Origin of the sequence: Microtetraspora niveoalba, from assembly GCF_001570405.1 — a bacterium.
Classification (GTDB): domain Bacteria; phylum Actinomycetota; class Actinomycetes; order Streptosporangiales; family Streptosporangiaceae; genus Microtetraspora; species Microtetraspora niveoalba.
The window spans coordinates 1-57,671 of record NZ_BBYM01000028.1 but is presented as its reverse complement, the minus strand read 5'-3'; the positions used below and the strand labels follow the sequence as shown (position 1 = coordinate 57,671).

46 protein-coding genes (1 of these 46 running past the window's edge) are annotated in these 57,671 nt (G+C 71.5%); 25 read left to right on the top strand and 21 right to left on the bottom strand.

The window, feature by feature from the left end; translation table 11 throughout:
• The 4 genes from AWQ70_RS26095 to AWQ70_RS26080 form a co-directional block, all read left to right on the top strand.
• Positions 1-467 carry the final stretch of a (Fe-S)-binding protein gene (locus AWQ70_RS26095; protein ID WP_067181130.1) on the top strand. It extends 1,648 nt beyond the left edge of the window, so the window shows 467 of its 2,115 coding nt (coding positions 1,649-2,115); its start codon lies off the left edge, out of view; it ends in the stop codon at positions 465-467.
• A 220-nt stretch (positions 468-687) separates the two neighbouring features.
• Positions 688-1,533 carry a hypothetical protein gene (locus AWQ70_RS26090; protein WP_067181127.1) on the top strand — a complete coding sequence of 282 codons (846 nt, stop codon included), beginning with the start codon at positions 688-690 and terminating at the stop codon, positions 1,531-1,533.
• Positions 1,530-2,606 (top strand): glycosyltransferase, encoded by a 1,077-nt coding sequence (locus tag AWQ70_RS26085; RefSeq protein ID WP_067181124.1) that lies wholly within the window; start codon positions 1,530-1,532, stop codon positions 2,604-2,606. Before AWQ70_RS26090 ends, AWQ70_RS26085 begins: the two co-directional genes overlap by 4 nt.
• Positions 2,607-2,641: 35 nt before the next feature.
• Positions 2,642-2,923: a metal-sensitive transcriptional regulator gene (locus tag AWQ70_RS26080; protein ID WP_067181121.1), complete on the top strand. Its 282-nt coding sequence runs from the start codon at positions 2,642-2,644 to the stop codon at positions 2,921-2,923.
• A gap of 98 nt (positions 2,924-3,021) precedes the next feature.
• On the opposite strand, the gene AWQ70_RS39980 is transcribed toward AWQ70_RS26080, so the two are convergent.
• The gene (locus AWQ70_RS39980) at positions 3,022-3,183 is read right to left on the bottom strand and encodes a hypothetical protein (RefSeq protein ID WP_169808747.1); all 162 of its coding nucleotides are present in this window, start codon (positions 3,181-3,183) and stop codon (positions 3,022-3,024) included.
• Positions 3,184-3,408: 225 nt separating this feature from the next.
• A complete protein-coding gene (locus AWQ70_RS26070) occupies positions 3,409-4,800 on the bottom strand; it encodes a hypothetical protein (protein WP_245647155.1) in 1,392 nt (463 codons plus the stop codon).
• Between the two features lie 224 nt (positions 4,801-5,024).
• On the opposite strand from AWQ70_RS26070, the gene AWQ70_RS26065 reads away from it, so the two are divergent.
• On the top strand, positions 5,025-6,149 hold the full coding sequence (locus tag AWQ70_RS26065) for a mannosyltransferase family protein (RefSeq protein ID WP_084517822.1): 1,125 nt from the start codon (positions 5,025-5,027) through the stop codon (positions 6,147-6,149).
• Between the two features lie 91 nt (positions 6,150-6,240).
• On the top strand, positions 6,241-7,236 hold the full coding sequence (locus AWQ70_RS26060; protein WP_084517821.1) for an endonuclease/exonuclease/phosphatase family protein: 996 nt from the start codon (positions 6,241-6,243) through the stop codon (positions 7,234-7,236).
• A gap of 20 nt (positions 7,237-7,256) precedes the next feature.
• On the opposite strand, the gene AWQ70_RS26055 is transcribed toward AWQ70_RS26060, so the two are convergent.
• Positions 7,257-7,790, bottom strand: coding sequence for a gamma carbonic anhydrase family protein (locus tag AWQ70_RS26055; protein ID WP_067181110.1), 534 nt, complete (start codon positions 7,788-7,790; stop codon positions 7,257-7,259).
• A 330-nt stretch (positions 7,791-8,120) separates the two neighbouring features.
• Between AWQ70_RS26055 and AWQ70_RS26050 the strand changes: the two genes are divergently transcribed.
• Positions 8,121-9,137, top strand: a complete 1,017-nt coding sequence (locus AWQ70_RS26050; protein WP_157530403.1) for a DivIVA domain-containing protein — start codon at positions 8,121-8,123, stop codon at positions 9,135-9,137.
• Between the two features lie 287 nt (positions 9,138-9,424).
• On the opposite strand, the gene AWQ70_RS26045 is transcribed toward AWQ70_RS26050, so the two are convergent.
• Complete coding sequence (locus tag AWQ70_RS26045) at positions 9,425-10,162, bottom strand: GntR family transcriptional regulator (RefSeq protein ID WP_245647154.1); 738 nt, start codon at positions 10,160-10,162, stop codon at positions 9,425-9,427.
• Positions 10,163-10,328: 166 nt separating this feature from the next.
• The gene (locus AWQ70_RS26040) at positions 10,329-10,871 is read right to left on the bottom strand and encodes a VanZ family protein (RefSeq protein WP_067181299.1); all 543 of its coding nucleotides are present in this window, start codon (positions 10,869-10,871) and stop codon (positions 10,329-10,331) included.
• Between the two features lie 152 nt (positions 10,872-11,023).
• Here AWQ70_RS26040 and kynU point away from each other — a divergent pair, with 152 nt between their 5' ends.
• The gene (gene kynU / locus AWQ70_RS26035) at positions 11,024-12,250 is read left to right on the top strand and encodes a kynureninase (RefSeq protein WP_157530401.1); all 1,227 of its coding nucleotides are present in this window, start codon (positions 11,024-11,026) and stop codon (positions 12,248-12,250) included.
• A 109-nt stretch (positions 12,251-12,359) separates the two neighbouring features.
• Here the strand turns inward: kynU and AWQ70_RS26030 are convergent, their stop codons facing one another.
• From AWQ70_RS26030 to AWQ70_RS25980, 11 genes are all read right to left on the bottom strand, one after another.
• Positions 12,360-12,764 (bottom strand): ClpX C4-type zinc finger protein, encoded by a 405-nt coding sequence (locus tag AWQ70_RS26030; RefSeq protein ID WP_067181104.1) that lies wholly within the window; start codon positions 12,762-12,764, stop codon positions 12,360-12,362.
• Positions 12,765-12,958: 194 nt separating this feature from the next.
• The gene (locus tag AWQ70_RS26025) at positions 12,959-14,752 is read right to left on the bottom strand and encodes a serine/threonine-protein kinase (protein WP_084517820.1); all 1,794 of its coding nucleotides are present in this window, start codon (positions 14,750-14,752) and stop codon (positions 12,959-12,961) included.
• A 60-nt stretch (positions 14,753-14,812) separates the two neighbouring features.
• The gene (locus AWQ70_RS26020; RefSeq protein ID WP_067181097.1) at positions 14,813-18,115 is read right to left on the bottom strand and encodes a helicase HerA domain-containing protein; all 3,303 of its coding nucleotides are present in this window, start codon (positions 18,113-18,115) and stop codon (positions 14,813-14,815) included.
• Positions 18,115-18,894 carry a hypothetical protein gene (locus AWQ70_RS26015; protein ID WP_157530399.1) on the bottom strand — a complete coding sequence of 260 codons (780 nt, stop codon included), beginning with the start codon at positions 18,892-18,894 and terminating at the stop codon, positions 18,115-18,117. The genes AWQ70_RS26020 and AWQ70_RS26015 overlap by 1 nt, the downstream gene beginning before the upstream one ends.
• A gap of 54 nt (positions 18,895-18,948) precedes the next feature.
• A complete protein-coding gene (locus AWQ70_RS26010; RefSeq protein WP_067181090.1) occupies positions 18,949-20,058 on the bottom strand; it encodes an endonuclease domain-containing protein in 1,110 nt (369 codons plus the stop codon).
• 309 nt (positions 20,059-20,367) lie between these two features.
• Entirely contained in the window at positions 20,368-21,054 is a 687-nt protein-coding gene (locus tag AWQ70_RS26005; RefSeq protein ID WP_067181085.1) for an SdpI family protein, read from the bottom strand.
• 49 nt (positions 21,055-21,103) lie between these two features.
• Complete coding sequence (locus AWQ70_RS26000; RefSeq protein ID WP_067181081.1) at positions 21,104-21,394, bottom strand: metalloregulator ArsR/SmtB family transcription factor; 291 nt, start codon at positions 21,392-21,394, stop codon at positions 21,104-21,106.
• Between the two features lie 70 nt (positions 21,395-21,464).
• Positions 21,465-22,100, bottom strand: coding sequence for a response regulator transcription factor (locus AWQ70_RS25995; protein WP_245647153.1), 636 nt, complete (start codon positions 22,098-22,100; stop codon positions 21,465-21,467).
• Positions 22,101-22,168: 68 nt separating this feature from the next.
• Complete coding sequence (locus tag AWQ70_RS25990) at positions 22,169-23,434, bottom strand: sensor histidine kinase (RefSeq protein WP_157530397.1); 1,266 nt, start codon at positions 23,432-23,434, stop codon at positions 22,169-22,171.
• Positions 23,431-24,138, bottom strand: coding sequence for an ABC transporter permease (locus AWQ70_RS25985; RefSeq protein WP_157530395.1), 708 nt, complete (start codon positions 24,136-24,138; stop codon positions 23,431-23,433). Before AWQ70_RS25985 ends, AWQ70_RS25990 begins: the two co-directional genes overlap by 4 nt.
• A gap of 11 nt (positions 24,139-24,149) precedes the next feature.
• Positions 24,150-25,055 carry an ABC transporter ATP-binding protein gene (locus AWQ70_RS25980; protein ID WP_067181070.1) on the bottom strand — a complete coding sequence of 302 codons (906 nt, stop codon included), beginning with the start codon at positions 25,053-25,055 and terminating at the stop codon, positions 24,150-24,152.
• 330 nt (positions 25,056-25,385) lie between these two features.
• On the opposite strand from AWQ70_RS25980, the gene AWQ70_RS25975 reads away from it, so the two are divergent.
• Both AWQ70_RS25975 and AWQ70_RS39250 read left to right on the top strand, forming a co-directional pair.
• Positions 25,386-25,736 carry a hypothetical protein gene (locus AWQ70_RS25975; RefSeq protein ID WP_067181067.1) on the top strand — a complete coding sequence of 117 codons (351 nt, stop codon included), beginning with the start codon at positions 25,386-25,388 and terminating at the stop codon, positions 25,734-25,736.
• Between the two features lie 212 nt (positions 25,737-25,948).
• Positions 25,949-26,497 carry a hypothetical protein gene (locus AWQ70_RS39250; RefSeq protein ID WP_157530393.1) on the top strand — a complete coding sequence of 183 codons (549 nt, stop codon included), beginning with the start codon at positions 25,949-25,951 and terminating at the stop codon, positions 26,495-26,497.
• 82 nt (positions 26,498-26,579) lie between these two features.
• Here the strand turns inward: AWQ70_RS39250 and AWQ70_RS25970 are convergent, their stop codons facing one another.
• The 4 genes from AWQ70_RS25970 to AWQ70_RS41505 all read right to left on the bottom strand — a co-directional run bounded on the left by AWQ70_RS25970 (position 26,580) and on the right by AWQ70_RS41505 (position 30,202).
• On the bottom strand, positions 26,580-27,773 hold the full coding sequence (locus tag AWQ70_RS25970; protein WP_067181065.1) for an ABC transporter permease: 1,194 nt from the start codon (positions 27,771-27,773) through the stop codon (positions 26,580-26,582).
• Positions 27,774-27,822: 49 nt separating this feature from the next.
• The gene (locus AWQ70_RS25965; protein ID WP_067181291.1) at positions 27,823-28,527 is read right to left on the bottom strand and encodes an ABC transporter ATP-binding protein; all 705 of its coding nucleotides are present in this window, start codon (positions 28,525-28,527) and stop codon (positions 27,823-27,825) included.
• A gap of 95 nt (positions 28,528-28,622) precedes the next feature.
• Positions 28,623-29,681 (bottom strand): efflux RND transporter periplasmic adaptor subunit, encoded by a 1,059-nt coding sequence (locus AWQ70_RS25960; protein ID WP_067181063.1) that lies wholly within the window; start codon positions 29,679-29,681, stop codon positions 28,623-28,625.
• Positions 29,678-30,202 carry a hypothetical protein gene (locus tag AWQ70_RS41505; RefSeq protein ID WP_067181061.1) on the bottom strand — a complete coding sequence of 175 codons (525 nt, stop codon included), beginning with the start codon at positions 30,200-30,202 and terminating at the stop codon, positions 29,678-29,680. The genes AWQ70_RS25960 and AWQ70_RS41505 overlap by 4 nt, the downstream gene beginning before the upstream one ends.
• A 156-nt stretch (positions 30,203-30,358) precedes the next feature.
• Here AWQ70_RS41505 and AWQ70_RS41500 point away from each other — a divergent pair, with 156 nt between their 5' ends.
• From AWQ70_RS41500 to AWQ70_RS25880, 15 genes are all read left to right on the top strand, one after another.
• Complete coding sequence (locus AWQ70_RS41500) at positions 30,359-31,012, top strand: response regulator transcription factor (RefSeq protein ID WP_067181058.1); 654 nt, start codon at positions 30,359-30,361, stop codon at positions 31,010-31,012.
• The gene (locus AWQ70_RS25945) at positions 31,009-32,259 is read left to right on the top strand and encodes a sensor histidine kinase (protein WP_067181055.1); all 1,251 of its coding nucleotides are present in this window, start codon (positions 31,009-31,011) and stop codon (positions 32,257-32,259) included. Before AWQ70_RS41500 ends, AWQ70_RS25945 begins: the two co-directional genes overlap by 4 nt.
• An 81-nt stretch (positions 32,260-32,340) precedes the next feature.
• Positions 32,341-33,102, top strand: coding sequence for an HAD family hydrolase (locus AWQ70_RS25940; protein ID WP_174552419.1), 762 nt, complete (start codon positions 32,341-32,343; stop codon positions 33,100-33,102).
• A complete protein-coding gene (locus tag AWQ70_RS25935) occupies positions 33,102-35,504 on the top strand; it encodes a glycoside hydrolase family 65 protein (protein ID WP_067181052.1) in 2,403 nt (800 codons plus the stop codon). Before AWQ70_RS25940 ends, AWQ70_RS25935 begins: the two co-directional genes overlap by 1 nt.
• Before the next feature lie 577 nt (positions 35,505-36,081).
• Positions 36,082-37,473 carry an AAA family ATPase gene (locus AWQ70_RS25930; RefSeq protein ID WP_067181049.1) on the top strand — a complete coding sequence of 464 codons (1,392 nt, stop codon included), beginning with the start codon at positions 36,082-36,084 and terminating at the stop codon, positions 37,471-37,473.
• A complete protein-coding gene (locus AWQ70_RS25925; RefSeq protein WP_218004664.1) occupies positions 37,391-38,041 on the top strand; it encodes an RloB family protein in 651 nt (216 codons plus the stop codon). The genes AWQ70_RS25930 and AWQ70_RS25925 overlap by 83 nt, the downstream gene beginning before the upstream one ends.
• Positions 38,042-38,137: 96 nt before the next feature.
• Complete coding sequence (locus tag AWQ70_RS25920) at positions 38,138-39,058, top strand: SseB family protein (RefSeq protein ID WP_245647152.1); 921 nt, start codon at positions 38,138-38,140, stop codon at positions 39,056-39,058.
• Positions 39,055-39,444: a UCP033725 family protein gene (locus AWQ70_RS25915; RefSeq protein ID WP_067181042.1), complete on the top strand. Its 390-nt coding sequence runs from the start codon at positions 39,055-39,057 to the stop codon at positions 39,442-39,444. Before AWQ70_RS25920 ends, AWQ70_RS25915 begins: the two co-directional genes overlap by 4 nt.
• A 109-nt stretch (positions 39,445-39,553) precedes the next feature.
• Positions 39,554-39,958: a YbaB/EbfC family nucleoid-associated protein gene (locus AWQ70_RS25910; protein WP_067181039.1), complete on the top strand. Its 405-nt coding sequence runs from the start codon at positions 39,554-39,556 to the stop codon at positions 39,956-39,958.
• On the top strand, positions 39,955-40,431 hold the full coding sequence (locus AWQ70_RS25905; protein ID WP_067181033.1) for a hypothetical protein: 477 nt from the start codon (positions 39,955-39,957) through the stop codon (positions 40,429-40,431). The genes AWQ70_RS25910 and AWQ70_RS25905 overlap by 4 nt, the downstream gene beginning before the upstream one ends.
• Positions 40,432-40,490: 59 nt before the next feature.
• Positions 40,491-52,274: a WXG100-like domain-containing protein gene (locus tag AWQ70_RS25900; RefSeq protein WP_067181026.1), complete on the top strand. Its 11,784-nt coding sequence runs from the start codon at positions 40,491-40,493 to the stop codon at positions 52,272-52,274.
• A gap of 63 nt (positions 52,275-52,337) precedes the next feature.
• Positions 52,338-52,544 (top strand): hypothetical protein, encoded by a 207-nt coding sequence (locus AWQ70_RS25895; protein ID WP_067181023.1) that lies wholly within the window; start codon positions 52,338-52,340, stop codon positions 52,542-52,544.
• A gap of 306 nt (positions 52,545-52,850) precedes the next feature.
• A complete protein-coding gene (locus AWQ70_RS25890) occupies positions 52,851-53,378 on the top strand; it encodes a hypothetical protein (RefSeq protein ID WP_067181020.1) in 528 nt (175 codons plus the stop codon).
• Positions 53,371-54,129, top strand: coding sequence for a hypothetical protein (locus tag AWQ70_RS25885; protein WP_084517817.1), 759 nt, complete (start codon positions 53,371-53,373; stop codon positions 54,127-54,129). Before AWQ70_RS25890 ends, AWQ70_RS25885 begins: the two co-directional genes overlap by 8 nt.
• A 146-nt stretch (positions 54,130-54,275) precedes the next feature.
• Positions 54,276-54,638 carry a DUF4267 domain-containing protein gene (locus tag AWQ70_RS25880; protein WP_067181016.1) on the top strand — a complete coding sequence of 121 codons (363 nt, stop codon included), beginning with the start codon at positions 54,276-54,278 and terminating at the stop codon, positions 54,636-54,638.
• Positions 54,639-54,919: 281 nt separating this feature from the next.
• Here AWQ70_RS25880 and AWQ70_RS25875 read toward each other — a convergent pair whose 3' ends face one another.
• Positions 54,920-57,481 carry a family 20 glycosylhydrolase gene (locus AWQ70_RS25875; RefSeq protein ID WP_067181013.1) on the bottom strand — a complete coding sequence of 854 codons (2,562 nt, stop codon included), beginning with the start codon at positions 57,479-57,481 and terminating at the stop codon, positions 54,920-54,922.
• Positions 57,482-57,671: the final 190 nt, after the last annotated feature.

Below are 57,671 nucleotides of genomic sequence, written 5' to 3'. Positions count from 1 at the left end.
GCACGTACGAGGTCGTGCACCACACGCAGCTCCTGGCGCACCTGGTCGAGGAGGGCAGGCTCACCCCGATCACGCCGATCGAGGAGAAGATCACCTACCACGACCCTTGCTTCCTGGGCCGGCACAACAAGGTGTACGCGCAGCCCCGCGACATCATGGCGAAGGTGCCCGGCGTTCAGGCGCAGGAGATGCACCGGTGCAAGGACCGCGGTTTCTGCTGCGGCGCCGGCGGCGCGCGCATGTGGATGGAGGAGCGGCTCGGCAAGCGCATCAACACCGAGCGGGTGGACGAGGCGCTGACCACCGATCCGGACACCGTTTCCACGGCGTGCCCGTTCTGTCTGGTGATGCTGGGTGACGCCATCAACGAGAAGAAGAACAGCGGCGAGGCCAAGGAGACCCTGGAGGTCGTCGACGTGGCGCAGCTCCTGATCAAGTCGGTCAAGGGGGAGCCGGTCGCCGGCTGACGGTTCGCGTGCCGTACGGGCCGCCCTTCCCGGGGAGGAACGGGAAGGGCGGCCCGTCGCTTGTCAATCTTATCCACAATTTGTGGAATTGATCCGTCAAAACGCCAGGGCTGTTGGAAATCGGGGCGTTCGGCGCAAATCCCTTTCTTGGCATATCCACATAACGGGAAAATCACGGTAACCTCAACGGTGGCTCAATCAACGGGGAGGGGGCTGCGCGGTGAGCGTGATCGTTACGAATGCCGAGGTCACCCTTGCCGACGTGCTCTCCGTGCGCATGACCGTGGACGAGCCGCTGTCCGGAGAGGCTCGGCTGGTCCTGCGGCACCGCGGCACCGGCACCGAGCGCCTGGTCCCCCTCGACGACGCCGGCTCCCATGAGGACGCCGGGACGGCCGGGCTCGCGGTCCCGCTGTCGCCGCTGTCGCTCGCGCCCGGCCGCTGGGACGCCTACCTGCAGCGGGACGGCTCCCGCCTGCGGCTGCGCAGCGTCGATCCCGGGTTCTCGCTCGACCGCCTCGACGCGTACGCGCTGGGGCGGCGCACTCTGGCCTACCGCGCGTACCGCACCCGGAACGGCTTCCTGGCTGTCAAGATCGACCGGGCGGCGCCGGTGGCGGACGTCCGGGCGGTGTGGTTCCGCGAGGGACGCTTCGAGGTCACCGGTCTGCTCGCGTACACGGGGCTGGACGACGACGACCGGCACCGCGACGCGCGGCTCGCGCTGCGCCGAGGCGAGCAGGGCGACAAGGGCGACCGGGGCGACCGGGGCGGGCCGTGCGCCGGCGACGCGAGCGTGACCGTCGCCGCCACGGTGCAGGGCGTGCGGTTCCACGCGGCGCTCTCGCTGTGCGACGTGCTCGCCGCCGCGCCCGACCAGGAAGGCGTCTGGCAGCCGTCCCTGGAGGTGGACGGCGTCGCCGGACGGCTCCCGCTGGGCGCCAGGATCGACGACGTCGAGGGCAAACGCCGCAGGGTCCACTATCCGCGCGTCCTCGTGGACGGCGTCCCGGTCACCCCCACCTTCACTTCCGACGACGAGCTGCGCCTGGAGGTGGGCGCGTGAAGATCTCCTTTCTCGTCCCCTCCGCGTACGCGATGCGAGGGGACGTGCGCGCCACCCTGAACCTGGCGGCGGGGCTGGCGGCGCGCAACGAGGTGGAGATCGTGAGCGTCAGGCGGACCAGGGAGACGCCGTTCTTCCCGGTCGACCCGCGGGTCTCCGTCCGCTGGCTGGTCGACTCGCGGCCCGGCGTGCGGCGCCTGCTGCCGCCCGGCCAGATGCGCACCGAGGTGGCGCTCTGGCGCGCGCTGCGCGGGCTGCGCACCGACGTGCTGGTCACGACCAGGCCGAGCCTCGCGGTCCAGGCCGCCCGGCACGCGCCGCGCGAGGTGGTGCGCATCGCCCGGGAGTGGTCGCGCCCGGCGGTGCCCGACCCGGTCCGCCGGTTCTATCCCCGCCTGGACGCGGTGGTGACGAGCACGGCGAGCGCGCGGGAGGACTGGGCACGGCTCCTCGACGACGACCTCTCGGTGCACGCCATCCCGGACGCGCTGCCCGCCGGGCCGTGGCCGCGGTCCCGGATGGACAACCGCATCGTCAGCGCCGGAGGCCGGCTCGTGCCGGTCAAGGCGTACAACCGGCTGATCCGCGCCTTCGCCGTCGTCGCGGACAAGCGGCCCGACTGGCGGCTGCGCCTGTACGGCACGGGCCCGGAGGAGAAGCGGCTGCGCGCCCTCGTCGCGGAGCTCGACCTGCACAACCACGTCTATTTCATGGGCGCGACGTCCGACCTGCCGGGCGAGTTCGCCAAGGCGTCGATCGTCGCGGTGCCGTCCCGGCAGGAGGCGCCCGGCATGAGCGTGGTCGAGGCGCTGAGCTGCGGCGTGCCGGTGGTGGGGTTCGAGGGGACGCGAGGGCCGGCGGAGTTCGTCCGGCCCGGCCACGACAGCGTCCTGGTGCCCGAGGGGGACGGCGAGGTCGAGGCGTACGCCGCCGCGCTGCTCGGGCTGGTGGACGACGACCGCCGCCGTTCGGCGCTGGCCGCGGGCGCGCTGCAGACCGCCGCGACGCACGCCGCCGACCTGGTCGCGACCCGCTGGCAGGAGCTGATGTACGGTTTGCGATCCCGCGAGTGACTGGCGTTACCTCCCAAAACGGGTAGCGTGAGGTCATGCACGGGTACAGCGGGGACAAGCAGGCGTATCTCAAGCGGCTGCGCCGGATCGAGGGACAGATCCGGGGGCTGCATCGGATGGTCGACGAGGACGAGTACTGCATCGACATCCTCACCCAGGTGTCCGCGGCCACCCGTGCGCTCCAGGCGGTGGCTCTCGGTCTGCTGGAGGACCACATCGCGCACTGCGTGGCGCACGCGGTGAACGAGGGCGGTCCGGCGGCGGACGAGAAGGTCAAGGAGGCGTCGGCGGCCATCGCCCGGCTCGTACGCTCCTGAGCCGCCGGGCTGGTTGACTAGTCCCGGAGAAAAAACGATCCCGGACCCCGTCGCCGGAGTCCGGGATTGTCGGTAGTCGGGTTCTCGTGAATTCGCCTTCAGCGGCTCGCCGAGGTCCCCAAACCGAGTGCGTTGTCGAGTTCTTCCAAGGTCAGTCGGTCATCGCTGAAGTTGACGGCCTCCAGCACCTCCGCATAGAGCGCGATCTCGTCCAACGCGACACGGTCGTGGACCCGAGAGTCCAGGTCGTCGTGCCCCACCGCGTCGTCCTTCCTTCTGCAGCCCACACCCACCACGAGGTTACGTCCCGGCTGTCTTTCCCCGACATGGCCCATCGGGACCATTCCTGGGGGCTGGTCGACCCCCTACCACTAACCATTTCCCAGATTCTGAGATCACAATTCGGTTAATTTCGGGAAGCGCTTCCGGGGCTTTGGTAAAAGCAGAGGATATTGCTCGTTCCTGGGAATCATGTGAAGAAAGTGTCACGTGTGAAAGAGCCACCCGGACTCTGACTGATCGTGGAATTCACCGGTCACCGGGAGCCCGGGGGCGGTGTCGTCCCGCTCGTGCATGAGGCACGCGACGACGGCCGACGACACCGGGAACCCGCGCGGCGGCGGCGTCGTGCCGGTCAGGGCGCACCACGCCAGACCCGTGGCGTACGCGGCTCCGAGCAGGGCGGCGGCCGCGTCGCGGCCGGGCGGCGCCAGGGCGGCGGGCAGCGCGCCCGAGGAGGGCCAGCAGCCGCGCAGCGGGTGGGCCGGATCGGTGAGCGCCACATAGAGCGACCGGCGCATCTCGTCGTCGATCCAGGGATAGAGCAACGGCACCACGCCCGCCGTCGCCCCGCCCGTCACGGCGGCGATGTCGGCGGCGAGCAGCGAGGCGGCCACCGCGCGCGGGTCCGCGCCGGAGCGGGCCACGTGTCCCAACGCCTCGACCAGGTCGTACAGCCGGTGCCGGAAGTGCTCGCCCGGGGACGTCTCGGACAGGGTCGCCACGGCGAGCCGTGGAGGGCGGCGCGCCAGCCACGCCTGCCGTACGGCGCCGGTCTGGGCGGCGGGAGCGTCCAGCCAGGGGCGTGTGGCGGCCGGGCCCGCCATCGCCAGCAGCGCGTCCGCCCTGAGGCGGAACCTCGCGTCGGCCCTGAGCACGGAGGCGGTCTCGACGACCAGCCCGGCCATCCGCCCGGCGAGCCGCGCGCCCGCCTCACCCGGCCGCGCGAGCATCCGTTCGGCGTACAGCGCCACGAGCGCGTCGAGGGGGACCGGCGGCAACCAGCGCACCCAGTCGTCCCCCGGCAGCGGGCGGGCCAGGAACTCGCCGAACATCGACAGCAGCACCTCGTTGCCGTCGAAGGCGGGGGCGTAGGCGCACCACATGATCGTGCCCCACACCGCCGCGACCGTGCCGGCCACGTCGGCCGCGAACACGTCGCGGAACACGCCCTCGGGCAGCGGGAAGTCCGCACGGCCCAGGCGGCGGTGCGCCACGACCAGCTCCCTGATCCGCTCCGTGACGCCCTCGGGCACGTCCGGGCCGACGAACGCCTGCGTGGAGCCGCGGTCGACCGCGAAGTCGGGCCCGGCGGGCACGAGGAGGTGGGGGACGCCCGAGGTCGGCGGAGCCGGGCGGGCGGCCGAGCGGACCCGGGGCAGCGCCGGGGGCGCCGACAGGTGCCAGCGGCCGTCCACGCGGTCGAGCCGGTGCCACCGCGCGTGCGCGCCGAACAGCCAGCGGGAGCCGTCCGGGGTCACCAGGGTCCGCGCCGCGATCGCCTGCTCGCGCGCGGGGCCGGGCAGCGTCGCCCAGCGCGGGTCGGCGACCATGGCGCGGACGTCCCGCTCGATCGCCGTGAAACCGTCCCAGTGCACCCGGTAATGGTAGATCCCGCCGACGACAGGACGGCTGAAAGTTTCAGCCGCGAGAACGCCCATGACCTGCGGGGATGGGTCGCGCGCGGCGGGCCGCGCGGTTTTCCGTCCGGTGTTCTCTTTGCACGGAGGGGTGCGACGTACTTCCATTGGTCAGCGTGACGGAGATTCAGCGGGCGGAGGCCGAAGTGGAACCCGCAGTGGAACCCGCGTCGGAGCCAGGCGTGACGCCCGGCGGGGAACGGCTCGGCAGGCTGCGGCGGTTCCTCGGCCGGCCGGCCGACCGGACCGCCCTGCTGATCTGGTTCTTCTGGCACGTCGCGACCTACATCTACATGGTGCTGGCCGCGCCCGGGAGGACGGAGGCGCCGCTGCTCGACCGGCTCACGCCGTGGGACTCGGACAACTTCATCGCGATCGCGCAGTACGGCTACGACGGCACGCCGGGCATGCCGGACGCGCCGAAGCTGATCGCGTTCTTCCCCGGGTTGCCGCTGCTGCTGCGGGACCTGCACTGGCTGATCCCCGACTGGAGCCTCTCCATCGTGCTGGTGTCGCTCGTGGCGAGCGCGGTGGTCGCGGTGTCGTTGTCCCGGCTGAGCGACTCGTACCGGAAGGGGACGGGCACCTGGACGGTGCTGGCGTTCTTCCTCAGCCCGTTCGCGGTGTTCCTGCTCGCGGGCTACTCGGAGGCGCCGTTCCTCGCGCTGGCGATCCCCGCGTGGCTGCTCGCCCGCCGGGGCCGCTGGGCCGCCGCGTCCGTCTGCGCCGCGCTGGCGTCCTCGATCCGGGTGTCGGGGCTCTTCCTCGCGCTCGGCCTGGCCGTGATGTTCCTGGTCGCGAAGAACGGCAGGCAGTGGCGCAAGCTGCCGTGGCTGGCGCTGCCCGGCGTGCCGGTGCTCGCGTACATGCTCTATCTCTGGGACCGCACGGGCGACCTGATGGCGTGGAAGGCGGCCGAGGCGCAGTACTGGGGGCGCTTCCCCGAGGCGCCCTGGCAGGTGCTGATCAACACCTGGAACAGGTCGATCGACGAGGTGGCGCTGCGCACGTCGTACCAGGAGGAGATGCTGGCGGCGGCGGTGCTCGTGGCGCTCATCGTCTGGCGGCTGGTGCGCCGCCGGTGGGAGGACGTCGCCTATCTCGCTCCGCAGGCGGTGGCGCTGCTGGCGATGTCGTCGTTCTACATGTCGGTCGGCCGGGCCTCGCTGCTGTGGTGGCCGCTCTATCTCTCCATCGGCATCGTGGGGGCGCGGCGGCCCTGGGTGTTCATGGCGTATCTGGCGGTGGCCGCGCCGGTCATGGCCATCAACGTAGGAAATTTCACCACCGGTGCCTGGGTGGGGTGAGACGTCCTTTTTGCCGCTATCTATCCACGTCTCGCTAGTATGATCACGTTTGCTACGCTGAGTAGTCGATTGATTGTGGAGAGTGAGATACATGATCGGTGCGCGTCGGCGTCACATGGCGAGGGTCATCGTCTCCGGAGTCCTGCTCGCCTCACCGCTCGTCGGATCCACCGGGGCGGTGGCCGACGACGACCCGCTGTCGTACCGGGTGAACGCTCTCACCTTCAACCTGTGCGGGGGCAACAACAAGCGGAACACGTGCGCCGAGGACCTCATCCCGGAGCGACGGCGCGTCTGGGCGCCCCAGGTCTCCGCGCTGATCAGGAGCAGGGACGTGGACGTCGCGTCCTTCACCGAGATGTGCTACGCCCAGGTCGACCTGCTGCAGCGGGAGCTGCCCGACTACGACTTCGTCTGGTACGGCCTCGGCAGGTCGGCCAACTGCCGCCAGATCTGGGGTGACATGACCGACCGCACGACCGCGCCCAACGGCAGGACCGCCGGCATCGCGCTGGCCTTCAAGAACGGCGTCGTGGGGTCTCCGATGCGCCGGAGGCTGGTCATCGACAACCCGGACGCCGACCCGACGGCGTCCGTGCACAGGCGCGGCGTGCTGTGCGCGCGCTCGGTGATCGGCATGGAGTACGCCGTCGGCTGCGTGACGCACATCTCGGCCCTCGAATCCCCCACGCAGGTCACCGGGCGGATCGGCGAGTGGGCGGGGAACGCGCCGGTCATCCTCGGCGGCGACTTCAACCGCCTGCCCGAGCACCCCGAGCTGACCAAGGTGTACGGCCCCGCTCTCGGCACGGGGGGCTTCACGGAGGCGGACGCGGGGCCGGCGGGCCGCCAGAGCCGGGGCGGCAGCCCGACCACGAGGGGCGGCCGGAAGATCGACTACATCTTCGCCAGCCAGGAGGACTACCGGAACGCCGGGGCGGAGGTGATCGACACGAATCCCGAGCTGTCCGACCACCGGCCGCTGGCCGGCACGTTCACCGGGACCCTCGACGGCGGCTACACCCAGGCGTTCGTGCACACGTTCACCGAGGTCGTCACGGAGGCGTTCACCGCCATCCCCAGGTGATCACCCGCTGCGGGGCGCCCTCACTGCGAGGCGAGCGGGGCGGCCGCGGCGTGGCGGCGCGCCTTGGCCATGTAATTGTCCGGCGTACGGGCGAACGAGGCGCGGTCGGCGTCGGTCAGCTCCCGCACGACCCGGGCGGGCACACCCGCGACCAGCACTCCCGCCGGGACGACCGCGCCGGGCGTGACCACCGCGCCCGCCGCGACCAGCGTCCCGGCGCCGATCCGCGCGCCGCCGAGGACGACGGCGCCGATGCCGACGAGCGCGCCCGTCTCGACGTGGGCGCCGTGGACCATCGCCTTGTGCCCGAGGCTCACCCGGTCCTCCAGGATCGCGGGCTGGCCGGGGTCGGCGTGCAGGCAGCACAGGTCCTGGACGTTGCACTCGGCGCCGATCTCGATCCGCTCGTCGTCGCCGCGCAGCACCGAGCCGTACCAGACGCTCGACCCGCGGCCGAGCCGTACCCGGCCGACGATCACCGCGCCGGGCGCGACCCAGGAGTCGGGGTGCAGGTCGGGGGTGGCGTCGTCGTCCAGAGCAGCGATGTACGGCATGGCGTCATGATCCCACGGGCCCGGCCGCCGGCTCGGCGGGGAGGGGCGTTCCGTGCTGTCACGGGCCTTCCCGGGCGCGGTACGGGCCGGGAACGCGGGGGGGCGGGGGCTTCATGGGGTCTTCATGACGGGGCCGGGAACGCGGGTGCCGGGGCTTCGCGGCGTCTTACCGGGGGGCTTCATGGGGTCTTCATGGGTGTGGCGCGGGGCGGCCGGGAGCGCGCGCCGGGGCGCGAGGTCGGGCATTCGGGTTGCGAGGTAGGGCGGATAGCAGGAAAGTCATGTCCTGACGTGCGTTACCGCCTCAATTCCCAACCCCAGGGCTTGTCAATGACGAATCAGACCGAGAACTTCCCCGACCTCCTGAGTGACGACTCCTTCGAAGTCGTGATGCGCGGATACAGCCGCCGTCAGGTCCATGACTACATGATCAGGACCCGGAACCAGATCAGGGACCTTGAGGAGCGGCTGGCGCGGACCATCGACCAGGCCGAGCAGAGCCGGGCCGAGCTGTCCGAGGCGCGCCGCAGGCTGTCGGAGGCCCCGCAGAACCCCGACGAGCTGGGCGAGCGGCTGAGCCAGATACTCAAGCTGGCGCACGAGGAGGCGGCGGCCAACAAGGAGGCCTCCCAGTCGGAGGCCACCAGGTTGCGCGAGCAGGCCGCGAACGAGGCCGACCGGATGATCGCCACCGCGCGGGAGCAGGCCGACTCGATCCGGGCCGCCGCCCAGGAGGAGGCCGAGCGCCGGGTGGCCGACGCGACCAGCGCCGCGGAGCGGCTGCTCGCCCAGGCCGGAGCGGACGCCGAGGAGACCCTCGGCACGGCGCGCGCCGAGGCCGAGGACACGCTGCGCTCCGCGCGCGCCGAGGCGGACCGGCAGCTCACCGTCGCCCGGCTGGAGGCGGAGAAGCTGGTCGGCGACGCCCGCGCCGAGGCCCACTCGACGCTGACCGCCGCCCAGCAGCGGGTCGCCGCGCTGGACGAGCACACCGGCCGCCGGGTGGCGTACCTGACCGACACGCACGCCGAGGTGATGCGCAGGTTGGGGGAGATCGGGTCGGTCCTGGGCGACCTGATCCACCGGGAGAGCGCCGCCGGCCCCCTGATCGACGAGGCCGCGGTGCTGCCGCCGGCCCCGCACGCCGCCCCCCAGCCGCTCGAGCTCGCGCCCGCCGAGGCCGCCGCCGATGACGACGAGGACATCCGGGTCATCGTGGAGGACGTGATCGGCCAGGCCGAGGGCGGCCCCACGCCGCCCGGACAGGACACCGACGTCACCACGGACGTCGCCGTGGTCCGGGTGCAGAACGAGCAGCAGAACGGCCGGCCCGCCCACCACCAGTAGCCGCCGACCGGTGGCCGCCGGCGGTGGCGCGTCTGGTGCCCGTGGAGGCGCCGTTGGGATGGCACCAGTGGCGACGCCCCCACGGGGGATCAAGGATGCGGAAGCCTCCGCCCCCGATAGGGTCGGAGGCTTCCGCGCTCGTGGCCGGGCCCTGCCGCGTCCGGGTCGTCCTGGGGTGTTGGGGCGCCGGAGGCGGCTTGACCTCTACCACTCAAGGTGGGGGACATCTCTAGAGAAATCAATGATCGGTATGGTCAGGTCAACCTATCGCCGGTCGCCTGCTTGACCTATGCGTCGAAGTCGTACTGGAGTACGTACGAGGCGGCGTCGAGGATCATCTCGTTGTGCTCGACCGGGCGGCCCTCCGCGGTGTAAGCCGTACGTGCGATGGCGATGACGGGGGTGCCCGCGGGCAGGCCGAGCAGCTCCGCCTCGCGCGGGTGGGGCATCCGGGCGCGCAGCTCTTCCGTGAAGTGCGCCGGGGAGTGACCGAGGTCGCCCAGCCGGGCGTACACACCGCCGGGGCCGGTGTCGGGCAGCACGACCGCCGTCCCCTCGACCAGCTCGGCGGGGAAGTGCGAGCCGGCGAGCTGCACCGGCCGGCCGTCCACGAGATAGCGCCGGCGGCGCACCCACACCTCGCCGGTGCCCAGGACACGAGCGACCTCCTCGTCGGCCGGTTCCCGCCGGATCTCGACCTGGTCGACCGTGTAGGCGCGTCCGTGGGTGTCCGCGTCCCAGATGGCCCGGCCCTCCGCCCACTGTTCGCGGGAGAGCCGTCGCGAGCCGTGCCTGCGGATCGGGCGGAACAATCGCACGTACACGCCGGAGCCGCGCCGGGGGACGGCCAGGCCCTCGTTGATGAGCACGGCGAGGGCCTGGCGGGCCGTCGCGCGGGCGACGCCGTACTCGGCCATCAGCGCGTTCTCGCCCGGTAGCCGATCTCCGTCACGCAGATCGCCGGACAGGATCCTGCCGCGTAACCTGTCGGCGATGCGCCGATAGATCGGGAGTTCGTGATGCACCGGGCTTTCCGTCACGTTTGATCACCCTCTGTCACCAACGGGGGGTTAGCGTCTTCAGAGAACTTGCCCCGTCTTGTCCACGATCGCACAGGAAATGACGTTGGCCCGGTGCTTATTTTGAGCGGATCGTGCCTGTGTGACGATCTCCAGGGTTTATCGCTGCCGGTTACCGTGGAACGGTCCGCGCCGCCGTGCGGGCCGCGTGCCAACGCAGCGTCATGATCGCGGCCAGTACGGCTCCCGCCGTGTTGAGCAGCACGTCGTCGATCGACGACACCCGGTGCAGGCGCAGGCCGAACTGGAGGGCCTCGACGGTGACGGAGGCGGCGGCGGCCACGAGGGCCACACTCCACAGCCGGGCGAACCGCGCGGACCTGACCGGCAGCAGCGCGCCGAGCGCCGCGAACACCAGGAGGTTGCCTCCGACCTGCACGATCGCGGTCGCGGCGGGCGCCCGGAGTACGGCGGCCAGGTCGCGGAAGGGGACGAGGTTCACGCCCTCCGTGCCGCTTCCCGGGGTGAGGACCATCCACAGCCAGGGGAGGGTTGCGACGATCATGGCGATGTCCGCGTACGCCGTACGGGCCGGGTGGGGGTGGCCCAGGGCGGCCCTCCGGCGCGCGAGCAGGCGGGCCGCGAGCACCGCGACCGGGATCGCCAGGACGGCGCTCAGGATGACGTGACCCCACATGCGCCATACGAGAACCATGGCGGACATTGTGTGGGTGGTGACGGGATCGTGGCCACCCGGCCATGGTCCCGTGCGGGTCGGGCCCGGCGGGAGAAGTCTGGACGTCTCCCTGTGTGTCAGGGCACATTTGGCGGTATTTCAGGAAATGACTACCGAACAAAGGAGTTCAGATCGTGGCTATCAGCCGTGCCGACTGTTACGCCCTCGACAGTGAGGACCCGCTGCGTGAGCTGCGGGAGGAGTTCACCCTTCCCGGCGGGGTCACGTACCTGCTCGGCAACTCCCTGGGCGCGCTTCCCCGGCGTACGGCGGCCAAGGTGGCGCACACCGTGGAGACCGAGTGGGGTCGCGACCTCGGCGCGAGCTGGAACACCGCGGGCTGGTGGGACCTGCCGCAGACCACCGGAGACCGGCTGGCGCGGCTGATCGGCGCCGGGCCGGGCAGCGTCCTCGCGGGCGACTCCACGTCGGCGAACATCTTCAAGGTCATGGCCGCCGCGCTGCCGCTCCGCCCCGGCCGCCGCGTGATCGTCTCCGACCTGCAGAACTTCCCCACCGACCGGTACGTCGTCGAGGGGGTCGCCAGGGCGCTCGGCTCGTACGAGATCAGGGACATCGGGTCGCTCGACGAGGCGCTGGGCGACGACGTGGCCGCGGTGCTGCTCAGCCACGTGGACTACCGGACCGGCGAACTGCGCGACATGGACGCCGTCACCGCCCAGGTGCACGCCGCGGGGGCGTTGATGATCTGGGACCTCTGCCACAGCGCCGGGGCCGTGCCCGTGGACCTGCGCGCCGCCGGCGTGGACTTCGCCGTCGGCTGCACCTACAAGTACCTCAACGGCGGGCCGGGCGCGCCCGCGTACCTCTACGTGGCCGAGCGGCACCAGGACGCCGCGCACAACGTGGTGTCGGGATGGCACGGGCACGCCGCGCCGTTCGCGTTCGAGCCGGACTACCGGCCGGCCGACGGGGTGCGTCGCTTCGCCACGGGCAGCCCGCCCGTGCTCTCCTACAGCGCGCTGAACGCGTCGCTGGACATCTGGGAGACCGTCGACATGGGGCAGATCAGGGCCAAGAGCCTGGCCCTGACCACGCTGTTCATCGACCTGATCGACGAGCTGCGGCCCGATCTGACCCTCGTCACGCCGCGCGACCCGGAGCGGCGCGGCAGCCAGGTGAGCTACCGGCACGCGGACGGCTATCCGGTGGTGCGGGCCCTCATCGACAAGGGCATCGTGGGCGACTACCGCGATCCGGAGATCATGCGGTTCGGCTTCGCGCCGCTGTACCTGCGCTACGTGGACGTGTACGACGCGGCGACGGCGCTGGCGGAGGTGCTCGACAAGGAGCTGTGGCGGGACGAGCGCTACCAGCGGCGGCTGACCGTGACCTGACCGGTCATCCGGTTTGTCGTGATATGTGCTGGGCGGGGCGGAGGCCGGGTCCGGGTTCGCTCCCGGGCCCGGCCTCCTGGTGTTCCGCTCTCCCCTGCCGGGGCGCGGCCTATCGGCGCTTGGCGAGGTCGGCCACGATGTCGCTGGCCAGTGCCACGCAGGCGTCGCAGATCCGGCCGGCCTCGCCGTGAACCATGTGGTTGCGGGGGCCGGGCGTCTGCCGGCAGAAGGAGCAGGCGGCGTCGCGCTTCTTCCGGCGGTTCGCCAGATGGCGACCGGCGAAGGGCGGGGAGAAGCGCTTTCTGGCGGCCTGCTTCGAGAACCCGAACCGCTCTCCTATTGCGGTCCAGGAGGCGCCCGCCTCGCGGGCGTCGCGTACGGCGAGGTCGAGCAGGGCGTCCGTGTCACGGCTGAGCTCCTCGCCCAGGGTGATCGCGGCCGAGAGGGTCTCAAGGGGGTCCGCCGGGTCGACCGAACGTGACCGCGCCTTCGAGAGTAATTCTGATGGCTCCATGTCTGACAACCTTAGGTTGTCCTTTGAAGATCATCAAGCTGGCCATATCGGGACGACCCGGACTTTTGGGTCCGGCCCCTCCATCACCGCCGCACGGCCCGGCACGACCCGCTCGATGCCGCGTCCCGTCGCGTATCCGCAGGTCACGCACTACGTATCCGTGAGCCACGGACTGCGTATCCGCAGGTCGCGGACTACCAGAGGGTCCAGGGGCTCTCCACGCCGCCGCTGTAGGCGGACGCCCCGGTCTTCTTCCACCGTTGCCGGACGTCGTGCTTGGCGCCCTTGCGCGGGGCCGTGGTGGTGAAGGGGCCGCAGGTGGCGATCGCGCCGTCGTTCGCGGGGGAGACGCCCGAGCAGATGAAGGGCTGCGACACGTTCGTGTCGGCGTCGGTGTCGTAGAGCTGGACGTGGACGTCCGAGCGGACCGAGCTGGACCCCCTGACCCGGCCGAGCAGGTGGAAGACGTCGCCCACCAGGGCCATGCAGGGGGACATCTCCACGCCGGCGCTGACGGAGAACCACGAACGGCACCGCCATGCCGGCTGGGACTCCTGGCCTCCGGGATCGATCGTGACCTTCTCCTCACCCGGCGGGTCGGCCGCCACGGTCGCCGGCGGCTTGGGACTGGGTGTACGGGTGCGGTCCGGCACCCGGCGCGTCGGGCTGGGCCGCGCGGGCGGGCGCGTCTCGCTGGGCGCCGGGCTGTGCGTACGGACCGGCCGGCTCTTCCGGGGCGGCGTGGGTGAGCCGCTCGCCGTCTCGGACGGCGTGGGGGACGGGGTACCGGCCGTGCCCGTCGCGCCGGCCCGCTCCGCGCTGATGGCCGGGTCGCCCTGGGCCCCCACCTCGGAGTCGCGCCACGGGGCCACGACGGCCACCGCGGCCGTCGTCAGCGCGAGCGCGGTGACGGTCGCCGCCGCGACGATCAGCCGTTTCCCCGAGCGCCCGCGTGCCGCCGAGGCCACGGTCCGCTCGCCCGGCGTACCGGAGCCCGCGCTTCCAGGGGAGGTCGGTCCCGCAGAGGAGGCCGCGGCCGCGCTCGGCCCCCTCGTGATCGGAGCGTCCACGGCCGGGGCGTCCACGGCGGGGTTGTTCGCGGGGAGGGTCTCTGACGTGGCGGAGGGATCGCCTTCCCTGGCGACCGGGGTGAGGGCGGGCAGCCCGGCCAGCGCCGGCGCCGCCCGGTGCAGCGCCGCCGCCACCTGGTCGGCGGGCGGACGCCGGGCGGGGTCCTTCGCGGCGCAGGCGGAGATGATCGGCCACAGTACGTCCGGCATCCCGGGCAGCCGCCGGGGCATCGCCGTCGCGTGCCGCCGGAGCAGGGCCATGGGGTGGTCGCCGACGAACGGCGGACGCCCGGCGAGCAGCTCGTACAGGATCAGACCGACGGCGTAGACGTCCACGGCGGTCGTGGGGGCGCTGCCGTCGGCCACCTCGGGAGCGAGGTACGCGGGCGTGCCGATGATCGAGGTGGTCTGGGTGAGGCCCGGACCGTGGACGATGCGGGCCACGCCGAAGTCGGTGAGCCGCGCCTGCCCGGTGGCCGCGTCGAGCAGGACGTTCCCCGGCTTGATGTCCCGATGGATGACACCCCGGGCGTGCGCGGCCGCCAGCGCGTCGGCGACCTGGGCCATGAGCAGGGCCGCCTCGGCCGGGGGCAGCGTGCCGCGGCTGCGCAACAGGGCGCGCAGATCCCCGCCCCGGACGAGGTTCATCACGAGGGCGAGGCGCTCGCCCTCGATGACGAAGTCGCGCACCGCGACGATGTTGGGGTGGCGCAGCGTACGCATGACGTTGCGCTCCTGCACGAACCGCAGGACCAGGTCCTCGTCGCCGCTGAGACCGTCGCGCAGCAGCTTGACCGCGACGACCTCTCCGGTCTCCCGGTGCCGCGCCCGCCAGACCGTGCCCATCCCACCGGCACCGATCTCGTCGAGGAGCACGTACCGGCTGCCCAAAGACGCCTCGGACCCACCCTTAGCCATCGTTCGCCTTCCCCCTCGATCAGGTGGGATCACAATAGTCAGGCAGATGTGGACGGATCGTCAGTTTTCATCGGTCTCCTGCGAGCCGTTCGCCCTTTCGAGCACCTCCTCCGTGGTGAGCGCGGCCTTGGGGTGGTGGCTCAGGCACATCGGCACCCGCAGCTTCGCGAACGCGGTCCCCTCCGAGGCGGCGTAGAACTGGCCGGAGCCGAGCCGGGAGATCTCGTCCACGCCGCTGCCCTTGGCCCGGGCGATCTCCCGTGCCGCGTCGATCTGGGCCGGGCTGTTCAGCAGGCCGAAGAACTGGGTGGCCGCGTTCCCCGGGATCTGGTTGTGCAGTCCCTTCGGCGCCTGGGTGGCGAAGACCAGGCCGAGACCGTACTTGCGGGCCTGGGACGCGAGCGCCAGCGTGCTCCGCGTACAGGGGGTGAGCATGGTGGACGGCGCGAACGTCTGCGCCTCGTCCATCACGAACAGCCCGCCCAGCGGCCGCTCGCGGGCCGGGTTGCGCTTGATCCAGGCGAACAGCGCCATCTGGAGCTGGTTGACGAAGCTCTGCCGCTGCTCGTCCCCCTGCATCCCGATGAAGCTGATCACCGAGATCCGGGCCCGCTTGCCCTCGGGAGGCGTCAGCAGCAGGCCGGGATCGACCGGCGCGCCCTCGCCGCCGAACATCGGGTCGTTCACTCTGGCGGCGGTGAGGGTCTGGGCCAGGTCGGCGCCGATCTTCGTCGCGCCGTCCAGCCCGCTCACGCCGTCCGGGAGGTCCGACAGCAGCTCGATGAGGCCGGTCAGGTCGGTGTGTCCCCGCCTGCCGTAGTACCTGAGCGCCTCACGGAGCACGGCCTGGCCGCGCTGGGCCTTGTGCGTCTTCGCGTCCAGCTTGGCGTGGGGCAGGATCGACGCCACCGCGACGTCCAGCGCGGCGTCGAACTCGTCCGGGTCGTCGGCGACGCCCGCGAAGTCCGGCAGCGGCTGGAAGGTCAGCGGGCGGCCCAGCTTCCTGCGCGGCGTCCAGACGACCACGTCGGTGTTCGCGAGATAGTCCTCCGCGCGCGCCGCGTCTCCTTCGTCCCAGTACGGCGGGGCCTCCGGCCAGGGGTCGCCCAGCCGAGCCAGGTCGTTGTTCGGGTCGAGCACGATCGCGGACACGCCCTGGAGCGCGCACTCTTCGACCAGGCGGCGGATCAGCACGGTCTTGCCCGACCCGGACCCGGCGAAGATCGCCGTGTGCTTCCTCAGCGTCTCCAGGGTCACCCGCATCGGCGTGCCGTCCGTCATCGCCCTGCCCACGGTCACGTACGGCACCATGCTCACGCCGGACCGGGTGGGGAGGTCGGCATCGGACGCGCCGGAGCCCTTCCGGCCGGCCTCCTTGTGACCCGGCTCCGAAGGAGCGGGATCAGGCCGGTCCTCCGGTACCGAGTGTCGTTCCGGGCCGGATGCGCACGGCACGGAGGAGGGAGACCCCGCGGCGGCCGGTTCTGCCACGCCTCCACCCGGCGTGACGGGGCCGGTGTCGGTGTCGGCGGGTGACACCGGTGTCCTGGGCGTGGCCGGGACATCGCCCAGGGCCTCCGTGAAGATCTTGATGTCCTCGGCGGGTCTCCGGACGGTGAACCAGGCGCGCAGCCGCGGATCGTTCTCCATGATGAGGGTTTCGAGCGCCGCCATCCGCGCCAGATCGTCCGGACTGACGGTCAGGGTCCGGCCGCCCGCCTCCTCGAACGCGGCCAGTGCCTCACGGGTTCGCGGCCCCTTGGCCCAGTCCTCGTTGCGCAGGATGAACAACCGCCGCTTCGGCGTGGCCGCGTCCAGTCCCGTCGCGACGCAGGCGTTGCGCAGCCGGGTCAGCGCGGCGTTGGCGTGCTGGGTGGAGATCGCGCGGAACGCCCAGTGAGCCTCGTCCTCCGTCGCCTCGTGCAGGGTCCGGCGCAGGCGCGCGTGCAGCGCCGGCTTGCCGCTCGGCGGCGAGTCCTGCGCGAAGTCGTTGCCGTCGTCACCCAGGCCCGCGATCCACGCGGTGAGCCCGGCGGTCAGCAGGCGGGGCATCGTCGCGTCCTCGGTCGCGGGGGCGAGCGCCGCGGGGATGTCGGCTCCGTTCCTCAGCTCGGCGTAACGGGCGTCCAACGCGGCGAGGTCGGCGGGCGAGATGGGGGGCGGCTTCCGCCTTCCGGGCGTGTCACCGAAACGTTCCAGTTCCCAGACGGCCCCTTCGAGCAAGCATGCCTGGACGTGGGCGTGGATCTCTTTGAGGAGCTGGCGCGGGGTGAACTCCCCGGCCTCCGCGAACGCTTCGGGGGCGATCGGCCAGGTCGGATAGGGCGGCTGGTAGCCGGCCCCGGCGTACTGCACCTGGAACCGCTTCGCCACCAGGGAGCGGGCGATCTCGGGGTCGTTGAGCGTCCTCAGCGTTGCCGCCCTGCGGAACCTGTCCTGCACGGTGTCGGTGCCGAACTGCTCGATCAGCACCCAGGTCGACGGGAGGCACGAGAGGATCGTCACCGTGCGGCGGGTCATCTCGCGCAACCCCATCAACCCGTGCGCGACCTGCTCGATCTTGAGCAGTTCGTCCGCGTCGGGAATCTGGTTCTTGCCGGCCAGCAGCGTGAGTTCCGCGATGAGCAGGTCGATCTGGTCGACCGCGATGACCGAGGGGCCGGTGAGCGCGAGCAGCCGGGACAGGTCCCGGACGATCTCCTGAGGCGATTTGGCGACCTGCCGGATGCCCCAGCGGGCCCGTTCTCCCGGCTCCTCCTCCGGGCTCGCGGTGAGGAACGACTCGCCGATGTCCTGCGCGGCGAACTCGTCCGAGGCGAGCAGCGCGAGAGCGCGCGCCACGTCCTGGGTCTCCCGGCCCACCTGGCGGTCCACATGACGGAGGGCCCCGATGAACGCGTCGAGAGCGTCCTTGGTCAGGGCGGCCTGGCCGTAGATCGCTCTGCGGACCATCCGGGGTACGTCGGCCAGGGACGCCAGGCGCCGGAGGAAGACGCTGAGCTGTGTCTCTCCGCCGATGTCGCGACGAGAGAGGCCGTCCAGCATGGAGAGGACGGTGCTCTCCCAGAAGTTCCTGGCGTCGAGCAGCCCGACCAGGAAGAAATAGCCGCCGTCGCGCTGCACCTGCTCGCGCAGCGAGCCGAGCAGGTGGGTCTTGCCGCTGCCCCGCTGGCCCTGAACGACCAGCCCGATGGGGTTCGCGTTCTGGTTCTCTCCCGCCTCGGCGACGGCCTGGAGCAGCATCTGGGCAGTGGCGTGGTGGAGGGTCTCCACGTGGTACGGCGACGAGCACCACACGTCGTCGGCGCCGTCGATGTAGTTGAAGCGGAGGGCCCCCAGGGCGGTCAGGTCACGGTCGGTCATCACGCCTCGATCTGGAGGAGATGCTTGCTCTGGTTGCCGATGATCACCGCCGCTTCCCGGTCCGCCGCGGTGAGCGCCTTCTGGTTCGACTCGGGGCTGAAGGTGACACCCGGCGTGCTGGACATCCGCTTGAGGGTGGCGTCCACCTCCGACCGGGAGACGTCGCCGAGCAGCGGGCGGAGCTCGGTGAGCCTCACCCAGTCACCCGGCTTTCCCGCCAGCTTCGCGTAGGCGGCGCGGATCGCCATCTCGGTGTCCGCGGGGGTGTCGGCGTCTCTTACCGGCCGGTCGCCGTAGCTCTCGCCCTCCGCACGCCTGCCCTGGATGGGTTCGGCAGGTGTGTCGTCCGCGCTGCCGTCCGGTGTGCGCGCGTTCTCAGCGGCCGTGGGGTGGGCGGGGGCCGTCCCCGGCTGGTCGACGGACGTCGTCCGTGTGGCGTCGCCGGCCGAGGGAGCGTCCGCGGGCCGGAAGATGTCCGAGTACCGGTGATCGCTTCGGTCCAGGAATCGCTGGAGGGCGATCATGATCGCTCGCGTGGCCGCGACCGCCGCCCGTCCCACGTTGCCGGCGGGCATGGTGAGCCCGGCGCGTACCTCCTCCGCGACCCGGACCCATCCCTTGTCGGTGAGCAGGTGAAGGTTGGCGTTCCGGTGCTCTCGGCTTTTGCGGCTGTCCACCAGCTTGAGGTCGTTCAGCTTCCGGCGCTGTTTGCCGTTGAGATCCACGCCGCCGTACATCGCCTGCAACTCGGGATTCGGCACTTCCCGGGCTTCAGCCATCAACACCAGCAATATTGCGATATCGGCAAACGTCAGGTCGGTTTCGGACATGCGTTATTCCTCCAATGGGCTCTGGCGGCGTGCGCGAAGCTCACGCTCTATCCGGTCGAGCACGGCTTGCGGGTCCGCAAGGATCTGTTCGTTGCTGAACCGAAGGACGGCGTGACCATCCCGGATGAGCCAGGCGTCGCGCCGTCGGTCGGCTTCGTATTTGTCCGTGGTGCCGTGCTCTCGGCCGTCGATCTCGACGACGCAGCGCTCGGCGCGCCACAGCAGGTCGAGCCACATCCGGTTGACGAGCGGGTGCGGCTGGTAGGGCTGGTTCCACTCCCGCCCGGCGGCCCAGGCGCACCGGCCGAGGGCGTCTTCCAGCCTCTTCTCGACGGCGCTGCCCGGGTGGGGACGGCCGGCGGCCGGATAGGACCTGATCGGCACGTCCGCCCGGTGTTCCTTTCCTCGCTCCGTCCGGCGTTCCGCGGGCCCCACGTACACGGTGGGTACGCGGTCGACCGACACCAGCGGGGCGCCGGTCAACCAGACGCCGAGGCCGCCGCGATGGGCGAGCCACTCGCAGGCCCCGACGAGGATCTCCTCCGTGAGCGGGGACAGGCCGGTCGGTACGACCACGAGGATCGCGGCGTGCGCCCGGCGGAAGCTCGCGGCGAGCACCCGGGCGAGCCCGGCGGCCCGCGTCTCGGGAGCGAACCTCGTCCTGCCTCCCGGGAGGACGCCTGTACCGGAAGGGGCGGGTGCCAGGGCGGCGCCGTTCACGGCTGAGCCACGAGGCCCGGCCGGTCTGCCGTTCCCGGGGAATCCACAACCTGTGGACAAGTCGGCGGGAGGGGCGGCGGCCCAGCGGAGGGAGATCTCGGCCAGGTCGGCGAGGAAGGGACCGAAGTGGCCGGTCGCCGACGCCGCCCGCAGGGCGAGGGCCCGTACGGCGGGCACACCCGCGCCGCCGGGGCCGTCGATGCCGTCCGCTCCCGGCAACCACGCGGGGAACAGGCCGACGGCCGCCTGTTCCAACTCGTCCAGCATCGAGGCCACCAGGTCGGCTGTGGACGGGGCCTCGCGCGCGAAGTACGTGACGATCGCCGGGGCGCCGTCGGGCAGCGGGTCGATGGCCGGGGTCAGGGCTTCGGCGCCGGCCCCGTGGAGGCGCACGACGCGGCCGACAGGCAGCTCTCCCCACGACCACGGCACGAGTTACCTCTGAAGTCCGGATTTATGGGTTTGGCTGAGATTATCCGGCTGTCGCGTGTTACGTAGGGGTTTTGTGGGATCGGTCCATTGGGATTCGCCGGGCTTGTCGTGCGGCATATCCAGCGCTCGGCTTTCGTCGCTCTATATGGCGACGAGTGGAAAGTTGTCCGAAATGCCGTGCCGGCCGATGTCTCACCCTGCCCCTGGCGTGAGCACCGGGGGCCCGTCGGCCGGCTCAGAGACTTGCCCCTGGCGTGCCCTGGGCGGCGGTCAGCGGCCGGGGTCGGCGCGCCAGATCCACCAGGAGTAGACAGTGGGCCCGATCGCGCAGACCGCCGTCCCGGTAAGGGTGAGCACGACCAGCGCGGGGATCGGCAGGATGAAGGCGCCGACCAGGAGCGCCAGGCCCACCACGGCGAAGAGGATGCCGGCCAGGCGGTTGGCGCGCCGCCAGGCCACGTCGCTCTCCAGCGTCCAGGGGGTGCGCACGCCCGCGATCCAGTTGCTGCGCGACTTGGGCAAGTAGTTGCCGAGCACCACGAAGAGGAGAGCGATGAGCGCCATGATGATCCTCACCACGGGCAGGTCTCCGCCGGCCGCGTTGAAGACGCTCACCGCGTGAGTGACCGTGAGTAGGACCAGCGTCCCCACCCAGGCCGCGAAATAGACGTGCCGGGAACGTGCGGCGTTCTGCCGCCGGGGCATCAGCCGGGGCGCGACGGCGAGGAGCAGGCCGAGCCCGAGGACGATCAGGGGAAGCGTGATCAGGGCCTCGGTCTTCCCGCCGTAGCGGTCGACCTCGCCGGACGGCCCCCAGTGCATGGGGATGCGCGCGTCGTCGGGAAGGGCGGTCCAGCCCCAGAGCGAGATCCCGCCGGCCAGAAGCAGGGCGGCGGCGGTGGCGATGAGGCCGGGACGGATGTCGAGCCGGTCCTCGGTTGCGGCGTCCTTGGACATGGGGGTCCTTTCCTCGTCGGGGGCGGGGGTCGTGTCCGGCGAGTGCTCCTCAGGGTGGGGGTGGGGCGCCCGACCCGGCCGAGTCGATCTTGAACAGGTCGAGAAGCGCGGCCAGCGACTCCTCCAGCAGGGAGAGCTGGAGGCTGTAGACGATCGAGGTGCCGTGCCGCTCCCCGGCCACCAGGCCGGCCTCGCGCAGCACCCGGAGGTGGCCGGAGAGGGTCGGCTTGGCGATGTCGAAGTGGGCGGCGATCTCACCGGCGGGGAGGTCTCCCCGTCGGAGCAGCGCGATGATCTGCCGGCGGGTGGGGTGAGCCAGCGCCTCGTAGACAAGATTCATCGCTTCGTTTCCTTGTTAGGCAACAACCGAATAATACCTCGTGCGGCGGCCGCGGCCGCGCCGGAGGGGGTCAGAGCCAGCCCTTGCCCTCCGCGGTCTCCACCGCCTCCGCCCTGGTCCGCGCGCCGAGCTTCTGGATGGCCGCCGAGAGGTGGTTGCGCACGGTCCCCGACGACAGGTGCAGGCCGCGGGCGATGTCGGCGATGGTGCCGTGGCCGCGCGCGGCGGCGAGCACGTCCTTCTCGCGCGGGGTGAGCGGGCTGGCCCCCTCGCTCAGCGCGGCGACCGCCAGCGCCGGGTCGATCGCCTGCCCGCCGTCCGCGACCTTGCGGATCGCGGCCGACAACTGCTCGATCGGCGTGTCCTTGATGAGGAAACCGCGTGCCCCGGCGGCGAGCGCGGCGTGCAGGTAGCCGGGCCGGCCGAAGGTGGTCACGATGACGACCTTCGTCTCCGGCACCGCCGTACGCAGCCGTCTGGCCGCCTCGAGTCCGTCGATGCCGGGCATCTCGATGTCGAGCAGCGCCACGTCGGGACGCAGCGCCTCGCAGGCGCCCACCACCTGGTCGCCGCGGGCCACGTCGCCGACCACCTCGAATCCCGGTTCGAGCGACAGCAGCGCCGCCATGGCGCCACGGAACATGGTCTGGTCCTCGGCCAGCAGGATGCGGATCGCCATCGTGCCTCCCTCCGCGTTTCTCGTCATCACCCCTCCTCGCGCCGTGAGCCCTTCCGCGGCACCCGGCGCCATCGTGTCCTCCTCGGCGTTTCCCGTCATCGGGCCTCCTTCGGCGCCTCGACGCGGAGCAGGAAGCCGCCGCCGTCCCGGCGCCCCACGGTGAGCGTCCCGCCGAGGGCGCGGGCCCGCTCGCTCAGCCCGGCGAGCCCGTTGCCCCGGCCTTCCCCTTCCGGCGGGCCGGAGCCGTCGTCGGCGATCTCCACCGAGACGGGCGCGACCGGCGAGACGGTGATGACGCACGACGACGCGCCGCTGTGCCGCAGCACGTTCGTGATCCCCTCGCGTACGGTCCACGCGAGCAGGCCCTCCACCGGAACCGGCAGGTCCCACGTCTCGGGGGCGCGCACCTCGCACGCGATGCCCGCCGCCTCGGCGGCCCGTACGGCGGACGACAACTCGGCGGCGAGCGTGGGCTGGCGGTAGCTCGTGACGGCCTGCCGTACCTCGGCGAGGGCGCGGCGCACGGTCGCGTCGATGTCCTTCAGCTCGGCGTCGGCCCGGTCGGTGTCCAGCGAGAGCAGGCGGCGGGCGAGTTCCGTCTTCACCGCGACGACCGAGAGGCTGTGCCCGACCAGGTCGTGCAGGTCGCGGGCGATGCGGTTGCGCTCTTCGAGCACGGCCAGCCGGGCCAGCTCGCGCCGCGTGCTCCGGAGCTCGTCGATCAGTTCGGAGCTCCTGCGCGCCTGAGCCGAGAACACGCCCGCCAGCAGGACGAACGCCGCGAAGACGACGGCCTGCCCCACGTCCGCGCCGTGCGAGAGGACGAGCAGCCCGGTCGCCGCGGACACGCCCCCGATCAGCGGCTTGCGGTGCCGGCTCCGGCTCCAGCCCGCCGCCGAGGTCGCCCAGGCGGCGGTGACCGCCCATTCCGGCCCGGCCCACGCCTCCAGCCCGAGGACGAGGGCCGTGAGCACGCCGAAAGCCGCCGCCCAGTGCCCCTCCCTGTCGTCCGCCATGAAGCGGGTCGTCACGCCGAGCACACCGGTCAGTACGGCGAGGCAGAGGACGAGGGCGACGGCCCACGCCGGGTGCCCGCCGTTCACGTACACGGCGGACGCGAAGACCGTCGCCAGGATCATCAGCAGGAAGCGGGACCAGGCCCGCGCCGACCATACGGAGGCGACGCCCCGGGCGGAGCCGTCCTCCGGCACGCCCGGGACGACGCCGGGGTTCGCGCCGGAGGCTCCGCCGGGGGAGCCGAGGGAGCCGAGGGAGCCGGGGGAGCCCGGGGACACGTCAGGGGATGCGTCGGGCGTCGGGCCGGGGGGTGTGCCGAGGCCCGCCTCGGGGACGTCGCTCACGCGCCCGAGCTCCGCCGCCACCGCAGGAGCACGGCCGCGCCGGCCAGAACCGTCCACGCGGCGAGCACACCGGCCTGCGCGAGTGTGGGCGCGTGCCCGGCGATCACCGCGTTCCCGCCCTGGACGAGTCCGTACGACGGGGTGAGCTCGCGGATCCGCTCCCACACCCCGGGCAGGGGCCCGGCGCCGATCACCCCTCCGAGCACGGTGAGCGCGAAGAAGACGACGACGATGCCGAGCTGGGCGGTCTTGCCGCGCAGGGTGAGGCCGAGGAACAGGCCGAGCAGCCCGAACGGCAGCGACCCGGCGAGCAGCAGGGCGATCAGCGCCGCCCAGCGACCGGCGGCCAGGTGGACGTGCCCCGCGGTGAGCGCCGCGACGGACACGCCCGCCACCCCGGGCAGGACCATGAGCACGCCGAGCACGATCCGGCCGGCGAACCACTGGGCGTCGCCGAGCGGGGTGACCTTGAGCTGGCGGAGCCACCCCTGCGCCCGGTCGTCGGCGACCCCGCCGCCGGCCGCCATGAGGGCGCCTCCGGTCGCCGCGTACACGGCCATCGCGACGAGCGCCAGCGCCGCGACCTGCACGCCGTCCTGGGTGCCGCTCTGGCGGCCCCACAGCAGGTAAAAGGCGACGGGGACCGCGATCAGGAAGACCAGGTACTTGATGTTGCGCAGGGTGCGGATGATCTCAAACCGCATGAAGGGCCACATTACTGATCCTTTCCCGACGGGACTTCCGATGAGAGCGAGATGAGGGCTTCTTCGAGACCGGCGCCGGTCACCTGGAGGTCGCGCACACCGCCGATCGATGCGTAGAGCGTCTCGACCGTCCGGTCCGCGTCGACCGTGCGGAGCCGCACGTCGTCGCCGTGGATCGTGACGTCCACGACGCCGGGCAGGGCGAGCAGGCGGCGCGGGTCCGGCGCGGCGAGCACGCAGCGGACCGTCCGTCCGCCCGCTCTCGCCTTGATGGTGGAGGGGGCGGCGTCGGCCACCACGGCCCCCCGGTTCAGCACGACGACCCGGTCGGCGAACTGGTCGGCCTCCTCCAGGTAGTGGGTGGCGAAGACCACGCTGGTGCCGCCCTGGGCCGCGTCCCGCACCACCGCCCAGAACTCGCGGCGCGCCTCGACGTCGAGGGCGACCGTCGGCTCGTCGAGGAACAGCAGCTCGGGACGGCCGGAGATCGCGATGGCGAACCGTACGCGCTGGGCCTGGCCGCCGGACAGCTCGGTCGTCCGGCGGCGGGCCAGCTCCGACAGGCCCGCGAGCGCCAGGACCTCGTCCACGCGCCGCTGCCCGCCGTACAGGCCGCAGGCGAGCCGTACGATGTCGCGGATCGTCGCGCCGTCGGGCAGGCCGCCGCTCTGCAGCAGCGCGCCCACCCGGCCGGCCGCCACGGCGCGCGACGGGGTGGTGCCGAGGACGGTGATGTCGCCCTCGTCCGGGCGGCGCAGCCCGAGCATGAGATCGACCGCGGTGGACTTGCCCGCGCCGTTGTGCCCGAGAAGCGCGACCGTCTCACCGCGGCCGATCGTGAAGCTCGCCCGGTCGAGCGCCCGGATCGGCCCGAAGTTCATGCTCACCTTGTGGAAGAAGACTGCCGAGTTCTGCATGACCTCGACGGTAGATTCCGCTTTTTCTCGCGATAAGTGGCGTGAATCGTGACTTCACCCATGACGGTCGTCACGGGTCGTCGCCCCCGGTCGGTGCCTCAGGCGAGGCGGTGCTCCCCCGGCGAGCGGCAAGATCCGGTAATCATCCAGGCCGGTGATCGTGGGACGCGTGGCGGCCGCCCGGCCGTGGGGTACACAGGCAGGCACCGCCTGTTCCGTTCCCGGAGGCGGCGACCGAAGGCGTGGGGCCGGAGGCCGTGGGGTTCTGCGGGTGTCCGGCCGCAGAGTGACGAGAAGGGCAGGTGCCGCGACGACATGGCCCGTCATCACATGAGGAAACCGCGAGCGGCGGCGGTCCGCGGCGCCTGGTGGCCGGTGCCCGTCGTGGCGGCGGTCGCGATATGCGGGGCGGTGGCCTGGCCGCACGGCAGGGCGGAGGCGCTCGCGATCCCGACCTCCGCCCGGATGCCCGCCGTCGCCCGCGACCACGGCCCCGTCGTACGCACGGGGAACGGCAAGTGCAACAAGAACTACGCGCCCTCGGTCAACAGCCCCTCGATCCTGCGCGGGATGCAACAGGTGACGAGCACCAGCGAGACCACCAACACGCAGTCGGCGATGTGCAAGAAGCGGTCGCGGATCTGCCGGATCCTGCAGAGGCTCAAGACGTTCCACCGATGACGGGCGACGTGCCGGAGGAAGACGCCGCCCGGTGAGACGATCCCGCGGAGGCTCGAAGACGTTCCGCGGACGACGGCCCGTCCGGCCGCGTCGCCGGCTCGTCGGGTAATGGCGCGGTAATAACCGCGCCGCCCGTTATCGCCGCCCCTCATCGCCTCCGTGTCATCGACGGAGAGCCCAGTACGCTGGCGAATCGGTTCCGGTTTTTGAATGTGGCCGGAAACCGTCCGAATTCGACAGAGGGCGACCACCAGATGTTCTTTCAGCATGGCGTCGGGGCGCATGGCGTGAGGAAACGCGTGCCGCTCTTTCTCGTCGGCGGCTTCGTTTCCGTCGTTTTCGTCGCGGGTCTCTCCCCTGCCTCGGCAGAGGCGGGGCTTTCCCCGGTGAGCCGTGGAACGGCGGGCGCGCGTTCCGGCGGCGGCGGGGACGAGAACAACACCGGAAACGGCAGCCATAACCGCAATATCTCGGCGGTGAGGAGTCCGACCAGTAATCGGGGCTATCAGCACACGTCCACGAGTGGCATCGGCGGCGCGACCAGCGTCCAGAATGCCCTGTGCCGCAATGTCAGGGTTTGTACGATAACTCAGAACGTCACCGTGAATTTTCCCGATGGAGCGGTGGACGGCGACCCGGGGACGCCGGCCGTGGACGCCTCGCAGACGACCGAACCGTCGGCGTCCGGTCTCGCGGCGGGCCCGGACGGGCTCGACACCGAGCTGCTCTGGCTGGAGCCCGGGCTCGGCGATCTGTGGTGAGGTGAGCGGGGCCCGGCTGTCCACCAGATGACCGCCGGGCCCCGCTCATCGCTTCGGTTCAGCCTGCGGCCCATGGTTCCCGTCAGGTGGTGGCGAGGGCCACGGTGGGGGACAGGCGGGCGGCGCGCATGGCGGGGTAGAGGCCCGCGACCGTGCCGACGACGAGCGTGGCGCCGATCGCGCCTCCGACCGCCCACGGCGGCACGACCGGCGGCCAGTCCCGTGTCAGCGCGTAGCCGACGGTGGCCAGGGCCCCGAGCGCGGACCCGGCGACGCCGCCCAGCGCCGACAGCAGCAGCGACTCCGTCAGGAACTGGATCCGCACCTGGCCCCGGGTCGCTCCCAGGGAGCGGCGCAGGCCGATCTCCTTGCGGCGCTCCAGCACCGAGATCACCATCGTGTTGGCCACGCCGACCCCGCCGACCAGCAGCGCGACGCCGCCGAGCCCGAGCAGCAGGTTGGTGAACGCGCCCGCGGCGGCCGCCCGCGCGGCCAGCGCGTCCGAGGGCCTGCTGACCTCGACCTCCTCGGGGTTCTCCGGGTTCACCGTACGGGGCAGCACGGCCCGGACGGCCTCCACCGACTCCTCGGCCGACCGCTCGTAGACGGTCGTGGGGTGCCCGTCGAAGCCCAGGTGCCTCTCGGCGGCCGGAAACCCGACCAGCGCCGACCGCTCGATCTCCGAGGCGAGCGGCATCGGGCCGAGGATGCCGACGACGGTGAACCAGCGGTTCCCGATCCACACCCGGACGCCGATCCGGTCGACGCCGAGCCGTTTCGCGGCGGCCGAGCCGAGCACGGCGGCGGGCTGCCGCTCCGTCGCCGCGTTCAGCCAGGTGCCCCTCTCGACGCGTCCCTCCAGCGTGGTGAGCAGGCCGGCGGTGGCCGCCCGTACGGCGATGCCGCCGGTGACCGCCTTGGGGATGCGGTCGGTCCGGCGTACGGTCGCCTCGACCGTGCCGGTGGCGGCGGCCGTGCGGACGGGGCCGACACGTTCGACCATGGCGACCGCGTCCACGGGCAACCGGGAGTTCTCGCCGAAGAGGGTGCGGCCGGCCGACACGGTGAGCAGGTTGGTGCCGAGCCGGTCGAGCTGGCGCAGCAACTGCTCACGCGACGACGAGGAGATGCCGATCACCGCGATCATGGTGGCGATGCCGATGGCGATCCCCAGCGCGGAGAGGATCACGCGGGTGGGGCGGGTGCGCAGCCCGGCCGCGCCCACCCGCAGGACGTCGGCGGGGCTGAGCCGGGCGGGCACGGGCTTGGCGGTCATCGCATCTCCTTGAGTGTGGAGACACCGGGATTCGGCCGTGGGGAGGACGTCATTCGCCGGCTCCGATCGTGATCTCCGCGGGGGCGCGGAGGCCGGAGCCCTCGTCGGCGACGATCCGGCCGTCGCGGACCCGGACGCGGCGCGGGCACCATCCCGCGATCTCCATGTCGTGCGTGATGACGGCGACCGTGGTCCCCGCGGCGTGCAGGTCGCGCAGCACCCGCAGCACCTCGGCGCCCGCGGCGGAGTCGAGGTTCCCGGTGGGCTCGTCGGCCAGCAGCAGCGGCGGGTCGCCCGCGACCGCGCGGGCCACGGCCACCCGCTGCTGCTCGCCGCCGGACATCTGCTCCGGGCGGTGCCCGAGCCGGTGGCCGAGGCCGACCCGTTCCAGCGCCACGGCGGCCCGCTCCCGTCTGACCCGCGGCGGGACGCCCGCGTACAGCAGGCCGTCGGCGACGTTGTCCAGCGCGGTCGTCCCCGGGGACAGGTGGAACCTCTGGAACACGAAGCCCAGGTGGCGCGCCCGCAGCGCGGACAGTTCGCGGTCGGAGAGCCCGGCGACGTCGTGGCCGGCGATCCGCACGGTGCCGCCGGTGGGCCGGTCCAGGGTGCCGATCATGTGGAGCAGGGTGGACTTGCCCGACCCGGAGGGGCCGACGATGGCGAGCAGCTCGCCGCCGCCGACCGTCAGGCTCACCCCGCGCAGCGCGTGCACGTCGCCGCCGTAGACCTTGGTCACGTCGCGCAGCTCCACGACGTACGGCTCGCTCGGCGGGCGGCCGCCGGGGCGCGCCGCGGACGCGCGACGAGACGCCGCGCGGGGCGTGCCGTTCGTGTTCGTCCGCTCGTTCACGACTCGGGCACCCCCACCCGCATGCCCTCGGCCAGGCCGGCGCCGGTGATCTCGACCATGCCGCCGCCGAAGGCGCCGGTCTCGACCGCCACGAGGCGGGCCGCGCCGTTCTCGACGACCTCGACGCCGAAGCCGCCCTCGCGCAGCGCGAGCAGCGCCTCCACGGGGACGGCCAGCACGTCCTCGTGCCGCTCGCTCACCAGCTCGACCTCGACCGGTGCCTGGTCCAGCCGGGTCCTGGGCGTCTTGTCCAGGGTGATGTCGACGTCGACGGTGCTCCCGTCGCTCTCCCCCTGAGCGGTCCGGACGGCCTTCGCCACGGTGCCGACCGAGCCGATCCTTCCGGTGACCTCCTCGCCGCCGGGGAGGGTCACGGCGACCTTGGCTCCCTTCCTGGCGAGCGTCTGGTCCGCCGTGTCCAGGTCCACGTGGACCAGCCGCCGCAGCCCGCTGACCGTGAGCGCCTGCCGTCCGGGCCCGGTGCGGTCGCCCACCGCGACCTTCGTCTCGGTCACCCGGACCGCCGAGGGGACGAACACCGCCTGCGCGGCGTCCACCTGTCCGGTCTCCGGCAGGCCGTTGTCGTCCTGCCACGCCTTGACCGCGAGGTGGGTCGCGTAGCTGAAGTGGTCGTCCACCGTCAGGTCGTCGCCGTACCCGAGGGCCTTGAGGTTGCGTTCCAGTTGCCTGACGTCCGGCCCGTCCGGCACGCCCTGCCGCAGCGTCCGATAGAGCGGCAATGTGCCGTACAGCGCGACGACCGGTTCGCGGTCGACCTTGAGCAGCGGGCGGCCGCGGCGGACCACGGAACCCTCGGCGGCCACCCAGGTGACCGTGCCGGAGGCGTCCGTGGCGATCCGGCGCTCCCCGTCGTAGGTGAGCGACCCGCTCACGGTCTTGGTGTCCACCAGGTCCTGCCGGGTGATCGTGGCGGTGGCGGTGGTCGTCGGCGTACTGGGGGCGGCGGCCTCGGTGCCGCCGCCGTCGAGGAGGACCGTCACCACCCCGGCGGCGGCGAGCGCGAGGAGGCCGCCGGCGACGAGCGTCTTCCTCACTTCCCGCCTCCCGGCCGCGGCGCGAGCTTCGAGCAGGCCTCCTGCGCCTCTTTGATCTTGCTTTCGTCGGCCTTCTCGTGCTTGATCTCGATGAGGCCGTCGACCGGGTCGGGCACGTCGACGCCGTGCTCGCGCATGCACCGGGCGAACTTCACCAACCGGTCGATGACCTCGGGGTCCTTCGCCCTCGCGCCGATGCCGGACTTCTCCATGATCGGCTGGCATTCCTTCATCGCCGCGTCGACCTTGCCCTTGTCCATGCCCTTGGGCACCTGGATGCGGACGCCGCCGTCCGCGCTCGGGTCCGGCATGTCGACGCCGTGCTCGCGCATGCACTGGGCGAACTTGAGCCCCGCTTCCTGGGGGTCGAGCGTGGCGGAGGCGGACGCGCCGGGCGTGGCGGCGGACCCGCCGCCGGCCGAGGCGATGCCGTCGTCCCCGGAGGAGGCGGCTCCGGAGCCGCCGCAGGCGGCCAGGACCAGCGCCAGTGGGGCGGTCGCGGCCAGCAGCCGGATTTTCATGGCTCACTCCCTCGTGCTCCGGGTCGTTCGCCCGGAGCGCGGCCCAACTCCAGCGGGCGCGGTGCTAAACGCGGATAAGCCGGGATGTGCGCGGTTCGCCTTACTCGCGGCTAACACCGGCTCGGTCACTCTCGATGCGGGATCAGGGAGGCAGGGATGCGCGTGCTCGTCGTCGAGGACGAGGAACAGCTCGCCGACGCCCTCGCGCGGGGGCTGCGGCTGCACGCCCTCGCCGTGGACGTCGCCTACGACGGTCAGGAGGCGCTCGAACTGGCGGCCTACGTGGACTACGACGTCATCGTCCTCGACCGCGACCTCCCGGAGGTCCACGGCGACGACGTCTGCCGGGACCTGGCCGCCAGGAGCGCGGCGAGCCGGATCCTCATGCTGACCGCCGCCGGCCGGGTGCGCGACCGGGTGGACGGGCTGTCCCTCGGGGCCGACGACTATCTGGTCAAGCCGTTCGCGTTCGCCGAGCTGGTGGCACGGGTGCGGACGCTGGCCCGCCGCTCGCCCCGGGCGGCGCCCCCGGCGATGGAGCGGGCCGGCGTACGGCTCGACCCCGCCCGCCGTACCGTCACCCGGGACGGGCGGGAGATCGGCCTGAACCGCAAGGAGTTCGACGTCCTGCTCGAACTGCTGCGCGCGGGCGGGAACCTGGTCTCGTCGGCCGAGCTGCTGCGGGCCGTCTGGGACGAGTACGCCGACACGGGGACGGGCGTGCTGCGGGTGACCCTCACCTCGCTGCGCAGGAAGCTCGGGGCTCCTCCCTTGATCGAGAACGTGCCCGGCAAGGGATACCGGTTTTGACCGCGTCCGGCGCCCCCCGGCCGCCTTCCCGGCCGCGCTTCCGGGTGGGGCGGGTCCTCGGCGCGGTGTTCCCCTGGAACCGGCTCGGCCTGCGGGTGCGGCTCACCCTGCTGTACGGCGGGTTGTTCTTCGCCGCGTGCTCGGCGGTGCTCTGGATCGGCCACCTGCTGACCGCGCGGGCGCTGGAGAAGCAGCTCGTCATGAGGTTCGAGAAGGCACCCGTCTCCCTGCTCGGCGCGTTGCAGCCGCTCCCCGGCGGCAACCTCCCGCAGGTGGTGAAGCTGGAGGTGGAGCAGCGGGCGGCCAGTGTGCTGGAGGAGACGACGCGGTCCTCGCTCCTCGTCATGATCCTGATCGGGATCGTCGCGCTGGTGCTCGGCCATCTGGTGGCCGACCGGGCGCTGCGGCCCCTCGACCGGGTCACCGAGACCGCGCGGCGGCTCGCCGAGAGCAGCCCGAACGAGATCGCGCTGCACGAGCGCATCGCGTTGCGCGGCCCCCGGGACGAGGTCAAGCGGCTGGCCGACACCTTCGACGCGATGCTCGACCGGCTGCACCGCGTGTTCGACGCGCAGCGCCGGTTCATCGCGAACGCCTCGCACGAGCTGCGCACCCCGCTGGCGATCAACCGTACGGTCCTGGAGGTGTCGCTGGAGGAGCCCGCCGCCTCCGAGGACCTCAAGGCGCTGGCCCGGGCGCTGCTCGGCACGAACGCCCGGTACGAGCGGCTGATCGACGGCCTGCTGCTGCTCGCCCAGTCGGAGCAGGAGCTCACCGTGCGCAAACCGGTCGACATGCGGCACGTCATCCGGATCGTGCTGGACGACCTCGACCTCGACCACGTACGGCGCAGGAGGGTAGCCGTCCACGAGGACCTGCGCCCGGCGGTCGCCCAGGGGGACCCGCTCTTCCTGGAACGCTGCGTGTCCAACCTGTTGGAGAACGCGGTGAAGTACAACGTGCGGGACGGCGAGGTCCGGGTCGCGCTCCGCGCGGACGAGGCCGCCGGCGAGGTGGTCGTCACGGTGGAGAACACCGGTCCCGCGGTCTCGCCGTACGAGGTGGACGACCTGTTCGAACCGTTCCGCCGGGTCCACGGCGAGCGGGTGCGCTCGGCGGGCGGGGCCGGGCTCGGCCTGTCCATCGTCCGCGCGATCGTGGACGCGCACGACGGCGCGGTCTCGGCGCGGCCCCGTGCCGAGGGCGGCCTCGTGGTCACCGTGCGGCTGCCCATGGCGACGACCTGAGCGGGATTCCGGTGATCCGTCCCTTTCCGGGTAGGGGGTGAGCACAACCGCGTTTCCCGAGGTCGAGGAGGTCATCCCGGGATGGAGTCGTCCGCCGCGAAGTCGCTGGGCCTGCCGGACGGGGTGCGGGCCTGCCTGTTCGACCTGGACGGGGTCCTGACCCGTACGGCCTCCCTGCACGCCGCCGCGTGGAAGGAGATGTTCGACGGTTTCCTGCGCGAGCGCGCCGAGCGGACCGGCGGCCCGATGGTCCCGTTCGACGAGGTGAACGACTACGACACCTACGTGGACGGCAAGACCAGGGCCGACGGCACCCGCGCGTTCCTCGCCTCGCGCGGCATCGACCTCCCCGAGGGCGACCCGGACGACCCGCCGGGCGCCGAGACCGTGAACGGCCTGGGCAACCGCAAGAACGAGCTGGTGCTCGACCGGGTCAGGAAGGACGGCGTGGAGGTGTTCGAGGGGTCGGTCCGCTACGTCCGGGCGGTGCGGGACGCCGGGCTGCGCCGTGCGGTCGTCTCGTCGAGCGCGAACTGCCGCGACATGCTCGTCGGCGCCGGGATCGAGGACCTGTTCGAGGAACGCGTCGACGGCGCCACGGTCCTCCGGGAGCACCTCGCGGGCAAGCCCGCGCCGGACGCCTACCTCGCCGCCGCGCGGGCGCTCGGGGTCCCGCCCGACCGGGCGGCGGTGTTCGAGGACGCGCTCGCGGGGGTCGAGGCCGGGCGGGCCGGCCGCTTCGCGTACGTCGTCGGCGTGGACCGGACCGGGCAGGCGGACGCGCTGCGCGAGCACGGCGCCGACGTGGTGGTGTCGGACCTCTCCGAGCTGATGGACCGCTGATGATCACTCATCCCGCGTTCGCGTGCGAGCCCTGGTGCCTGCGGCTGTCCGGGCTGGACGTCGACGTCCTCGCCCAGTCGGAGTCGTTGTTCGCGTTGTCGAACGGGCACATCGGCTGGCGCGGCAACCTCGACGAGGGGGAGCCGCACGGCCTGCCCGGCAGCTACCTGTCCGGCGTCTACGAGGTGCGGCCCCTGCCGTACCCCGAGGGCGGCTACGGGTTCCCCGAGTCGGGGCAGACCGTCATCAACGTCACGAACGGCAAGGTGATCCGGCTGCTCGTCAACGACGAGCCGTTCGACGTCCGCTACGGACGGCTGCGCTCGCACGAGCAGACACTGGACCTCCGCGACGGCGTGTTGCGGCGGACCGCCGAATGGGAGTCGCCGGACGGATGCCCGGTCCGGGTGTCCTCGATCCGGCTGGTGTCGCTGGTCCAGCGGTCGGTCGCCGCGATCTGCTACGAGGTGGAGCCCCTCGGCGAGCCGCTGCGCGTGGTCGTGCAGTCCGAGCTCGTCGCCAACGAGCAGTTGCCCGCGGCGGCGGGCGACCCCCGGGTCGCCGCCGCGGTGGAGGCGCCGCTGATCTCCTGCGAGCACGCCGCGCGGGACGCCCGCGCCGTGCTCGTGCACAACACCCGCGCGAGCGGCCTGCGCGTCGCCGCCGCGATGGACCACGTCATCGACGGTCCGGACGGCACCGGCGTCGTCGCGGAGAGCTCCCCCGACCTCGGCCGGGTGACGGTGATCGCCTCGCTCGAGCCCGGCCGGCCGCTCCGACTGATCAAGTTCGTCTCGTACGGCTGGTCGGGTGCTCGGTCGCGCCCGGCGGTGCGGGACCAGGCCGACGCCGCGCTCGCCGCCGCCCGGCAGAGCGGCTGGGACGGCCTGCTCGCCGAGCAGCGGAGCTACCTGGACGAGTTCTGGGCCTGCGCCGACGTCGAGGTGGAGGGCGACGCGGAGATCCAGCAGGCCGTGCGGTTCGGGCTCTTCCACCTGCTGCAGGCCACGGCGCGCGGCGAGGGCAGGGGCATCCCGGCCAAGGGCCTCACCGGCAGCGGCTACGACGGGCACTGCTTCTGGGACAGCGAGGCGTTCGTGATGCCGGTGCTGACCTACCTCCTCCCCGAGGCGGTCGCCCACGCGTTGAGCTGGCGGCAGAGCACGCTGCCGATGGCGATGGACCGGGCGCGGCAGCTCGGGCTGCGCGGGGCGGCCTTCCCCTGGCGGACCATCCACGGCGAGGAGTGCTCCGGCTACTGGCCGGCGGGGACGGCGGCCTTCCACGTGAACGCCGCCATCGCCGACGCCGTCGTCCGCTACATCGACATCACCGGGGACGAGGCGTTCGACAAGGACGTGGGCCTGGAGCTCCTCGTGCAGACGGCCCGGCTGTGGCGGTCGCTGGGACACCACGACGTGGAGGGGGCCTTCCGCATCGCCGGGGTCACCGGCCCCGACGAGTACAGCGCCGTCGCCGACAACAACGTGTACACGAACCTGATGGCGCAGCGGAACCTGCACGCCGCCGCCGACGCGGCCAAACGCCACCCCGCCGCGGCGAGGAGGCTGCACGTGGACGAGGAGGAGATGGCGGCCTGGCGGGACGCGGCGCGGGCGATGTACATCCCGTACGACGAGACGCTCGGCGTCCACCCGCAGGCCGACGGCTTCACCGACCACCAGGTGTGGGACTTCGCCGCGACCAAGCCCGACCAGTATCCGCTGATGCTGCACTTCCCGTACTTCGACCTGTACCGCAAGCAGGTCGTCAAGCAGGCCGACCTCGTGCTGGCCCTGCACCGCCGGGGCGACGCGTTCACGGCCGAGCAGAAGGCGCGCGACTTCGCCTACTACGAGCGGATCACCGTGCGGGACTCCTCGCTGTCGGCCTGCACCCAGTCGGTGATCGCGGCCGAGGTGGGCCACCTGGACCTGGCCTACGACTACCTCGCCGAGGCGGCGCTGATGGACCTGGAGGACGTCGAGCACAACACCCGCGACGGGCTGCACATCGCGTCCCTGGTCGGAGCCTGGATCGCGTTGGTCGAGGGGCTCGCGGGGATGCGTCACCACGACGGCCTCCTGTGCTTCGCGCCGCGCCTGCCCTCGGCGCTCACCGGGCTGTCCTTCAGGGTGTCGCTGCTGGGGAGGCGGCTGGCGGTCAGCATGGACCTGGATTCCGCCACGTACACGCTGCTCGACGGTGAGCCGCTCAAGATCGTCCATCACGGGCATCCGGACGTCGTCGTCAAGGGGGCGCCGCTCACCTGCCCGATCCCTCCGATATCGCCCGGCCCGGCGCCCACCCAGCCGCCCGGCCGCCGTCCGGCGCACCGGCAGACGAGGCAGAGCCCCGCGGTGACGCGGGCGGCGGAGCCGCCGGCCCGTCCGGTGACCTGACCCCGTACGACGGTGCGTCCGGGCCTGGCCAAAGGGGCCCGGCCGGCCGATCCGCGGCCGGCGCCCCACCGTCGAGAAGGGCGAACTGGACTGGAAGCCCGCCGGAGAGTGAGCGGCCGAGGGAGTCTGGCCCCACCAGTGGACGACGAGGATCACCGGGGTGGGCTGACTCTGGCGGAGGCGTCCTCACCATTATTCGGGGCACAGCTCAAGCTCAGATATGTCCCGGCATCGCCTGATACTCAGGATTTCATGAATGATGATTCATGTTTCATCATCTGTCGGACAACTCATGACGGGTGTACTTGTCTTGGTGGGCGAGATCGGCCGAGAAGTCGTCCCCGCGTCTGAGATCCCTGGTGTTCCTTCAGGTGTGGCGGGAGCGACCAAAGGGATGAAGAGCCTATTTCGGCGGCGCGAAAGAGGGGCGGTGGTCGTTGGCTGTCAAAATTTGATACCAACGACGCCAACGGCCCATCTTCCGCTGGATTTTACGCCGATAATCGTCAAGTCTTGACGCGTAGGGCGCGTGCATCGGCGCCCTGGACCATGAGCCGTCCGTCCGACAGGAGGCAAAGTGCTTCTCCGCTTCCGCGTCGCCAACCACGCGTCGCTGCGCGATGAGCAGGAACTCAGCCTGGTCGCGCTGGACGAACACGCCGATCTGGCGGTGCGCAGCCCCATTGACGAGGACGTGTCGGTGCTGCCGGCGGCGGCGATCTACGGCGGTAACGCATCGGGTAAATCCAACCTCCTGCAAGCGCTGCGCTTCATGGCGACCGCGGTCGAGGACTCCCACCAGAGATGGCGCCCCGGAGCGGTCATCCGTCGTAACAGCTTCCGTTTCGATGACGAGAGCCGGGAAAGGCCGTCCGAGTTCTCCGCCGACATCGCGATCGACGGAGTCCACTATGAGTACGGCTTCTCCCTCGACGACACGGCGATCCGGAGCGAGTGGCTGTACAGCTTCTCCCGGCAACAGCGACGGGTGCGCCGGGTCCTGTTCGAGCGATCGGGCCCGGAGGGGAAATCGATCCACTTCGGCGATTACCTCAAAGGCAGGAAGAAGGCCATCTCCGAACTGGTGAGGCCGAACAGCCTGTACCTCTCGGCCGCCGCCGCCAACAACCATCCGCAGCTGACGGAGATCTACCGCTGGTTCGAGCGCCAGATCATCTACATCGACGCGGGCGAGCCGCAGTTCTTCCTGCCTCTCACCTTGCACGAGATGGCCGAGCACGACCGGGAAGGCGTCCTCAGCCTGCTCAATTACGCGGATTTCGGCATCACCGACGTCCGCCATGAGCAGCGACCGGTGGACGAGGAGGTCCGAGCCAGATTCATCGCCTTCGTCAGGGCGATGGATCCCGACCAGGTCCCCGACGAGGACGCCGTGATTCACGACGACCCCAAAGTGGATTTCGTCCACAACGTGCAAGGATGCGAATACACGCTTCCCCTGGAATACGAGTCCAGCGGGACGCGAGGCTGGTTCGCGCTGCTGGGTCCGGTCGTTCGTGCCCTCGCCCGGGGCGGGCTGCTCGTGGTCGACGAGCTGAACGCCTTTCTGCATCCCTTATTGGTGGGGGAGCTGGTGCAGCTCTTCCAGGATCCGCGCTTCAACCGGCGCGGTGCGCAGATACTTTTCAACACTCATGACGTGAGCCTCCTTTCCCCGCTGACCAAGGCGAGGCTCAGGCGCGATCAGATCTGGCTCACGGACCGGGATCCGGACGGGGCGACAGAGCTTCATCCGCTGACCCGATATCGCGTACGGGACGGACTCGACAGCGTTTTCCGCGGCTACCTTCTCGGCCGCTACAGGGGCGTTCCCGTTTTCGACGATTCCGTCCTGAGGGAAGCCCTTGCCCGGCACAATGGTCCGCATGCCGATGTCGCGCAGCAGCAGAACTCTGAAGCGAAAGCAGGGGAATCTTCCCGAGCGGAAACGCTTTCTCATCTACTGTGAGGGCGAGGTTACGGAACGCATTTACTTCGGGGAGTTGAAGCGTCGGTTCAGGATCCCCGGAGTTCAGTTCGGCGGCGCCCACGGCGAGCCGCTGGGACTGGTCAAAGCGGCCATCGACCATCAGAGGCGAGCGCCCACATCGGGTTCGGACCAGTGCATGAAGTATGACGAGGTCTGGTGCGTGGTCGATGTGGAGGCGCCGATTCCGCATGCCGCGCTGGACAGGGCGTTGGCTTTGGCGGACCGGAATGGCATAAAGTGCGCTGTGTCAAACCCGTGCTTCGAACTTTGGCTCGTGCTCCACATAAAAGACCAGCGCGGCTATATCACGACGAACAAGGCCTGCGAGTTGCTGGAAGCGCATGGCGGGTGCGATTACCGGCGAGACGGGAAGAGTCTCAGCGCGCACGCTCTGATGAACGGGTATGAAGTAGCCCGGAAGCGGGCTCGGCTGCTGGAAGACATCCACGGTCCGGAAACTCGGTTGACGGACCGCAACCCGTACGCCTCGGTGTGGCAGCTCGTCGACGGGCTCCGCGCGCAGGTGGAGGCGGGGAACAGCCGCTGATCGCCTGGGGCGGGGCGCCCGCTGCCCGGCGAATGCCGGTTCGCCGGTGTGAAGGAGGGCGGGGCGAACCGCCGGATTTGGCCTAATGTGATCAGCGTGCAGCCACCCGAGGACCCGGGCGATGGCGGAGCCGCCGTGCCGCCGTCCGGCCCGTTCGAGGAGGAGCTCTGGGCGGCCTTCGCGGCCGGCCGCACGGCGTTGTGCCTGAGCATGCTCAAAGACGCCGACTTCGCGCTGCCGATGACGCGGGCCGCGTTCGAGGGGGCGGAGCCGGTCGCCTGGCCGACCGCGTCCGACGGTGAGCGGACCTGGCTGATCGCCTACACCTCGGCCGAGACGATGGCGCTGGCCACCGGAGGCGTCGCCGCGCGGCACCGCGTCGTCTCCCTGGTGGAGCTGGCCGCCGGGTGGCCCGACCCGCGCTGGGGTCTGGCGATCAATCCCGGCGTGCCGGTCGGCTTCCTCCTGGAGTCGGGCACGGTGGCCAGGCTCGCCGTCCCCACGCTCGCCCAGGACCTCGCGCTCGCCCCCGACAGGGGCGTCCCCGTCCTGCAGAAGGTGCTGCGCCCGGAGGAGGTGCCCGAGCTGCTGTACGGCGGCGAGCCGCGGGTCTCCGGCTACTGCCACCACGCCCTCGACGTGTCGCACATCGCCACGCCCGCCGTGCTCGCCGAGGCACTCGGCCGCGCCGACGCGTTCACCGCGAGCGGGGGGCTCACGCTGCTGCGCTGGCGTCCGGTCGGGCTCGGCCTGTACCGCACGCCGTACGGCGGGCTGGACGAGGACGGCCGCGAGGCGGTGGCCGGATGGGTGGTCGAGGAGCCGCCCTTCGTGGGGCTGGGCCTCGTGCCCAACCCGGACCAGGTCATCCGCGAGTACAAGGTGTACGGCGTCGGGCTCACCCACGGCGCCGAGATCTGGGAGCTGACCGTGGAGGGCAGGGAGCGCCGGCACGCCGTCTATCACGGCGACCTGCGCCGCTGGCTGCTGGTCGGGGTGCGGGAGGAGACGTCGTGACGTGGCACTTCTACCGCGCCCGCTGGCGCGGCGCCGACTACCCGTGCAGCCCGGAGGCGTCCGCGCTGGAGACGTGGATCCGGCTGCGCCGGGACGAACCGGCCGAGGGGTTCGAGGAGGTCGAGCCGGGATGCCACGTACGGACCGTCCCGGCGGCGGAGTGCGAGTCCGTGCACTTCGTGACGACCGTCTGCCGGTGGCGTGACGCCGAGTTCCACGTACACGCCGAGCGTGAGGGCGAACTGCTGCTGGAGTATCTCGGCGGCTCCGCGCCCGAGGCGGTCGCGCTCGGGCTCGAACGGATCGAACGCGGCGTCTACCGGGCGTGGGTGCCGCGCGCGGAGGTCGGCGAGCTCCGGGAACGGGCGGTCTCCCTGGATCGGTGAACTTCTGCCGAAGATCATCGATTTTGGTAATGGTCTTGTCGAATGATGTTCACTTGGCGGAAACTAACCGGAAAAGCGTGATAGGCGGGCGCGATTCAGGGGGTGTGCCGTGGAGTCCGACATCGAGGCCCACGTCGCCGGTCTGCGGGCCTACACCGAGCAGCTCCGCACCACCTTCCTGCGGCTCCAGGACGAGGGCGTCGAGCTGCACGCGAAGGCCAAGGCCATCCAGGTGACCGAGAAGTCCCGCGACGGCATGGTCTCGGTCACCGTGGGCGCGCGCGGCGAGCTGATCCGGCTCGACATCGATCCGCGCGTCTACCGCCGTCCCGACGCCCGCGCACTGGCCGACAGCATCGTCGAGACCGTCCAGCGGGCGGCCGCCACGGCGCAGGAGCGCATCGTCGAGGTCTTCGAGCCGCTGATCCCGCCGGACCAGATGAAGGCCCACCTCGACGGCGACCTCGAAACGGTGATGACCCAGCTCGCCGACCAGATGGGCGGAAAGCGATGAGCGGCCGGTTCGAGAGCGTCATCATCAACAAGACCGCCGTGACCGGCGGGCTTTCGCAATGGACCACCATGGCCGGGGACCTGGAGCGCGACTACCCCGGGCTCGTCGCCAGGATCACCGAGCTCAACGCCGCCGAGCCGTGGGGCGGCGGCAGCGAGGGAAGCTCCTTCCGGAACTCCTACTATCTGAGCGGCGGCCCCGAGGCCCTCATCGCCAAGGGCAAGAGCCTGGTCAAGCAGATCGTCGAGGCGGGCCCGCGGTTGCGTACGACGTTCGACACCACGCTCGCCGTGGACGAGGCGCACGCCCAGGACTTGGCCCACGTCACGGCAGAGGACGAGGGCGGCCAGTACGCGGACCCGAGAACGCTGCGGGTCACCGCCCCGAACGCCGCCCAGAACGCCGGGCGGAACACAGCGCAGAACGACACGGCCCAGGACGACACGGCCCAGGACACGGTCCGGCAGGTCTGACGCGCGCCCACCCGGGCGCCCGGACGTGAACCCAGACTGAGCGGCGGAGCGGGGACGGCATGGCCACGAACACGGGCACCAGCATCGTCAACCAGGGCGGGCAGGCGACCCGCCAGGGTGGGGCCGTCCACATCGACAGGGACGTCACCCCCGCCTGGGAGACCGGCGCCCTTCCCGGTTGGGTGGTCCACACCCTGATCCCCTTGCTCGCGGCCGGGCAGAAGTGGCCGGAGGCCAGCGAGAGCAAGTTGTCGGAGCTGGCCCAGGCGTGGGAGGTCCTGGCGGCCGGGCTGACGCCGCACGCGGAGCCGGCCGGGAAGTCGGTCCGGACCATCGTGGCCGGCTGGCAGGCCCCGGCCACGGCCGACTTCGTCACCCGGGCGCAGCACATGTTCGGGAAGGAGGCCGGCCTACAGGGGATCTCCCGGGGCGCGCGCGGCTACTCGGCGCAGGTCAGCAACTTCGCGGTCGAGACGCAGTACTCCAAGCTCTCCGTCAACGTGGCGTTCTGGGTGACGGCCATCGCCATCGCCATCGCCATGTACGTCGCGTTCTTCACCGCGGGCTCGACCACGCCGCTCATCGGCCCGTACGCGTCGGCGGGCCGCGCGGCGATCGGCCGCATCCTCGCCCGGCTGGCCGCTGTAGCGGGACGGAAGGCCGGATCCACCCAGGTCGCCAAGCTCGCGGCGCTCAACGGGCCGACCGGGGGGAGCCTGATCGCCCGGCTGCTCGCCTCCCCGCTCGGCCGGGAGCTGATCGAGGAGATGGGCGAGGAGTTCGTCATCGACGGCGTCGCCCAGTACCAGCAGATCCAGATGGGCACCCGTACCGAGTGGGACTGGGACAAGTCCAAGGCCGCCCTCCTCGGCGCGGGCACCGGCGCGGTGGTCGGCATGAAGCTGGCCGGCCCGGTCTCCAAGATCACCAACAACGTCCCCGGCTTCGCCGGACGGGCGCTGAACACCGGCCTCAGCAACATGGCCGCGTCCCCCGCCGGCAGCTTCGTCGCCAACGGCGTGGTGTACGGCCAGTGGACCAACCCGTTCTCGGCCGAGTCGTTGTCGGGCGCGTTCTTCGGCGGTGTCGGACGCACCGGATCGATCAGCCCGTTCAACCCCGAGGTCTACACGACGCTCTCCAACCCGGGCACCGCGCTCGCCTCCGCGTACGACATGGCGGCCCAGTCGGACGCCCGCCGGATGGGACTCAACATCGACCCGAACGCGGGCGGCGACGCCACCGGCGCCGGAGGCACCCCGGGAGGCCCCGGTGGCGGCGGCGCCGGCAGCGCGGTCGTCGGCGGCGGGTCGGGCCAGGGCGGCGGCCGGGCCTCCGGCGGCGCCACCCGCGGCGGGAGCTCCGCGTCCACCTCTTCCGGAGGCGGTACGGCCTCCCGTACGGCGCCGGTCACCGCGGACGCGGAGGACGGAGGCCGTCGCGCCGCGACCCCGTCCGCCGACGCGGAAGGGCGCGGCAACCGGAGGAGCCAGCCCGAAAACGAGACCCGGACCGACGCCGAGGCGAACCCCGACCCCGACACGAAGGCCGACACGAGCGCGGACACCGCCCCGAGCGCCGCGAACGACACGAAGGCCGACACGAGCGCGGACACCGCCCCGAGCGCCGCGAACGACACGAAGACCGCCGCGAACGGCGACACGAAGGCCGACACGAGCGCCGACACACTGGCCGACACGGGCGGCCGGGCGGCCACCGACACCGACCAGGCGGCGGTGAGCACGCCGGACGAGCAGGCCCGGGACACGCCCGGCGAGCAGGAGACACGTTCCCGGGTCGCGGTGTCGGACGATGAGGCGACGACGCCGGACCCGCAGCAAGACGCCACGACCTCGCCGGACACCCGGCCGGACGGCACCGCCCGCACCCAGCCGGAGGCGGCACCCGCCGCGCCCGAGACTCAGCCGGACGCCACCCCCGACCAGCGGACCGACCCGGCTCCGGCGGCGCCCGACACGGAGACCGGCACGGGGGAGACCAGGACGGACGGCGCTCCCACCACCGACACCGGCACGACCCAGGACACCGCTCCGGCTCCGGACAGCGGCACAGACACGGACACGGGCGCGGCGGTTGCTCCGAACAGCACGCCGGACGCCCGGCCCGCGCCCGACGCAGCTTCGGACACGGCGCAAAACAGGGCGCCCGACGCTGCACAAAACACGGCGCCCGACACGGCACAGGACACGGCGCCGGAAGAGGGCGCGCCGAGCACGCTGGCCCAGGACGAGGCCGCGTTCCACACCGCGAGAGCCAGGGAAGCCGTCGTCCGGGCGCTGCTCGACGCGCACCCCGGCACCGTGCTCCTCCCTGACGGAGGCCTCATCGTCCCGCTTACTGGGGCCGACATCGTCGTCTCGCCCGCCGCCATGGCTCGGATCATCGACCGCGTCGGGCGGCGTTCGCCGCAGGTGGAGGACGATGAGGCGCTGCAGGCGGAGGCGCTGACCCTGCTCGACGAGCAACTCGCCACCGACACCGCTCCAGAGGACGCGTACGCGGCCGACCTCGTCCCCGGGCAGCCCGTCGGTCTGCGGGCGAACGCCGCGCTCGACTACGCGCTGAACCGCCTGGCGCCGGGGGCCGTCCTGCTGGCGGACGGCGGGCATCTCGTGTCCGACGAGTCCGGCCACTATGTGATCACGCCGAGGATGTTGCGCGCCGTCCGCTCCGTCCTGGAGGCCGCCGCGGCGAGCGACCAGGACGCCGCCACTCTGCGAAGCCGCGCACTCCTGGTCGTGAGCCAGGCGATGGCGGTCAGCCAGGACACGTCGCCTGCTCCCGAGCCGGTCACGAGCCGCCCCGGCACCGTCACGTCGCGGCCGATCGCCGGCACCCGCTATGTCACCGATGGTCGCCAGACCCAGCGCCTCACCGACGACGAGATCCGCACCGCGATCGACGAACTCATCGCCTCAGACTTCCACGGTGACGAGGTGACGGACTGGAACTGGTCTCCCGACAACTCGACTCTGGTGGTGGAAACCAGGAACCACGGGGTGCAGCGCTTCCAGTTCCTGCTCGGCGGCCTCGACTCCCGCCTCATGGCGGAGACTCACGTGAACCGCCGCGGCGGCGCGCATGTCGTGCATTTCGCGGCGCACATCGCCCCGGACCAGCTCCCGCGCGTCTGGCTGCACGAGATCACCGACACCCTGCACGCGTTGAGCCGCCCCGAACAGGGGATCATCCGCAGGTCGCTCTTCCGCCGGGGCCGGCAGCAGAACCACGTCGACGGATGTGTGCCGGCTCGGCTCAACGAGCACGCCTACCTGGCCCGCAAGTGGCGGGCCGCGACGTCCTCGGACGAGCGATGGAACATCCAAGTCGATCTCGACGGAGTGGCCCGCGACCTCCGCGCCCACGGGCAGACGCCCCCGCCCGCGCCCTGGGGGGCGACCCCCCATGTACGCGGCGTCCAAACGCCCCCCGCAGTGGCCGAGAACGCCACGGCGACCGAACTGGAACGTGTGATCGAGGAGCTCCACCGCGCGGAGGGCAAGCTCAAGGAGGCCGCGAAAGCGCACAAGGAGATCGCGAGGAAGGCCGCCATCGAGGCCGGAGTGGCCGGCCGTGAGAGCCGGGAGACCGGTGGAAGGCGCGACCAGGGCAGCGCGACGCGCGCCCGCAAGAAGAACAGGGAACGCGAGCAGCATCGCGCCAAGCGGGACCGGCACCTGCGGATCGGCCGGATGTACTCCGAGGCGCACAAACAGGCCGAGGCCACGCGGCTGGCGTACGCGCGCGCTCTCGCTTTCATGCAGATGGCGGCTGGCCCGAATGCCAATGAGGCGGCTTTGGCGCGAGGGCGGGTCGCCGACGCGGTCAGCACCGCGCGTCAGCAGCACGACAGTTATCTGAAGGCGGTGGAGCAGGCGCTCCCCAGGGTGGGCACCATGCCGGCGGCGCTGCCGACCGGGGTGCTGCCGCATCTCACGGCGCTGACCGACCAGGTGAACCAGGTGCTGGCCGACCAGGGGGCGCGCCGCCGGTACACGCCGAAGGAGCTCGAGCACATCCTGCGCGCCGACTTCCGCAGGGTCGTCTCCGAGGACGGACTGGTGCTGCGCGCCGGCACCGGGCGCAAGAGCTTCGAACTGAAGATCCAGCTCAAGGTCTCCGACATGATCGAGATCATCGATCCCGATGTCAAGGCGTCGGAGATCATGCTCGGCACCCTGCCTCAGGGCGGCATGAGCGTCCAGGGCGCGGAAGCGGGCAAGGGGGGAGGCTCGCTGGGCTTCGACACCCGGATGCTCGCGCAGTTCCTGCCGCAGGACAGCCCGATGCAGATGTTCCTGGCGTCCGCGAGCGTCGGTTTCAACTACGACGCCGGGCGCAACTGGTCGCGCAATTCCAGCGCCGCCGAATACTTCCTGGGTGGCGCGGTCGAGGACAACAGGAGCGAGTCCCTGCTGTTCGACGCCGCCGGCAGGTGGGAGATCAGCGTTCGTGAATCGCAGCGGCACCCCTGGCGGCAGGTGGCCGCCGTTGATCAGGGTGCTCCGGGGGACTCGACCTCCCTGCGGTTCTGGGTCTCCCACGTCTACGCGGACCAGGCTCCGGTGAACACGAAGTTCCTCCCGGAGGCGGAGCGGAACAACGTGATGCCCGAGCATGTCGTCAGCGATCTGACCGGGCTGAGGCAACTGGCCGACCAGATCGTGGACCAGGTCTCGAAGGAGCGGCAGAAGGTCGATCTCAGCGTGGGGGGACGGGCCCGCGCCAAGGTGACCGAAGATCTCCTCGGTGATGCCGGGAGGGCGGTCCGCGAGGCCGCAGGCTCGCCGCCCACCCTGGACGAGAACGTCCGCCGGCAGATCCACACCTTCATCACCGAGACGCTGCGCGGCGAGCTGCGGGAAGCCGTCAACGACACGCTGACGGCCGTGATCACGGACTCGCGCGGCCGGCCGCTGATGACCGTGACCGTGGATACCACGGTGGACATGGACTCGGCCGAGCTGGTCGGGCACCCCAGCCGCGACCATTGGCAGGAGCGGCTGAGGGTCGGCTTCTCCACCGCCAACGGTGGCGAGTCGTACGGCGGCTCGCGTGGCGGAGGGGTGTCCAGCGCTCTCGGCATCCCCAGCGGCGACGTCCAGGTTTATGGGGACCACGACTACGCGGTGGGACCGACCGCCAAGGGGGGGCGGTCGAAGTCCCGGTCGGCGTCCGCGTTCGCCAACGGCCAGGCGATCCACCCCAGCGTGCAGCGCTACACGGGATACACACAGGGGTACGAGCTCAAGCTGACCCACAAGGTCACCGTCCAGATGGCGCGAGACTCGGAGCCGCTCGAAACGCTGAGCGGCGACAGCACCGCGCTGATCCGGATGCCCGAGACGGACGCCTACCGCTACGGCCTTCCGGTCGACGAGGCCGCCCTGCAAACCCCCGACGGCAAGCCCCTGCCCAAGCGGAACGGTGTGCAGGTGCTCAGGAGCGACCCCGATCCGTCGGCGCCGCCGGGGAGGAAGCCCGATCTCCCCCTCTGGTTGGGGCACCCTACGGGATCGACCACCGCGCAACCGTTGATGCGGGGCGCGGGACCGGCCCTCGTACAACAGGTGGAGGGCCTGACACCGCTCAAGAAGAAGATCTACAAGGAGCTCGCCGAGCTGGGCGTGCTGCCCGAGATCGACGCGAGCGGCAAGGTCACGTACTCCAGCGATCCGCTGGAGCGGGCCTCCCAGATGCTCAACCTGCACGAGGTGAACGAACAGCTCTCGGCGCGGAGCGTCGAGACGAACTACGACCTGCTGGCCCAGGACGGTCTCGAATTCAGCCTGACCCACTTCAAAGGACTCGCGTCCCCGAAGACCTGTGTCGTCAGGCTCAATCTGACGCAGGACTTCGACTCATGGAACTACATCGGCCACACCGACAGTGAGGCCATCGCCAACCTCTACATCGGCTCCGACACCGCGGGCCGCGCCAACGGCACCACGTGGACGAAGAGCTGGGGTGCCTCCGGCAGTTTCACCGATGGGCCGCCCAAGGACGTGGAGGGGCGGACCGACAGTCACAAACCCGGCTACGACGGGAACCGGCCCCGCACGGTGGGGTCGAGCACCGCCGGCACCGGAAACGTCGTGACCCTCAACGAAACCGACCATGTCGCGATCGGAGAGGTCGATCACGTCATGGAAGCCACCATCACGTACGACGGGGTCAAGAAGGACCCCCTGAGCGAGCCGGGCAAGGCCCGGCTGGTGTTCCCCGTCGACCTGCTGCCGCCCAGCAATGGTGAGGCCCCCCATCCGATCGGCCGCCCCACCGACGAGCTCATGGCCAGGGCGACGCTGCTGCACATGGACACGACGGGTATGTTGGCCCTGGCCGAGGAGCTGCTGCCGAACGGCATGGCCGCGGACTCGCCCGCCCGTGCCCACCTCGCCGCGTTCCTCGACGTGCGCAGCCTCATCGCCCACCCGGAGTGGCGTCCCCAGGGCGGCTCCACGGAGGGCGAGTACGGCACCAGTGCGGCCGTCCGGCCGAAGGGCGTGTTGCCGTCCGAGTCGTCCCTGCAGGTCGAGGGGGAGTTCGGCGAGGCCAGGCTGCTCGGTGTGGCCGACCTGGTCGGCGGCCGCATCAACCTCACCCTGGGCAGCGCCGGCGTGTCGTGGGGCGGGACGTGGGGCGGCACCAGGAGCGCGTCACTCGGCGAGTCGTATGGCGAGTCCACCTCGGAGGGCGACGGCTCATGGAGCCACGGCGGCAGCATGGACCGCGGCCGCTCAGCGAGCGTGACCGGGTCCCATGGCGAGCTCGACATCTGGGGTAGAGAGCGCCTGGAGATCTACGGCAGGCAGTACATCTTCGACGGCACGGTGGATTTCACGCTCACGGGCAGCGAGGGGCATCCCAACCCGGTCGTGGCGGGCAGTGTCCTGCAGGGCGACCCCCAGGAGAAGCAGCACCCGGGGCGGCCCGTCCTCTTCTCCGTCCCCGAGTACGACGTCCTGACCATGTACGCCGAGGGCAAGTTGAAGTTGCCGTTGCACGTGGTCGCCGACGCGGTGGAGAGGTTCCGCGACGGCAACCTCAAGCTGGACAGAACGCTGGCCACCGGCCTGCTCCAGCGCTATCTGACCGACAGGCGTCAGGCCGTGCAGGACAACAAGCCCCTCGGGCTCGCGGCCGGCCACACCCCGGACGTCCTCCTGAACGCCCTCACGAAGGTGAAGGACCTGGAGAAGGTCGCGGAGGGGCTCGGCCCCCAGAGCGCCGCCCAGAGCGCGCCGCAGCCCGCCACCGGTCAGGGAGGCGCCTCCCAGAGCGGCCAGCAGAGCAGCCAGGGTGGCCAGCAGAGCGGCACGCAAGGCAACCCCGCACAAGGCGGTAATCCCCAAGGGGGCCAGCAGAGCAGCCAGGGCGGCCAGCAGAGCAGTCAGCAGAGCGGCCAGAGCAGTCAGCAGGGCACTCAGCAGGGTGGCCAGCAGGCCGCGCCGCAGAGCATGACACCCGACGAACGCATCGACGCCGCGCTGAGCCGGGCGCGCGATGTGGTCCAGCGGCTGAGCGAGGTCTATCTGGCCCCGCACTACGTCGGGGCGATGGGCCTGAGCGTGGTCGAGTCCTTCACGGTCACGAACCCGGAGGACAACGACAACCCCATCAGCGTGCTCGACGCGGTGCGGGCCGCCGTCGAGGAGGTCGCGCCGCAGGCACTCCAGCGGAGCCCGGTCATGAGCCGGAGCCTCAGGGGCGACCTCGCCGGGACGCGGCCCGAGGGACACCTCGACGCGATGCTCAGCGCACGGGGATTCGTCAAGAGCTACGAGACGCTGGCCGACCCGGCCACCGGACGGGCCGAACTGGTCACGGTGCGGGCCCGGCTGGTGCCGGTGGACTCGAAGACCGCGTCCCACGCGGAGCTGCTCGGTCACATCCCCGACGGCGGCTTCATCGTGCAGGACTACGGCTACCGGGAGGTCACCGACTCCCAGTCCGCCGGCCGCTCGGGGAACGTCAGCGGGGGATACTCGCACGGCGCCGCCGACTTCGGGGAAAGCGGGGGAGGCTCGACCCATCGCGGAGGGTCGTTCAGCGAGAACCAGGCCGAGCAGTTCACCAAGATGCAGCGCTTCTCGCAGTTCAACGGCCTGGACCGGGTCAAGCAGAGTTTCCGGCTGGAGATCGAGGTCGAGCGTACGCCGTTGCGGCGGGGGCCGGTCCGCACCACCGTGCGTGAGAAGGTCGACCTGATCAGGCGGAGGCCCACCGCCACCGCCAAGTTCACGTACGACGCCGACCTGGTCCGGCGGACGCCGACCGGCATGACACGCGCGCGCAGCGAATCGAAGACCGAGCCGGATCCCGTGGTCGACCACCGGCGGGTGGAACTGCCGCCGGCCCATTTCGTGAACTCGGTCCAGCACGACGCGGATCCCGATCACAACCTCTTCGCCGTGATCGAGACGAAACTGTCCGAGATGATGGACGCCGCCTCCGTGCAGGAGCGGATAGCAGAGCTGGAGGCCCGGCTGTCGCCGGTGTCCATCTCCGCGGCGTTCGCCAAGATGGTCGGCCCGGGCGGGCACGAACTGGTCCGCATGGCGCGGAAACATTTCCGCAGTCAGGGAGTGGACGTCCGGGTCGAGGCCCACCTGTCCGATCTGCAGGTCGTGTCGGCTCCGTTCGAGGCGGAGATCGGCGAGGTCGACCGCATCATGCGCACACTGAACGTGTCGATGTCGCGTTCGCACCTGTGGCCGGGAAGCGGCAACGTGGGCGGATCGTCGGGTGTGGCCGGTGTTTCGGGTGGCACGTCGTTCGGTGACCAGGCGTCGGCGGCCGTCTCCGCGGTCACCGGCCTGCGCAACGAGGCCAGCAAGTTCGAGAAGGGCAAGGTGGTGGTCGTCCGGGTCCGGGTGGACTACGACCTCACCTTCCAGCACAAGGCGAGGCTGCCCGGCGGCGACGAGAAGGTCGTCAAAGATCCGGTCCACCTGCCCGCCGCGGCCAGGGGCGAGGCGTACCTCGTCGTGTTCGAGTCCTCCCTCAAGACGCTCAACGCCCGGATGGAGGCCGGGATCCGGGCGCGACCCGGGTGGGATTTCACCGATGAGTCGCAGCCGAGGTCCCAGCTCAGACCGCCGACAGGTCCCCACCAACAACTGGATCCCAAGGACCTGCTCGGGCATGTGGCCAGGGCGAGGCAGCAGGCCAGGGACGAGGGCCATGTCGTCCGGTTCGTGGTGGGAGACGGGCGGCACGTCGACGTCTACCTGGCCGCCCCGGACGGCTCGCTGCACAGTGTGAAGCCGGACGGTGGCTTCGCCGAGGCCCTCGCCACGTTGCCGCCCCTCGTGCTGAACGCGGCGGCGGCCGAGAAGGACATCGACCTGCTCTCGGTCTTCCAGAACTCACCGGCGGGCACGACCTTCACCGAGCAAGTGGTGGCGGCCCTGGCCGCGAAGAATGTCACGGTTGACCCGAAAGCCCCCGTCTGGCCGTCCGAGACGGGCGCCGCGTCCAGCACCCAGGGCGCCGGCGCCGGGCAGAGCGCGACGGGGATCAGCGCCGGTGGGGCGCCGTCGCCGGCGCTGCCGGACACGCCGTTCGACACCCAGGCCCGGCCGGCCGGGGTGCCCGACCTGAGCGTGACCGAGATGGTCGGCCAGAACATCTCGGTCGCCGACTTCGGCGGCGGGGTCACCGCGCTCGACTGGACCACCGACCAGGGTGTTCCGATCGACCCGGACGCGCCGCCCGCCGACCTCGACGGCGCGGTCGTCGCCGTCACCACGCCGGCTAACGGCGTGCAGCATGCCCGCGTCGTCGTCGGCGATCCCGGGGAGGACCGGATCGGCTACACGTCGTACCGCTCCGGTACGCCCGAGGACCCGCACGTCATCACCATCGCTCCGCGTACGGACCCGGCGGTGGTGTCGTCGGTCCTGGTGCACGAGATCTCGCACGTCGCCGACCAGCACGCGGCGGAGGCGGCGGGCGCGCCGCAGGGGGTGATCCGGCCCTCGCTGCCGGAGCACACGCACGAGGAGGGCACCGACCACTGCCTCACCCCGCGCCTCAACGAGCACGCGCACCTTTCCCGCAAGTGGAGCGAGACCGCCGATCCCGCCGCCAGGGCCCGCATTGCCGAGGCGATCGACGCCATCGCGGACGACATCACCAGGCGCGGGCACACCCCACCCGCGCCGCCCTGGCAGGCGACGGAGACCGCGGCGGAGGCGAGACCCAAACCGTCGATCGCGGACCTGCTGAACGGCGACGCCTCACCCGCCCCCGCAGCGCCCCCCGCCGCCCAGACACGACTGCTCACGCTGCCGGAGCGGGTCGCCGCCGACATGGGCGCGAGCGTACGGCGACCGGACGGCGGGCTGCTGGAGGCCGCCGCGCCGGGACGAGCGACCGTCACGGTGCGGGGTGCGTCCGCGCCGGACGCTTCGGCGCAGGAGAACGCGGAGGGGACGGCCGTTGTCGACGTCCGGGTCCGGCCCGACGCGCGGGTGGCCGCCGGAGCCCGTCCGGACACGCCCTCGTCGACCGGGGAGCGGCCTGTGCCGGGTTACCTGGATCGGATGCTCAACCGGGACTCGCCTTCCGGACCACCGAAGGACGCCACCCACCTGGCTGGCAACCCCTCGGCCTCAGCGCAGCCACACGAGGCACCCGGCCCAGCGTCCCGCGATGCGTCACGGGCCGGTTCGGCCCCGCACGATCCCGCCGCGTCCGGTGCCGTCCCGCCACGGCGACCCGGGGACGGGGCGCCTCCCGCGGGCCCTCCCCGATCCTCGGATTCGGGTCACGGCGTGCCTCCGGGCGACAGGACAGCAGACCTGCGTCCCCGGGAAGACGGCAGGACAGCAGACCTGCGCCGGGAGGACGACAGGACGGCACGCCTGCACCTCCGGGAAGACGACGCCTCCGCTCCGAGAGGGGCGGATGGCCCGCACCCCGATGGGGACGGCCTCGCGTCGTCCCGGATGGCGGAACTGCTCGCCGAATTGACAGCGGCACGGGAGCGAGAGCCCCGCATACCGAGGTGGCTGGACGGAATCCATTCCGGCATCGCCGAAGTGCCCGTGCTACTGGGCGGCAGGACCGGGAGGGCGGACGGCGTAAAGCACACCTGGTCCGACCTGGTGGAGAGATGGACGTTCAACGACGGTTCCCGCATGGTCCGCAAGGTCATGGCGACCCCGGAAGAGGCAGACTCCGAGGTGCTGGCTTCGATCGTGGGGATCGCCTTGGGGGCCGACGTCCCCGGGGTGTACCGGGCCGGGGACAGAGTCATTTATCAGGAGTTCAAGGAGGGGCAGCACCGAGTTGCGTTACCTTCGGAAGAAGTGCCGACAAGACCCGAGTTGACGCGGAGTGGCATGCGCATCAGTGTGCTCGACGTGCTGGTCTGCAACCGTGATCGTCATGCCCTCAACTGGCTTCTGAGCCCGGAACCGAGAACGCCCACCGGCCAGAGGATCGGGGTCATCGGCATCGACCACAACCTCTGCTTCGAAGACCCCCAGACCTGGGCTCCCAAGGGGGATTTCGGAACTCAGTTCCTCCGTAGTGTGCGTTCACCCGACGGTGCCCACATGCGCTACGTCTGGAGGCCCAACCCGCTCAGCCCAGAGGACGTCCAGGGCATCAAGCGGGTGCTCAAAGATCCCAAGATTAAATGGGAGTTCGAACGACGGGGACGGTTGGACTGGTACCTGAACATGCTCTCCCAGCTCGGTATGATCGAGAGGAATGCTGTAGGGACGAAGCCGATCATGCCGATGCCCGTACGAGCAGTGCCCAAGGTGATCACACGCCCCGAGAGAGACCCTCTCGACCCGGAGGAGTGATCCGGATCGCACCCCGAGATCAACGCCAACCACGGAACGGATGTTTCGACTATGACGAGACGGATGCTGAAACTCGTGGCGGTAGACACCGACAAGGTCCTCGGAACGATCGAACTGACCGAGGCGGGCGAGTTGACGGGTAGCTCGCCCGACATCCAGAACATGATCGACACTATGGCGAGCAGCAGGCGGGCAAGCCCGCAGGAGGCGTTCGAGGGCCTGACCTTCTGGAGCAACGGCTATGTCAAGGTCGTCCCTGCCGAGGGCTGACCTCGGGCCGCGCCGGACCGGCCATCACCCATGCACCTCAGACGGCGGGTTCAGAGGCTGGGGCAGGAGCGACTCGAAACTCGCCCCCTCCCCGAAGACCTCCTCGTACGGCAGGCCCTCCGGAAAGAGGGGGCCTCGCTGTGTCTCCGCCGAGACCTCGGCCGCCGTCAGCTCATTGAGCATGCCGTAGACGTCACGCGGTTCGGCGGCCTGCCGGTGCCCGGCCGAGGAGCCCTGCGTCTGCGGCCGCCGGGGCGAGGTGGTCCCGGCCGAGGCATGATGGGGATTCCCAAGGAGAGGACGGCTATGACGTTCGCGGTCGCGCGGACCAGGGACGAGGCGCATCTCTACCTCGACCTGCATCCGTGCAAGCAGTGCGGTTCCGTGGAGACGACCTGGGACAGGGGCCTGGCCAGCGTGGACGGCACGCTGGTCGACCGCTACGCCGGCGCCTGCGACGACTGCGGCGCGGAGCGCGAGTTCCTGTTCGGGCTGCCGGAGCGGCCGGTGGCCTCGGCGGGCTATCCGACGTTCGGCGGGCGGGAGCCGTCCCAGCTCCTCGACGCGGGCGAGTGGATGTGGGTGGCCGACCTGACCGCGGGCAACGTGCCGGTGGACGATCGGGCCGAGGCGCGCCGCGCGTTGTCGATCGCCGTGGCGGCGGTCGAGGAGATCGTCAAGTTCATCCCGCCGGGCGCGGAGGAGGTCCCGGACGACGGGTTCTGGTCCGAGCGCGGACGGCAGGTGCGTACGGCGGAGCCGGGCCGCTTCCAGCTCGACCGGTTGCTGATCGTCCGCGACACCTACCGCGATCTGGTGGTCCGGCATGGCTGATCGCGAGCGGTCCGAGAGCCCCGGGGGCCGGGAGGGCGGGCCCGATCGTGGCGATGGCTCCGGGGGCACGGACGGGCCGGACACGGACCGGGACACAACCGAGGGCGCGGCGGCTCCGGGTCTCCCCGGCGGCGGCCCCGGCGACCCGGACGACCTCACCTGGCCGGACCTGGGCCCCGGCGGGTACGGTGGCGGCCCGGCCCGTTCGCTGGTCGAGGCGTACGTCTACCTGGACCTGGCGGCCGCCCCCGGCGGCGGAGGGGCGGCCGGCCACGCGGTGCTGTCCGAGGAGGAGGACGGCTGGCGGGTGAGGCTCGCCGACGCCGAGGTCTTCGTCCCGTACGTCGCGGAGGCCGAGGCGCGGCGCGAGGAGCTGACCTTCGGCTCGGGCGTCTCCGAGCTGATCGACCCCGGCCAGTGGGTGCTGATCGGCGCCACCTACGCGCGCAGGGCGCTGGAGGCGGCGCTCTTCTTCGCCGCCGACCCGTCCTCCGACGAGACGTACATGAACGTCGTCACGGACTGGCGGTTCGCGGCCGACGCGGTGGCGGAGGCGCTGAAGTTCGTCCCCGACGACGCCGACGCGCTGCCCGAGGCGTCGTTCTGGACAGAGACGGGGCGGGAGGCGTACGAGCGGGAGCCCGCCCGCTTCACCCGGGCGAGGATGGAGGACGACCTCGCCTACTACCGGACCTCCCTTGACGACTTCGTCCGCCTGCACGCCGGGGACGACGGGGACGACGACCGCTAGTCCATCAGCACGCGAGCCGGCGGAGCAGCAGGGCCGGCCGGTCCGTATCGGCATGCACCGATTCTAGCATTGCTAGATTTCTTCGCCGTCGCTATGCTAGCGTCGCCCCTGATCGCTAGCGCTGCTAGATTTCCTCGGAGGAATCCATGCTCACCCCCACCGCGTACGGCCTGGCCATCGTGCTCGACCTGCTGGTCGCGTTCATCGGCGCCCGCTTCCTGTTGCAGCCCGAGTCCGCGGCCGCCGGGTACGGCGTGCCGGCGAAGCCGAACGCCTACCTGACCATCAAGGGCCTGCGCGACTTCAGCTACGGAGTCCTCGGCCTGGCCCTGCTCGCCTTCGCGGGAACCCTGGCTGCTGCGTGGTTCATGCTCGTCGTCGCGCTGAACCCGCTCGGGGACACCCTGATCGTGCTGCGCAACGGAGGCACCAAGGCGGTCGCCTTCGGCATCCATTTCGCCACCGCCGTCGTCGTCCTGATCAGCGCCGCTCTGCTGTTCGCCGTCTGATTCGCCGTCTGATTCGCCGTCCGATTCGCCGTCTGGCGGGAGTCGCGACGATGTCGCCGATCGGCCGCCGGCCGAGGCTCGGGGCGATCGTCCAGATCCCGCGATCCGGCTGGAGCACGCGCCCGCACGGGTCCGGGAAGACCGGAGCCCCGCCCCCCGGGAAGAGTGGCCGGGGGGCGGGGCGACCGGATGGGCCCGCGCCGGTCAGGTGAGGCCCGGACCCGGCGGATCAGTGGTCCGGCGGGTCACAAGGGAGGCGGAACGGGTCAGGCAGGGCAGGGTCAGGCGGGGTCGCGGACGGTGACCGTCAGCGTCCCCTCGACCGGCGCCCGTCCGGGGACGCCGACCGAGAGTGTCCCGGTGTACGTCCCGGGACGGCTGAAGGCGCGGCCGGACACCACCGTGAAGGCGTCGTTGATCCGCATGTCCGGGATGCTCGCCTCGCGGGTGGTCGTCGGCGTGAGCCGTTCGGTCTCGCCGTCGCTCCAGGTGACGATCGTGGTGAGGGCGGTGGAGGCGAGGCCGGGCGCGGTGACCGTCCAGGCGGCGCCGGTCGGCGCGCCCGTGGTCGCGGTCGCCGGAGTGCCGAGCGCCGCCATCCGCCAGGGGACGTCGGCCGTGGGGAAGAAGTTCGTCCCCTGCACCGTCAGCCGGCCTCCCATCGCGGACAACCGGGTCGTGAAGTCGGCGTAGCTCCGCTGCGCCTGCGGGGTCCACCCGGCCTCCGCCGTGGCGATGAGCCTCGGGTAGCTGTAGTACTGCGCCTGGCCGACCCGCCGGATGAACTCGCCCCACAGAGCCGACTCGACTCCCAGCACGCTGGACTCGGCGATGCCGGGGATGTACGTGCCCGGGTCCCAGTTGTAGTGCCGGTCCAGCCCGCACACCCCGCCGCAGGCCCAGGTGCCGCCCTGCGGCTGGCGCGAGTCCTGCTTCTGCGGCACGTACGCGTTCGGAGCCGGGGAGAGGATCACCTTCGCGCCCCGGTTGTTCACCGCGTCCGCGACCGCGTTCCGGTTCCCGTTCCAGAACTGGACGACCGCGCCGTCCTTGGGGAGGGCGGTCCCGGCGTACTCGTTCCAGCCGACGACGGTCTTGCCCAGCGACGCGACGGTCCCGGTGAACGCGTCCACCATCTTCGTGTAGTCGGCGTGGCTGGTGACGTGCGCCTCGTCGCCGCCGATGTGCAGGTACGGCCCCGGCGTCATCTCGGCGATCTCGGTGAGGACGTTCCGGACGAACTCGTACGTCACATCGCTGTTCGCGTCGAACGAGGAGTATCCGACGTTGCCGGTGCCGTTGGCGGGCACGGTGGCCTGTCCCTGCTGCGGCCTCGGCCGGGCTCCGGCCGTGTTGAGCTGCGGGATGGCGTGCAGCGCGGCGTTGGTGTGACCGGGCATGTCGATCTCGGGCACGACCGTCATGCCGTTCTCGCTCGCGTACCGGATGATCTCGGCGTAGTCGGCCTTCGTGTAGAACCCGGTGACGCCGAGCTCGGTGCCCATCTGCTGGCCGTTGTCGTTGTACGTCATCGCGGTGCCGCCGCTGACCCCGGTGAGCAGGCCGTAGTCGATGCCGGACGGGTTGTCCCGGGGCGCGCCGATCGCGATGCGCCAGCCCTGGTCGTCGGTCAGGTGCAGGTGCAACCGGTTGACCTTGAACTGCGCCGCCGCGTCGATGTACGCCTTGAGCTCGTCCATCGGGTAGAAGCTGCGTGCGACGTCGAGCATCATGCCCCGGTACGCGAAGCGCGGATAGTCGCTGATCGTCACCCGGGGCAGCGTCCACGCGGCGGGCACGACGCCGCGCGACTCCACCCACTGCGGGAAGAGCTGGCGCAACGTCTGCACGCCGTTGAGCGCGCCGTTGGGCGTGTCCGCGGCGACGCGGACGCGGTCGGCCTCGACCGTGAGCGTGTAGCCCTCGTCGGCGTGGCCGGCGGGCGCCTTGCCCGCGCCCACCTCGACGACGATCGGCGCCGGACCCCACCCCTGGCCGACGACGTTCAGCCGGTACCCGGTGGACCGGCGCAGGATCCGTGCCAGGTATCGCGCCGGGGCGTCCGCGCCCGCGCCGATCGCCACGATGCGGGTGTTCTTGTGCAGGGTGAACGGCGCGCCGTCCCGCGTCTCCACCGACACCGGACGCGGGAGCAGGCCGAGGGTCGGCGCCGGCGGCGCGGGCGGCGCGTCCCAGATCTCGAACTCGGAGATCGAGTACCCGTACGCGGCCCACCGCCGGTAGCCCTGCATCCGGACGAAGGACACCGGTGACGCCGACTTCACGTCGATGACGTCCGTGCGCGGGCAGGTGTCGCGCTGGAGCCGGGTGACGTCGGTCCAGGTCACGCCGTCGGCCGAGGTCTGCAGGGCGAAGTCGCGGGCGCAGGCGTTCGGCCAGGTGAGCGTCACGTGGTCGACCTTCGCGGGCTGCGCCAGCCGCACCTGCACCCAGTTGTCGTCCTGGTACTTCGACGACCAGCGGGTCGCGGTGTCGCCGTCGTTGACGTGCGCGGCGACGAAGTCCTGCCGGTCCAGCTCGACGCTGGAGGCGGTGGCGGTGCCCGCGAGGGCGAGGTTGACGGGGGCGGCGGGCGCGGCGGCGCCCGGCTCGTTCGCCGGTGCGCCGCTCGTGCCCGGCGCGCTGGCTGCGGCGGGTGTGCTCGGTGCGGCCGGCGTGCTGTCTGCGGCGGCTGTGCTCGTGCCGGCTCCGGACGCCTGTGCCGTGCCGACGCCGGGTTGCGCGAGCAGGGCCGCGGCGAGCGCGGCGGAGAGGACGGCCGCGACCGAGCGGCCTCTCGGTCGTGTGGGGGATGTGGGGGAACGGTGGGGGGTTGCGGACATGGGGCTCCTTCACGACGCCCGGTGCCGTCGCCGGAACGCGCGCCGAACAGGACGATCGGCACGCCGGTGGCGGTCGGTATCGCCAGATTTTGGGCGTCGCGAATCTATTATGTCAACACTCTGAACATAAATCGGAGTCGTTGCTGCCGCGGCCCTCGCCCGGGGCGCGGCCGCCGTGTCGCCCTCGCCG

What these genes read in the sequence shown, in the direction of transcription:
- AWQ70_RS26080 (WP_067181121.1), top strand. Translation starts at nt 2,642, where the DNA reads ATGCACGGGTACAGCGGGGACAAGCAGGCGTATCTCAAGCGGCTGCGC.
- AWQ70_RS25980 (WP_067181070.1), bottom strand. Translation starts at nt 25,055, where the DNA reads ATGCAGAACTCGGCAGTCTTCTTCCACAAGGTGAGCATGAACTTCGGG.
- AWQ70_RS25905 (WP_067181033.1), top strand. Translation starts at nt 39,955, where the DNA reads ATGAGCGGCCGGTTCGAGAGCGTCATCATCAACAAGACCGCCGTGACC.
- AWQ70_RS26050 (WP_157530403.1), top strand. Translation starts at nt 8,121, where the DNA reads ATGACGAATCAGACCGAGAACTTCCCCGACCTCCTGAGTGACGACTCC.
- AWQ70_RS25890 (WP_067181020.1), top strand. Translation starts at nt 52,851, where the DNA reads ATGACGTTCGCGGTCGCGCGGACCAGGGACGAGGCGCATCTCTACCTC.
- AWQ70_RS25925 (WP_218004664.1), top strand. Translation starts at nt 37,391, where the DNA reads ATGCCGATGTCGCGCAGCAGCAGAACTCTGAAGCGAAAGCAGGGGAAT.
- AWQ70_RS25895 (WP_067181023.1), top strand. Translation starts at nt 52,338, where the DNA reads ATGCTGAAACTCGTGGCGGTAGACACCGACAAGGTCCTCGGAACGATC.
- AWQ70_RS25900 (WP_067181026.1), top strand. Translation starts at nt 40,491, where the DNA reads ATGGCCACGAACACGGGCACCAGCATCGTCAACCAGGGCGGGCAGGCG.
- AWQ70_RS26000 (WP_067181081.1), bottom strand. Translation starts at nt 21,394, where the DNA reads ATGAATCTTGTCTACGAGGCGCTGGCTCACCCCACCCGCCGGCAGATC.
- AWQ70_RS25880 (WP_067181016.1), top strand. Translation starts at nt 54,276, where the DNA reads ATGCTCACCCCCACCGCGTACGGCCTGGCCATCGTGCTCGACCTGCTG.
- AWQ70_RS25885 (WP_084517817.1), top strand. Translation starts at nt 53,371, where the DNA reads ATGGCTGATCGCGAGCGGTCCGAGAGCCCCGGGGGCCGGGAGGGCGGG.
- AWQ70_RS25935 (WP_067181052.1), top strand. Translation starts at nt 33,102, where the DNA reads ATGATCACTCATCCCGCGTTCGCGTGCGAGCCCTGGTGCCTGCGGCTG.
- AWQ70_RS26005 (WP_067181085.1), bottom strand. Translation starts at nt 21,054, where the DNA reads ATGTCCAAGGACGCCGCAACCGAGGACCGGCTCGACATCCGTCCCGGC.
- AWQ70_RS25985 (WP_157530395.1), bottom strand. Translation starts at nt 24,138, where the DNA reads ATGCGGTTTGAGATCATCCGCACCCTGCGCAACATCAAGTACCTGGTC.
- AWQ70_RS26040 (WP_067181299.1), bottom strand. Translation starts at nt 10,871, where the DNA reads ATGGTTCTCGTATGGCGCATGTGGGGTCACGTCATCCTGAGCGCCGTC.
- AWQ70_RS26020 (WP_067181097.1), bottom strand. Translation starts at nt 18,115, where the DNA reads ATGACCGACCGTGACCTGACCGCCCTGGGGGCCCTCCGCTTCAACTAC.
- AWQ70_RS26015 (WP_157530399.1), bottom strand. Translation starts at nt 18,894, where the DNA reads ATGGCTGAAGCCCGGGAAGTGCCGAATCCCGAGTTGCAGGCGATGTAC.
- AWQ70_RS25875 (WP_067181013.1), bottom strand. Translation starts at nt 57,481, where the DNA reads ATGTCCGCAACCCCCCACCGTTCCCCCACATCCCCCACACGACCGAGA.
- AWQ70_RS25940 (WP_174552419.1), top strand. Translation starts at nt 32,341, where the DNA reads ATGGAGTCGTCCGCCGCGAAGTCGCTGGGCCTGCCGGACGGGGTGCGG.
- AWQ70_RS25975 (WP_067181067.1), top strand. Translation starts at nt 25,386, where the DNA reads ATGAGGAAACCGCGAGCGGCGGCGGTCCGCGGCGCCTGGTGGCCGGTG.
- AWQ70_RS26030 (WP_067181104.1), bottom strand. Translation starts at nt 12,764, where the DNA reads ATGGAGCCATCAGAATTACTCTCGAAGGCGCGGTCACGTTCGGTCGAC.
- AWQ70_RS41500 (WP_067181058.1), top strand. Translation starts at nt 30,359, where the DNA reads ATGCGCGTGCTCGTCGTCGAGGACGAGGAACAGCTCGCCGACGCCCTC.
- AWQ70_RS25970 (WP_067181065.1), bottom strand. Translation starts at nt 27,773, where the DNA reads ATGACCGCCAAGCCCGTGCCCGCCCGGCTCAGCCCCGCCGACGTCCTG.
- AWQ70_RS26055 (WP_067181110.1), bottom strand. Translation starts at nt 7,790, where the DNA reads ATGCCGTACATCGCTGCTCTGGACGACGACGCCACCCCCGACCTGCAC.
- AWQ70_RS26060 (WP_084517821.1), top strand. Translation starts at nt 6,241, where the DNA reads ATGATCGGTGCGCGTCGGCGTCACATGGCGAGGGTCATCGTCTCCGGA.
- AWQ70_RS25995 (WP_245647153.1), bottom strand. Translation starts at nt 22,100, where the DNA reads ATGACGAGAAACGCGGAGGGAGGCACGATGGCGATCCGCATCCTGCTG.
- AWQ70_RS41505 (WP_067181061.1), bottom strand. Translation starts at nt 30,202, where the DNA reads ATGAAAATCCGGCTGCTGGCCGCGACCGCCCCACTGGCGCTGGTCCTG.
- AWQ70_RS26025 (WP_084517820.1), bottom strand. Translation starts at nt 14,752, where the DNA reads ATGGCTAAGGGTGGGTCCGAGGCGTCTTTGGGCAGCCGGTACGTGCTC.